This window comes from Flindersiella endophytica (assembly GCF_054779015.1).
This window is the reverse complement of sequence record NZ_BAAGYY010000024.1, coordinates 57672-114406: the sequence shown is the minus strand read 5'-3', so window position 1 is coordinate 114406 and position 56735 is coordinate 57672. Positions and strand designations below refer to the sequence as shown.

Below are 56735 nucleotides of genomic sequence, written 5' to 3'. Positions count from 1 at the left end.
CGCCAGCGTGGCACCCACTTCCACCCGGGCGTCAACGTCGGCCGTGGCGGCGACGACACGCTGTTCGCGCTGGCCGCCGGCTCGGTCGAGTTCGGCACCAGGCGTGGTCGCCGGGTCATCAACATCGTCCCAGCTGACTAAGACCGCACCCCAGCAGCATTTTTCGTGGGAAGGGCGGGCCACTGGCCCGCCCTTTTTCCGTTGAGTAGGGCAAAGCAAAGGAGACAACGGTGGCGGTTCCGACGTTCGTCGACCGCGTGACGCTGACCGTGGTCGGCGGCAACGGTGGCAACGGTTGTGCGTCCGTACACCGGGAGAAGTTCAAGCCGCTCGGCGGCCCGGACGGTGGCAACGGCGGGCGCGGCGGCGACATCATCGTGCGGGTCGAGCCGAACACCACGACGCTGATCGACTACTACCACTCGCCACACCGCCGGGCCGGCAATGGCAAGCAGGGCATGGGCGACAACCGCGCGGGCGCCGACGGCGACGACATCGTCCTGAAGGTCCCCGACGGCACTGTCGTCTCGACGCCCGACGGCAAGGTGCTGGCCGACCTGGTCGGTGAGGGGACGACGTACGTGATCGCGGCCGGCGGCCGGGGCGGGCTCGGCAACGCCGCGCTGGCCTCGTCGCGGCGCAAGGCGCCCGGGTTCGCGCTGCTGGGCGAGCCGGGGGAGCAGCGTACGGTCGTACTCGAGCTGAAGCTCGTCGCCGACGTGGGGCTGGTGGGCTACCCCAGCGCGGGCAAGTCCAGCCTGATCGCCGCGCTGTCGCGGGCACGGCCGAAGATCGCCGACTACCCCTTCACGACGCTCGTACCCAACCTCGGCGTCGTGACGGCCGGGGACGTGACGTTCACGGTCGCCGACGTGCCCGGGCTGATCGAGGGCGCGAGCCAGGGGCGCGGGCTCGGACACGACTTCCTGCGGCACATCGAACGCTGCGCGGCGCTGTGTCACGTCGTCGACTGCGCGACGCTGGAGCCGGGGCGTGACCCGCTCTCCGACATCGAGGTGATCGAGGCCGAACTCGAGGCGCACGGTGGCCTCGAGGACCGGCCGCGGCTCGTGGCGCTCAACAAGATCGACGTACCCGACGCGCGTGACCTGGCCGACTACGTCCGGCCGGAGCTGGAGAAGAAAGGCTGGCAGGTCTACGAGATCTCGGCGGCCAGCCGGCTCGGGCTCGCCGAGCTGTCGTACGCCATGGCCGCGCTGGTGAAGCACCGCCGTGACACCACACCGGTCGCCGAGCCGACGCGGATCGTCCTGCGGCCGAAGCCGGTCGACGACGAGGGCTTCACCGTACGCCGCGAGGGCGAGGTGTGGCGCGTCCGCGGGCCGCGGCCGGAGCGGTGGGTGCGGCAGACCGACTTCGGCAACGACGAAGCGGTGGGCTACCTCGCCGACCGGCTCAACCGGCTCGGCGTCGAGAGCAAGCTGATCTCGCTCGGCGCGCAGGTCGGTGACGCCGTGGCGATCGGGCCGGAAGAGAACGCCGTCGTCTTCGACTTCGACCCGACGCTCGACAGCGGAGCCGAGCTGCTGCGCGGTCCGCGTGGATCGGATCCCCGGCTGGAGGGTCGGTGACAGCGGACCTACGTTCGGACGTCGTCGACGCGGCGCGCGTCGTGGTGAAGGTCGGGTCGTCGTCGCTGACGACACCGGCCGGCGAGATCGACCAGGCCCGGATCGAAGGTTTGGTTGACGCGGTGGCGCACCGGCGCAAGGGCGGCACGGAGGTCGTGCTGGTCTCGTCCGGCGCGATCGCCGCGGGGATCGGGCCGCTGGGGCTGCGTTCGCGGCCGCGTGACCTCGCCACCCAGCAAGCGGCGGCGGGCGTCGGGCAGGGGTTGCTCGTCCACCGCTACACCGAGGCGTTCGGGCGCTACGGCTTCCGGGTCGCGCAGGTGCTGTTGACCGTCGACGACGTGACGCGGCGGTCGCACTATCGCAACGCGTTCCGTACGTTCGCGCGGCTGCTGGAGCTCGGCGTGGTGCCGATCGTGAACGAGAACGACTCCGTTGCCACACACGAGATCCGCTTCGGCGACAACGACCGGTTGGCGGCGCTGGTGGCGCATCTGGTGCACGCCGAGCTGCTGGTGCTGCTGTCCGACGTCGACGCGCTCTACTCCGGGGCGCCGCACCGGGCCGGGTCGCAGCGGATCACGGACGTACGCAGCGAGCGGGATCTCCAGGGCGTGACGCTCGGGAAGAACGGCTCCGGCGTCGGCACCGGCGGAATGCTCACGAAGGTCGAGGCGGCGCGGATCGCAACACAGGCAGGGATTCCGGTGGTGCTGGCCGCAGCCACCGAAGCTCCATCGGCCCTGTCCGGCGAACGCGTGGGCACACACTTCCACCCGACCGGCCGCCGCCGCCCGACCCGGCTGCTGTGGCTGGCACACGCATCGACCCCGCGCGGCCGCCTGGTGCTGGACGCCGGAGCGGTGCGAGCGGTGGTGGAGCGAAAGGCGTCGCTGCTGCCCGCCGGCATCACAGTCGTCGAGGGCCAGTTCGGCGCGGGCGACCCGGTGGACCTGGTCGACCCCGAGGGGCGGACAGTGGCGCGCGGCCTGGTCAACTACGACGCCGCCGAGCTGCCTGGGCTGTTGGGCCGCTCAACCCGCGAGCTGGCCCGCGAGCTCGGTCCCTCGTACGAACGCGAGGTCGTCCACCGGGACGACCTGATCGTGCTGCCGAAGCGCTGAGCGCGGTTCGGGTCAACAGAATTCAGGTGCGCCCGGCGATCGCCGGTAGTTACGCTCCACCGATGCGCCTGGACTTCGACGCGCTCGTCGCCGCGGTGACGCGAGAGCAGCGGGGCGTCGATCTTTCCGGGGCGGTACTCCGGTCGGGCTGGGAGAACGTCGTACTTGAGACACGGGACGACTGGATTTTGCGGTTTCCCCGCGCCCACGTGGATTTCGAGCGCTCGCCGGGTTCCTGGCCGCCATGCATCGCTCGCTCACGGCCGAGGAGATCGAGGAGCTCCAGATCCCCGAGCTCGGCGCCGAGCGCACACCGCCGTCGATCGATGAGCTGCCTCCCTCCGTACGCGACTTCGCCGTTGATCTCCTCGCGGAAGCCGACGCGCTTCGGGTCGGCCGCGAAGGTACGTCGAGTGTCGTGCTGCACGACGACTTCCACTTCGGCAACCTGGTCCTGACCGAGCCGGTCGGCGAAGTCCTTGGCGTATGGGACTTCTCCTGCGTCTCGACGGGCGACCCGAGCAACGACCTGCGGTACATCTCAGGGGTCTCCTCGGATCTCCTGCACCGAATCGCGAGGCACTACGAGGAGCTCACCGGCGTCGGCATCGACACGCGGATGGCGACGGTCTCGTGCCGGATCGAGATCCTCTTCGACGCGATTGAGCTGGGACAGATTGCCGAGCTCACGGACACCGTCCGGCGCTGGCAGCGCGCCGACAACGGCGAGCCGCTCGACGGGTGAGCCCGGCCCGGGCCGGCGGTCGATGCCCGGGCCGGCGGCGGCGGTCAGCGGCTCCAGAAGCGCTTGCGTTCTGGTGCCGGCCGTCCGCTCGCGCTGACTCCACCGGCGCCCGGGGTGGCTTCGCCGGGGTTGGGGCCGCCCCGCACTGGGGCGTCGGCGAAGGGGGTGAGGACGTCGGTGGAGCGGGTCAGCAGGCGCTCGGTGTCGGCGGCGGTGGGGGCGGGGATGCGCTCGTAGGCGGCCAGGTCGCTGACCAGCTGCTGGATTGGGCGCAGCGTGAGCGCGTCGACGCCGGCTTGGGTCAGTTTGGAGGCCAGCGCTTCCAGGTCGGCGCGGAGCTCGGCCAAGACAGCCGGGCGCTGCTCGGCCGTGGCCTCGGCCAGCTTGCGGAGGTAGGTGGTCGCCGTGGTGCGGAGCTCGGGCGGCACGACGTCCAGCTCGAGGCTGTCGTCGTGGCCGGAGAGCTTGCGGCGGACGCCTCCGACGATTCCGCCGGCCGCACGGGCGAACGTCTGGACCCCGCCGCCCGGAGGCATGCCGGACGGGGCGGCCATGCCGCGGGTTGCACCACCGAACGAAGCCGCCTGCATCATCGGTGCGGGCGCGGCGCCGTAGCCTCCGCCGTATCCGCCGGCCAGGGCGTTCGGGTCCCAGCCCTGTGGCAGGTCGACCGGCTGGGTCACCTTGCGCAGCTCGCCGCCTTCGTTGACGACGCGGGAGTCGATCGCGACGTAGGCGGTGAAGCGGCACAGTACGCCGAACCGCAGCGACGTCTTGACGATCTGCTGCTCCAGCGCGTCGAGGTTGTCGCCGCCGTTCGCGGTGACGTAGCGGTCTTCGAGGTCGCGGAGCCTGGCACGCGCCCATACGGCGCCGAGCGCGGGACTGTCGTCCTGCTTGGCGACCAGGTGCTGGCTCCACGTCTCGCCGCCGGCGGCCCGGCCGCTGACGGTCAGCGCGCCCGAGGCGGAGCCGCGGTAGCGGCCGGTGATGAGCACGGCGGCGCCGGCGTAGAGCGCGGGCAGTGGTGTCGGTGTGAGCGAGTCGGGCACGAGTTCGAGACCGTCGCCGGTGACGGTGAGGCCGGTCACCAGCGGGGTGCCGATCCGGCGGTGGATCGCCTCCATCGCCTCGTCGAGGCGTTCTTCGTTCTCGACGAGTTCGTAGTGGCCACCGCCGAGCGTGGCCATCCGGCGCAGGAACGCCTCGTTGACCGCGACGTCGATGCCGACGGTGTGGATGCGGGCGTCGGGCAGCTTGGCCGCCACCTCGCGCAGGATCTGGTCCTCGTTGCCGACCTGCCCGTCGGTGACGAGGACGAGCACGCGCTCGCGTTCGGCGTCGGTGTGGTTGAGCAGCTCGGCGGCGCGCAGCAGCGGGCGCAGCATCTCGGTGCCGCCGCGGGCCTGCAGACCGGCCAGATGCTCGACCGCGCGGAACCGATGGCGGTCGGTCGCATCGACCAGGCCGTCGGGCAGGTCGGGCGGCGTCTCGATGTGGTTGTCGAAGGCCAGTACCGCGAACCGGTCGGCGCCGGTCAGCGTGTCGACGATCCGCGCGGTGGCGCGCCGGGCGGCGACCATCTTCTTGCCGCCCATGCTGCCGGACCGGTCGAGGACGAACACGACGTCGCGGGGACGCGTGGTGGCCGCCAGCGCGGGCGGCAGGACGGTGAGTGCGAACGTGCCCTCACCCTCGGCGGCGCCTTCGCCGTCGGCCTGGTCCTCGGCCTGGTCCTGGTCCGGCGTGACGATCAGCGAGTCTGTGACGGCGTCGTCGGAGCCGAGGCGTAGCCGGAGGATGAAGTCGCGGTCGGCCCGCTCGCCGGGGTGGACGCGTACGGTGAGCCGGCCCGACTCTCCTGCTTCCTCGGTGGCGATCGGGTGCAGGCTGGACGCGACGTCCGCCAGCGGCAGCCCGGCAGGATCGATCTCGGCCGTGATCGAAAGCTCAACGGGGGAAGGGAATCCGGGCAGCAGCACGGGTGGGGTGATCCGGGAGGCGTCGGGCACCTGGTCGGTGTCGGGCTGCGTCCCGCTGCCGACCTGCCCGCCGGGCAGTGGCATACCGGGGATGTAGCGAGGGGCGACCACCAGCGGGAACCGGACCGTGACGGTGCCGTCCTCGAAGCTGAGCCGGCCGGCCAGCGTCAGCCGCACCGACACCTGCTCGCCGGGCACGATGTTGCCGACCCGCATCGTGAAGACGCCGGGCCGCTCCTCCTCGGCGATCGAGGCCCGCTTGCCCTCGGAGATCGCGCGGTCGTAGTCGGCGCGGGCCTGCTCGCGCTCGCGCAGTACGCCGTCGACGATCCGGTCGTCGGCCTCCATCCGCAGCGACGTGACGGCCGCGCGATCGGGCAACGGGAAGATGTAGGTGGCCTCGAGCGGCTCGTCGTAGGGGTTGCGGAACGTCTGGACCAGCTCGGTGTGGATCGCCAGACCGGTGGTGGAGAGCCGGACGTCGAGCTTCTCGAGCGGGAGGTTGCCCTTGGCCGTCGACAGCGCACCGAACCCGTCGTCGGGCGCACTGGTCGGCGGCGTGTCGAGCATGGTGACGGTGGTGGTCATGCCGGCTCCTTCGTTCGGGTGTGATCAGAAACGAGGCCGCGACGAACCAGCGCGTCGAGCAGGGGAGCGGCGGCTTCTCGCAGGGCTTGGACGTCGTTCGCGTCGATGACGCTGGTCGGATGATCGAGGACGAGCAACACACCGTCGGCGAGCCGGAGCCCGTGCACGGCGTCGTCGGCTGCCGCCCGCTCCTGGCCTGCCTCGCTGGACGTGGCCGGCGCACCTGCGGCTGCTGGCGCACCTGACCTGCGTGCGCTCGCCGAGCCGCCGAACGATGCTCGCTCGACCGCCCTGGCGGGTGGCTCGCCAGCGGCGGCTCGTTGAACGGAAGCTGCCGGGCTGCCGTGGGACTCGCTACCGGCGCGAGTGACGGCGCCGGCTCGCTGGGCGGGGTCGGCTGGGCCGGTCGGCGCTTCGTCAGCGGTGGGAGCAGCGGCTCGTTGAACGGAAGCACCCGGATCGCTAGGCGACTGGGGGACAGCGGGATCAGGGACAGCTTGTTCGGTGACGGCCCCCTGGGCGGAGGCGGCCGAGCCGCTGGGCTGCTCGCTGCCGGCCGGAGCGGCGGTGGCTTGTTCGGCAGGGGTGACCGGGCTGCTGAGCGGCTCGCCGGCGGTCGCGGAAGCGGCGGCGCGTTCGGCGGGCGTGGCTGGGCTGCTCGCCGACTCGTCGGCGGTAGCCGGCTGCTCGGCAGGGATGGTGCCGTGGTTGTGTTCGGTCCAGAAGCGGGTCCGGATCATCGCCTTGTCGTCGCGGATCACGTCGACCTGACGGGTGGTGGAGGGCTGGGGCGGGAGATCCGCGATTGGCTCGAGGGCTTCGGTGGACAGGCCCGCGAGCTCGGCCTGGATTTCGGCGAGCGAGCGGCCTTGGGCCTGCAGGCGTTTGATCGCGACCAGCTGGAGCAGCTGGCGGCGACCGTAGAGCGCGGTGCGTCCGCGCAGGGCGAGGGGACGGTCGACCAGGCCGGTGGTTTGGTACCAGCGGATCGTGCGCGCGTCGGGGATCTCGCGGACGCGCGCGCTGGCCTGCTCCGCGGTGCCGCCCAGGGCGACAGCGGCGCGGGCAACCAGCTCGGCGAGGGTCCACAAGTCCGTCATGCCGCCATCATGACACTGTTATCTGTCACTGTCAACATTGCAGCGTCAATAAGGACACTGGAAAGGTGACACTGCAAAACATCGACTCACTGTCGATAGTCGGTCAGGCCGCGGGAGTTGCCGAGCCTGAACAGCAGGCGGACGGCCAGCCCGGCCGCCAGCAAGACGCAGAGCAGGCCGGGCATGGGCGGGAGCAGGGCGGACGCGATGCTCAGGGCGATCACCAGCCCGAGCCCGCCGATGCCACGCCAGGGAACGTCGCCGAGTCGTAGGCGCATGCCCCGAGCCTAAGCCTGAGGTGGACCATGTGCGGACAGTTGCTGCCATCGAGGTTGACGCACCCGCCAACTCGCGCCAGCCTCAGGGTCAGTAAACGATTACCCAGCACCGAGGAGAACAGCCAGCATGCGTACGCGACTGCTCGGGTTCGTGGCGATGGTGGTGGCGGTCGCCCTCGCCAGCGCCGTGCCCGCCGCGCAAACGGCAGGGGCAGCAGCGCAGGCCGCGACGTTCGAGCCGTACGTGACGAACGGCACCACGGTCTCCGCGGGCGAGTTCGTCCACGTCTACGATCCGTCGACCGGGGAGAACGAGCCGTGGTACTACAACGACCACACCATGGTTCGCAACGTCGAGACCGGCGTCTGGCACGTCTTCGCGATCACCCACGCCGAGCCCGCGAACCCACTCGACGAGAAGAGCTTCGGCCACGCTACCGCACCGTCGCCGCAGGGCCCCTGGATCAAACAGCCGTTCGCGTTCACCGCGGACCCGGCAGCCGGCGAGAGCCACATCTGGGCGCCGTACGTGATGTACCACAACGGCCGCTACTACATGTTCTACTGCGCCGGTACCCAGGACCACACGGCGTACCGCATCCACCTCGCGACCTCGACCGACCTCGAGACCTGGACCCGCAGCTCGGCGAATCCCCTGTTCACCGACGGGTTCGACGCGCGCGACCCGATGGTGATCCGGTACGGCGGCCAGTGGATGATGTACTACACCGCCAACTCCACCCCGGCAGGCGGCAACCACCAGGTCGCCTACCGCACCAGCCGTGACCTGCTGCACTGGAGCGGCAAGCGCGTCGCGTTCCAGCATCCGCTGCAGGGAACGTACGGCGGGCCGACCGAGTCCCCGTTCGTCGTCGAGCGCGGCGGCTGGTGGTATCTCACCGTCTGCTGCGACTCCTCCTACGAGGACACTCGCGTCTATCGCAGCCGAAGCCCCCTGCGGTTCAGCGTCGACGACCTCGTGGGCCGGGTCCCCGCACACGCCGCCGAGGTGGTCACCGAACCGAGTGGACGGACGTGGGTCACCGGTGCTGGCTGGGGCAAGGGCGGGCTCTTCCTCGCGCCACTTCGCTTCACTCGCGGTGTCGTCGCCCGTGGGCACAAGGTCGGCACCGGCGGCCTGCGAGTTGACGTGCAGGAGTGGCCGAGTACGGAGATCCGGAGCGTCGAGCTGAACGGCGCGGAGCCCAGCCAGGCTCTGCACGCGCGAAACCGCGCGACCGCTCCGTACCTCGGCGTCGGCGGCTGGGGCCAGACCGACCGGACAGGCGCGGCCGCAAGGGTCGAGATCCGGAACGGCGACACGCTCAGCCTGACGGGCATTCCGTTGGGCGACGAGCCGGTGACGGCCGACTGGACGCTGGCGTTCGAGAACGACCGGATCGACTCGCAGCTCACCTGGCAGGTGAACGGCACCACATCCGCGCCGGTGTGGGAGGCGTCGTTCGGCTTCGACACGACGTTCACGACGATCGGCGACGACCAGAACCTCGGCAGAGAAGGGGATGTGGCGGGCTTCCCGCGCTGGCTGCTCGCGAGCAACGACGGCTTGACGTTCGCCGCCGCCTATCGCGACGGGTCGGCCTGGGCGACCGACAACCGCTGGTTCCAGGGTACGACGGGCCTGATCTCGGTGCAGTCGTTGTGGGCCGGCGGCGGCAAGGCCTGGGCACCCGGCACGTACGCCGGCGGGCGCTGGCGGATGGCGCTCAGCCCGACCAGCGCCGACACAGGTCTGGCCGAGCGGCTCGCAGCAGAAGTCAATTACTGAAAGAGGTATGGCCGACTGCGTCTGGCACGATGGATTCGTGGACAACGGCAAAGCGGGGAAAGCGATAGTTGCCGGCGCCGGCATCGGAGGATTGACAGCGGCCATCGCGCTGCAGCGCTCCGGCTGGCAGGTCACCGTACTCGAACGCGCTCCCGAGATCGCCGAGGTCGGCGCCGGTCTTTCGCTGTGGCCGAACGCGGTCCGCGCCCTGGAGTCGCTCGGGCTTGGCGCGACCCTTCGCGAACACACCGTCGAAGCCGTCTCGCGGGGCGGCTTCCAGACTCCGAAGGGCCGCTGGCTACGGCACAAGAACCCTGCCGACATTGGCGTTCTGGTCGCCCACCGAGCCGAGCTGCACCGGCTGCTGCTCGATTCGCTGACCGGCGATGTCGTACGAACCGACGCCACCGTGACCGGCGTCGAGAACGGCGACCGCGAGGTGTCCGCGTCGTACGTCACAGCCGGCGCCTCGCAGCAGTTGACGGCAGACCTGCTGGTCGCCGCCGACGGCGTCAACAGCGTGGTACGCCGTGCGCTGTGGCCCGAGGCCGCGGCTCCGACCTTCCGCCGCCGGACGGCCTGGCGCGGCGTCACACCACCGGGCAAGGTGTGGCCGGTCGACGACTGCATGACCATCGGCCCGGGCATCCAGTTCGGTGTGCTGCCGATGACCGGCCAGCGCGTCTACTGGTTCCTCACGGCCAACGCCGAGCAGGCGGACCGGCGTTACGACGACGACCGCGCGGAGGTGCTGCGCAGTGTCGGTGACTGGCACGATCCGATCCCGGCGCTGGTCGAGGCGACCGAGCCGGATCACGTCCTGCACAACGACCTCGTAGACCTCGACCCGCTGCCCACGTACGTCCGCGGCCGTACCGTCCTGCTCGGCGACGCCGCGCACGCGATGACGCCCGACCTCGGGCAGGGCGCCTGCCAGGCGATCGAGGACGGCGTGGTCCTGGCGTACGAGCTGGGCAAGGGCGGTGACCTGGCCGGCGTGCTCGCCGGGTACGACCGGGAGCGCCGGCCGCGCACGCAGGCGATCGCGAAGGAAGCGAGAGAGTCCAACGACGGGCGCAACTCGCAGACCAGCGCGGTCGCCCACGCGATCACCGGTCTCCTGCTGCGGATCATCCCGCCGGGTGCGCTGCGCAAGACGACGGCCCGCTGGGCCGACTGGACGCCGCCGGCCGCCTAGCGGGCGTCGTGCGCGCAGGTGATCGCAAGGCGAGCCAGGGAGCCGATGGCGGCCGCAGTCCGTGCTGCGGGGTCGCCCGGCCGCGTACGTAGTGCGAGACGACGGCCCGCTGGCCGACTGGTCTCCGCCAGCCGGCCAGCGGGCCGCGCGCCGTTACATCTCGGTGCCGTTGTCCGTCATCAGGGGCCGCAGCTCTACCCCCTGGTTACGCGCGTCCGGCCAGCGGGCGGCGATGTCGAGGGCGCGCTCGAGGCTCGCCACCTCGAAGAGGCAGTAGCCCGCGAACTGCTCCTTCGTCTCCAGGAACGGCCCGTCGGTGACCGCCGCCACGCCGCCGCGGACGTGGATGGTCTTGCTCTGTGAGGCATCGGCCAGTGCTTCGCCGCCGATCCATTCGCCGGACTCCATCAGTTCGGCCATGATCGCGTCGACCTCGGCGAACACCTCGGCCTGTTCGGTTTCCGACGGCGGCGGTTCGGTGTTCTCGGGGTTGGTGTAGATCAGCAGCATGTACTTCACAGCGGTCTCCTCACGGATGCTAAGACGCTCGCCAACACTAGTGACGTCGGAGCCGCCGGAGCCGTCTCGACATCACTGCGGCGCTGCGTACTCGCGGTACCAGTCGACCTCGTACGTCGCGGGCGTCAGGTCCGAGCCGTAGAAGTTGTCCAGCTGGATCGTCTGGTGACCTGAGGGCATGCACTGGATGCACTCGCGCGTGGACGTCGCGCCGCCGGAGTACCGGAACCATTCCTGACCGCCGATGAATCCGGCCACGTGCGTCGGCGCCCACTCGAACGCGACGTTGTGCCACTCCGACAGCGGCGCACCGCAGTCGGTCTCCTCGGCGTGCTCCTGCTGTACGTCACCCGGGTCGTGCGGGTAGTGGATGAACGCCCCGGCGCAGTCCTCGCCCGGCGAGCTGTTCTCGAGGTAGTCGTACTCGCCGTCCTCCGGCCACCGGTCGGAGTCCGGCCAGATGATCAGCAGCGGGTGGTACTGGCGCCCGTTCGAAACCGAGGTGTTGGCCGAGCGGACGCGCGCCTCCCAGCGGCCGTACTGCCGCCCGAACTTCGACGCCAGCCAGCCGGAGTCGCCGTTGGCCTCGCCGACCATCCGCAGGAGACCGCCGACGACGCGGGTGTTCTTGTCGCAGCGCTGCCCGTTGCCCGCGTGGCCGGGCCAGCACAGGTCGACGCCGCCGCCCGCGAGGCTCCACTTGGCCTGGTCGGGCACCGCGGGATCGGCCTCGGAGCCGTAGTCGAACTCGTCGGAACGATCGGCGAGCGGCGGTCCCCAGTCGAGCGCTTCGGCGGCGGTCGTGGCGCGCGGCGGCCGGACGTCCGGAGTGCGGTCGGCCCGCCCCGGGCTCGCGGTGGACAGGCCAGGTGTGAGAAGCAACGCGACGCTCGTGAAGAACGCCACTGCCAGCGCCTTCCTGGATCTCGACGACATGATCGGTATCCCTTCCGCAGACGCATTGTGCTTGCTGACAACGAGGTATACCGGTCTACCAACGAGGGCTGGGACGTACGCGAAACTGGCCACATCCTGCCAGCGGAAACGCCGCGCTCAGAACCCGCCGGTCGACTCCCGCAGCCGCAGCTCGCTCGGCAGTGTTGTGCGGCGCGGAACCTCGCCACCGTCGATCGCGGTGAGCAGGAGCTCGGCCGCCGCCCGGCCGAGCCGGGGGTAGTCGCAGCGTACGGTCGACAACGCAGGCGAGATGTGCGAGGCGAGGCTGATGTCGTCGAAGCCCGCCACCGCCAGATCACCGGGCACTCGCAAGCCGCGTTCGGTCAGCACGGTCAGGCCCGCGACCGCCATCACGTCGTTGGCGTAGAAGATCGCCGTGGGGTACGGCTTGCGGCGCAGCAGTTCGCGCGTGGCCTGCGCCCCGCCGGCCGCCGTGAAGTTGCCGGCGACAACCGCTCCCGGCCGCAGCCCGTGGGCCTCGATCGTCTGCCGCCACAGGGTTTCGCGGGTACGACTGTGCGACAGCTCGGGTGCTCCGGCCACGTGTGCGATCCGCCGGTGACCGGCGCCGATCAGGTGCTCGACCAGCTGCCGGATCTGCCCGGAGCTGTCGCTGTCGACGCTGGGGAACGGGCAGGTCCGGCCCGGCGTACCGACGACGACCGCGGGGACCGAAAGCCCCGTCAGCAGGCTGAGCCGGGCGTCCGGCCGGCGCAGGTCGTTGACCAGGAAGCCGTCGACGCGACGCTCGGCGACCAGCCGTTCGTAGCAGGCCCGCTCGTCCTTGGCGTTGCCGGCGAAGTGGATGATCGTGGAGTAGTGCTGCCGGGCCAGCACGGCCTCGACGCCGGAGAGGAACGCCGCGAAGAACGGATCGAGCTCGAGCAGCTCGGGCGGCCGGCGCAGCACGAAGCCGATCGCGCGGGCCGGGGCACCGTTGATCGCCCGCGCGGCCGCGGACGGGACCCAGCCCAGCTCCGCGGCCGCCGCCCGGATCCGTTCGATCGTAGGCGCGCTGATCCGCTCACCGCCGTTGAACGCCCGCGAGACCGCGCCCTTCGACACACCGGCGAGCGCGGCGACGTCGGCGATGGTCGGGCGGCGTTGGCGGGATCGGGCCACGGCCGGAGTTTATCGGTCTAACGCGTTCCCCAGCAGGCGTTCGGTCCGGCCGTCGCGGGCGAGGTCCGCGTTCCACCTGCCGCGTCGTCCTCGGCGGTCAACGGGCTGGCGAGGTCCGTCGAGGATCCAGACCGTTCCGAGTCCGAGAACGACGATCCAGTGCTACTTGCTCCACGCCGCCGGTCGAGTCGTCCCGGAATGTTGGGTTTGGATCCGGCCGGTTTCGACTTGTGTGCCTTGGTGTGCTTGGTTGGCATGCCCGTTCGTGCCCTTGCTGTTGGGCGCGTGAAACGAAGCCGGGATTGCGCATGGGGCCGGATCGCTGGGGTACGACCGGCCCATCGCAAACTCAGGAGAGCACAGATTCTCATGGATTCGAACACGATCATCCTCATTGTCGCGATTGTCATGTTGCTCGCGGTGGTCGCTTTGATCGTCGCGGCGGCGTATCGCACGCGTAAGCACGAGCGACTGGAGAAGCGCCGCGCAGAGGCCGAGGCGGCGCGTGAGGAGGCCGCGGAGATCGGCCGGACCGCCGAGCGTCGCGACGCCGAGGCGGAAGAACTGGCCGCCCGGGCCCGCCGCGAACGCGCGGAGGCCGACGAGCGAGCCGCGGCAGCCGAACGGATGCACACGGAAGCCCAACGCAGGAAGGACGACGCGCGGGGGCGTATGGATCGTGCGAACGACCTGGATCCCGATCGGCTGGACCAGGAGCGCGAGGAGAGCCCGCGCGGCGAGGCCCGGGAAACGACCGGGGACAAGCTGCGGGCGAAGGCTCACCGCGACGACGACCACGGGCCGGGCCGCGACGGCCGTACCGCTGCGGCGGAGCCGGACGGCAGCCGGTCGACGCGGGACGGAGAGCGGTCCTCGCTCGCCGGCAAGCTGCGCTCGAAGGCTCACCGCGACCACGACGACAGGAGCACGGGCGATCGGCGTACCGACCCGGTGGAGACAGACCGCGATCGGACTGCGCGAGGGACCGGCCAGGCCGACCCGGATCGCGATCGGACGACCCAGGACCACCAGGACGACCAGGACGACCGGCCCTCCATCGCGGACAAGCTGCGCGCGAAGGTTCAGCGCGGCCGCGACGACGACCGGCCCGGCCGCGGCGACCGCGACGGCCGTACCGACCCGGTGGCGCCGGACCACACCCGCTCACCGCGAGGCGAGACCAGCTAGAGAGACCGGCACACAGACGTACCCGCGCCCATCCTGCGATGAGCGCGGGTACGTCTGTTTCACTCGAGCCTGGCTCGAGCCCGATCAGCTCCCGGCGGCCTTCCTCGCCAGCTCGAAGTACTGGTCACCGCGTACGATCTGGTACTTCGCATCCAGCGAGTCGGCGACCGTCTTGAGGTTGGTGGGCGTGGTGTTCCAGGCCAGCACACCGATCGACAGGAACAACGGCGAGTTGCCGTCCCAGTCGGCCGACGCCTCGGCGATCGAGCTCTTGATGTCCTCGACTCCGCCCGTGCCCAGGACCGTCGACAGCGGCACCTTGCCGTTCAGCATCGTGGTCTCCGTGGTGCCCTGCCAGCTGAGCAGCATGCCTCTCGGCTTGACCTGCTCGACGTAGGCCGTCGCCTCAGCCGGCGTGAGATCGACGTTCTCGCCGTCGACCCGGTTGAGGACGTACACGATGTCCATACCGGTCGCCTTCATGTACTTGCTGGTCTGCGCGGTGTACTTGCCGAACGTGTCGTCCGGCCAGGGCGTGGGGTAGATGTACCCCGCGCCGGACGGCCCGGCGATCAGCAGATCGTTGGCGGTGGCCGTTCGCTGGAAGTGGCTGAGGAAGTTCGGTGCGGCGTCGAGCAGCAGCGGCGAGGTGCTCCAGTTGATCGGCACCGAGCCGCGGCCGGGGTCGTCCCACAGCTGTCGGAGGCGATGCTCGTTGTACTGCAGGTTGTCGCCCTCCGACATGGTGAACGTGACGTAGATCTTGTTCTCCAGCGGAGGAACCGGCGCCGCCTTCTGGTGGTCGGAGACCGGCGCGCGTGAGCCCGAGTGCACAGTCATGTTCTCGAACCAGTCCGCGGCCAGGACGTACACGCCGTGCTCAGAGGCCAGCTGAGTGCCGCCGAACTCGCCGGCGACGTCTTGTGCGAACCAGCCGAGGTAGGGCGTCGGCGCCTGCGTTTCGCTCATGATCTGCTCGAACAACTCGCGCTCGGCGTCGATGTTCGGGTCGAGCCAGAACACCATCGCCTTGTTGGCGACGGCGTAGTCGCGCAGGTAGGCATAGGCCTCGTAGTACAACCGGTCCGGCTCCTGGTTCGTGACTGAGACGGTGTACTCGTTCCACATCTCCACCGAGAGCGTGAGCTGCTGCGTGCCGGCGGGCGGAGCGAAGCGGTAGACGAAGTAGCGGTTTCCGTCGGCGTACCGGTGCTGCGGTGGGCCGGAGCTGATCTGGGAGTTGCCGTGGTCGAAGAGGAAGGGTTCCTCGGCGTCCGTGCCGGGAGCGAACTGTGCGATCACCTGGTCGCCGGCCTTGACCGTGACCTGGGACACCGCGGGCCCCCACCCGTCGTCGGTGAACGCGTCGTCGAAGCGGACCCATACGGCGTCTCCACCCAGCTGGTCGGAGAGGTCGAAGTCGTAGACCTGCTGGTTGGACCCGTCGTGCACGTGATCGGTGGTCTTGGCGATCGTGGTGTAACCCTCGGGGATGCCTGGCGGCAGCGGAACGTCGCGTTCGGGCGAGAGACCGACCAGCATCCGGTGCGTGGTCTGCGGCCACAGGTGCTCGTACTGCCATTGGTACGCCTGCAGGCGGCTGGTGAACTTGCCGCGCAGGTCGTCGAGCACCGGCAGGCCGTACTTGCTCTTGAGCCGGTCGGCCAGCGCCGGGCTCGCGACGATGCCGTTCTTCAACCCGGCCAGCGTCGTGGCGACGTTGTTGGTGTCGATCAGGTTCGGGTCGGTGATGATGATGCCGCGAACCGACGAGCGGTATTTCGACACGACCGCCCAGGGATCCTTGTGGATCTGGTACGGGACGTTCAGCTCCTTCAGCCATGTGAGCCGGCCCTCGCCGTTGGTGGCGTCGGGCCCGATCAGGTAGATCCTCGGCTCGCTGCGGTTGACCACCCCCTGCAAGCTGCCAAGCATGAGTTTCAGGTCGCCGTCGAGCGCAGGAAGATCGACGACATCGAGCCGTTTCGGCTCGGCGAAGTGCGGCAGCGCCTGACCCTGCGGCCAGCTGATGCCGGATCCGCCCTGATCTGCGGACGCGTTGTTGGGTGCGGTGACTCCGAACGTGGCCGCCATCGCGGTGACAGCCAGCAGAGTCAAACCGACACGGACGTGCCGGATCATTGGCGTACCCCTTCTGCGTTTGCCCTCGCATCGCCGGGAAGACGACACGGTGAATCGCAGCGTAAGGACGTGACAACGCACCGGCAAGTTCTTTCACGAGTCCAAGGTCGGCCAATCCCGTCCACGTGCTGTCCACTCACCGTCCACGGGCGGCGGTGCTGTCGCGGATGACCAGGTCGGTGGTGACGCCTTCGAGGCTGCCGGGGTCTTCGCCGGCGATGGCGCGGAGGAGGTGGGCGGCGGCCTGGCGGCCGTAGTGGCGGACGTCGCGGTGAAGGACGGTGAGGGTGGGGTGGATCATGCGGCAGAGGGTGGCGTCGTCCCAGGCGAGGAGGGAGAGATCGGCGGGGACCCGGATGCCCAGGCCACTCAGCCGCGCGGTGACCCGGGCCGCCATGCCGGCGTCCTCGACGAGGAGGGCGGTCGGCGGGTCGGGGGAGTCGAGCAGGGCGAGGACGAGCTCGTAGTCGGGCGGGTCGCCGGTGTGCGAGGCGACGAGGTCAGGCGACAGGCCCGCTTTGCGCATCGCGGCGGTGAAGGCGCGCCGGCGGATCTCGGAGTGGAGGTAGTCGGGGCGGATGCCGAGCCGCGCGATCCGGGTGTGGCCGAGCTCGGCGAGGTAGCGCACGGCGAGCGCCATCGCGTGCCGGTCGTCGGTCCAGACGGACGGGAGCGGGCTGCGCCGGCGGACGTCGCCGACGACGACGGCAGGCATGCCGAGCTGTTCGAGCACCGGGATCCGCGGGTCGTCGACCAGCGGGTTGAGCAGGAGCACGCCGTCGACGCGGCGTTCGGCCCACCAGCGGCGGTACGTCTCGATGGCGGCGTCGAGGTCGGGCACGGTGTGCAGCACCAGCAGGATGTCGCGGTCGGCGAGCTCGTCCTGGACACCGGCCAGGAAGTCGACGAAGTATTCGGCGCTGTGGCCCAGCGGCCGTTCGGTGCCGAGCAGCAGCAGGCCGAGCGCGTTCGTCCGTGACGAGTGCAGCGTGCGGGCCGCGCTGTTGGGCCGCCAGCCGAGGCTGTCGGCGATCGCGAGGATGCGTTCGCGGGTCGTGGCGCCGACGCCCGGCAGGTCGTTGAGCGCGTACGAGACCGCACTCGTCGACACCTGCGCGTGCCGCGCGATGTCGGCGATCGTCACTCGTCGGGAGCTCATCGCCGCCCATTCTCGCATATTCGAAGAGCGTGAGCGATTGACACTTAAAGGTTTAAGTACTAAGTCATCAAAGTATGGTGCGACCTGCGAAACTCCTCATCCTGATCGTGACCCTGCTGGTTGCCTGGACGGCCGTGAGCACCGCGGCACCGGCACCGAGGCCGGCACCAAGGCAACCCAGCGCGGTGCCCGGGCAGCTGCTGGGCTTCAATCGCCCGGGCACCGAATGGCCTTGTGTACAAGGCTGGGGGATCTTCGACGGACCGGCCGACGACGCGGCGGTCTCGACGATCACGTCCTGGCAGCCGAACACCGTACGCGTTCCGTTGAACGAACACTGCTGGCTCGGCATAAACGGCGTTCCGGCGGAATATGGTGGCGCGAACTACCAGAACGCGATCGCCGGCTGGGTCGGCCGGCTGACCGGCGCCGGCGTCAACGTCGTCCTCGACCTGCACTGGAGCGCCGCCGGAACCGCGTCGGCGACCGGCCAGCAGAAGATGGCCAACGCCGACCACAGCCCCGACTTCTGGCGTTCGGTCGCGACCCGGTTCAAGGGCAACGCCCGGGTGCTGTTCGACCTCTACAACGAGCCGCACGACATCTCCGACGCGTGCTGGCGCGACGGCTGTGTCGTCGACGGCTGGCAGGCGGCGGGCATGCAGTCGCTGGTCGACGCCGTACGTTCGACCGGCGCGACCCAACCGCTACTGGTCACCTGCAACGGTTGGGGAAACGGCTGCGGCGGCTGGCTTGCGTATCGTCCGGACGACCCGCTGCACAACATCGTCGCCAGCGTGCACGTCTACGACTACACCGGCTGCAACACCGAGGCCTGCTGGGACGCAGACGTCGCGCCGATCGCCGCGCAGGTGCCGACGGTGTTCGGGGAGTTCGGCGACACCGACTGCGACCACGACTTCAGCGACCGGCTCACCGCCTGGGCGAGCCCGAAAGGCATCGGCTGGCTGGCCTGGGGTTGGTACCCCGGCGACTGCGGTTTCCCCGGCCTGATCGCCGACTGGAACGGTACGCCGTCGGGCTACGGCGCCGGCGTACGCGACCGCCTGCTGGACGCCGCACGGACGGAGACATCATGAACCACGAACTCAGCCGCCGGCAACTGCTCGCGGCCACCGGCGCGCTCACTGCCGGACTGGTGGTTTCGCCTGCCTGGAAAGGGCGTGCCTACGCCGACGGCTTCTATGCCGGCGCCAACCTGTCCGGCCTCGAGGTCGGCGGCACAGTGCCGGGCATCCCCAACACCAACTACGCGGTGCCCACGCACGCCGACCTCGACTACCTGCGAAGCCGTGGGCTCACGACGATCAGGCTGCCGTTCAAATGGGAACGGATCCAACCCCAGCTGAACGGTGAGCTCGACGCGATGTACCTCGGCTTCGTCACCGATCTGGTCGACCACGCTGCCTCGATCGGTCAGGAGCTCATCCTCGACCCGCACAACTTCGGAGGGTACGGCTCGAACAAGCTCGGCGACGGTGCGCTCACCGGCGCGCATTTCGCCAACCTGTGGACGCGGCTGGCCACGGTGTTCGCCGGCCGGCCGGGCGTCGCGGCGTACGACCTGATGAACGAGCCGGCGAATCTGCCGAGCCCGCCGGCCTGGCCGGAAGCCGCGCAAGCGGCGATTGACGCAGTTCGAGCCGTCGACACGGCGACCCTGATCCTCGCCGAGGGCGACCACTGGTCGTCGGCCGCGAGCTGGGTGCAGGTCAACGGCTCGCTCGATCTGCACGATCCGGCCGGCAACCTCGTCTACTCCGCACACACCTACTTCGACCGCGACTCCTCGGGTACGCACTTCAGCTGGTCCGAGGAAGTGGCCGCGGGCGACCAGTTGAAGAGCCCGCCCGGCCCGCTCACGACGCAGATCGGTGTCGAGCGCCTGACGGGATTCGTCAACTGGCTTACAGAGCATGGTTTCCGCGGTCAGGTCGGTGAGGCCGGCACCGGCAACGACGACCCGCACTGGCTGGAGACCCTCGACAACACGCTTGCCTTCTGCCAGGACAACGGAATCGGCCTCACCTACTGGTCGGCCGGTCCGTGGTTCGACCAGTACCCCATGGGCATCCAGCCGCTCCGCGACGGCCGCGACACGGTGCAGATGGCGGTGCTGGAGAAGTACACCGGTGGTGCCGCGCCCACCGACTACTACCTCTCCGGGCCGGATCGCGGCTCCGCGGGCACGGCGTCGGCCCCGTTCACCGTCGACTATCGCGGCTATCACACGCAGCCGCTGACGATCCGGCCGGACGACGGCGGCGCGGGCGGCAGCTTCGTACCCACGAGCCTGACGCTCGCGAGCGGGTTCAACGGCCTGGCGACGTTCGCCTACACCGCGCCCGCGACGGCGACGTACACGATCGGCTGTACGAACTCCTCCGGGCTCACCGACCCCGGCACCGTCGGGTTTTCCACCAGGGCCGACGCCTACTCCGCCGTGCCCGCGAGCGGAATCCTCAACGTGCTGGCGACTCGCAGGCTCTACACCCCGTTCATCGGCGACGCGGTGACGCTGCGACGGGCGGGCGACGGTGCGCAGCGCGCGTTCGCGTTCCGCGCCGACGACACGCTGGACAGCGCGGCGATCTCCGCCTGGGCAGGCGGCGCGGAGGTTTCCGTTGTCACACTGGCGGATCAGTCACCGGCCGGCCGGCACGCCGGACCTGTCGTCACGCAGAACCACAACGCGTCCGACGGCGGACAGCTGGCCTCGTCGCCTGCCGACTACCCGAAGCTCGTGCTCGACGGGCTGAACGGCATGCCGGTGCTGCGGCTGGCCCGCAGCCGGATGGACGCGGTGTCGCCGCTGAACGGGCTGACAGGGTTCACCTGCTTCCTGGTCTGTAAACCGAACTCGCTCGCGCACATGCAACGGCTGCTCAGCTGGCACTTCGTGCAGTACAACGTGCTGGGCAACCAGAGCGGAGCCTGGGAGATGACCGGCGAGCCGAACCTGGCCATGGGAATCGACATCTCCGCGTGGCACATCTACGCCGTGCGGTGGAGCGGCGGCGGACAGCGTACGACGTGGGTGGACGGGGAGCAGGTCGCCATGGCCGCGGCGGCGACGAGCACGTTCACGTTCGACTACGAGAACCATGTGAACATCGGGTACTTCCGCTGGTACAACGACGACGTCTACTTCGACGGCGACGTGTGGGCGATGCTGCCGTTCTCCGTCGCGTTGACCGACGCGCAGATGACGGCGATGTGGTCCGCGTTGTCCGCGGCGACGGGGATCGCGGTGTGACGGGCCGGCCGGTTCAGTCCTCGGCGAGGTAGTCCAGCGGGTCGTCGAGGACGAACTGGCCGGACGCCGAGAGCAGCTGCCGCAGGACGGGGATGTGGGCGGCGCCGTAGAACACCAGCAGACGATCGCCCGGCTGGGCGGAGCGCAGCAGGTTGGCGTAGATGCGCAGGTTGCGGTGGTACCAGTTGCCGACGACGTCGGCCCCGGCGTAGTTGTCGCCGTCGACCAGGCGGACCCAGGCGGTGAGGTAGTCCTCGAGCCCGGATGTGCCCTGCTCGCCGGCGTTGAGCGCGGCGAGCCGCTGGGCGACCGTACGGTCGTAGTCCTCGTCGTCCGCGCGGTCGGCGGTCCGCAGCCGCTGCTGGATCTGGTCGAGCAGCTCGGCGGCTGCCGGGCTCTTGGCCGTGACCTCCTCGATGCCGGGCTCCCACCACCGGTGCAGGACGTCGATGGGGAAGATCTCGTCGTGGCCGAGCCGCCGGGCCAGCCGGTAGCCGACCTGGTGGACCTCGTTCTGGCCGGGCTCGTAGGTGCCGAAGCGGTACAGCGTGTACTGCGTGATGACCTGCTTGGCCATCGCGTACGGCGCCTGGACCATCACCTTGGTCGGCTCGTAGGCGGCGAGCAGCTCGACCACATGGTCGAGCTCGGCCTGCTTCTCCGGGGTCTTCATGCTGGCGGGCTCGGCATCCTCGCCGCCACCGCCGGGTCGCGACTGGAAGTGGTACGTACCGACGAGCAGCGCGCGCAGCTTGGCCTCGGACATGCCCACAAAGCTATCCAGGCACAGCGGCGAGCGGAGGCACCGGCTCTCCGGCCGGCCCGGCGACCGCACCACCGCCGGCCGGCACGACGGGCCGGCCGGCGGCGGTGGCGCGCTGGAGGCAGCGGCTCTAGCTCCTGACGGGCCAGTGGAGCTCGGTGTAGTGGTTGCCGGGGTCAGGCGTCTGCTCTGGGTCGGTGAGGTAGATCCAGCGCAACGGCCCGGCCGGTTCGAGCCCGGCGGCCTCGAGCTGCGTACGCAGGTTCGCGACGACGGCCTCGACCTGCTCGCTGTCGTAGATGCTGCCCGCGTAGTAGGCGGACGCGACCTCGCCACCGGGCAACACGCCCGGAACGACGCGGCCCTCGGGGACGCCGGTGGTCGCGACGGGTACGCCGGCCTCCCATCCGCCGGTTTCGGCGGACGTCAAGTACGGCGGACCGGCGGACTCCAGCCCTTGGTGTTCGCGCGCCGCCCAGGCCTCGGCGATCGCTTCGCCGGCCGCGGGTCCGTCGGTCTCGGTGCTCCGGACGCACAGGACCGGCTGGTCGCTGAGCGTCTTGCGCACGATGGCGGTCACGTTGACGTTGATGGCTTGCGTTGACATGGCACTCCTCTTGGATCGGAGGTGCCGGAGGGCAGCCGTGTAGGACTCGCCCGTTCGCTGCATGCGTTGTCGAACGAGTCGCTTTCGATTGCGATTCGCCGTCATCCGGCCCTCCTCGCCTGGCGCAACGTCCCCCAGCGACGGCGCCCGGCGGCTGACCGGGACAGCGATCCGAGGATGTGGTCCCCTTTGCCTCCGTCGAGCGGCTCTGCTGGGGAGAGCCGATGGAGGTGCGGCGGCGGATCAACGCCAATCGCCAGGATAACGGACTCCGTCCTCGTGTCCAGCTGTCTCCGTTATGGCGTGGGGCTCACCGCCGCTCAGTCGCCCGGCGCCACACGGTGCCGCGACGGTCGTGGCCGATCCACTCCTCGATCGTGACGGCCGTCCGGGGATCGTCCAGCTCGCGCTCGAGGAGGTACAGGGCCAGGTCGATCCCGGCCAGCCATCCGCTGCTGGAGGTGATCAGGTCACCGTCGTCGACGATCCTGGCGTCGACGACCTCGCCGGCCCACGTCCCCAGCAGCTGGTGACCTGGACGATGCGTTGTCGCCGGGCGGCCGGTGAGCAACCCGGCCGCGCCGAGGTAGAGCGAGCCGGCGTCCGACCCGGCAAGGATCAGGCGGTCACCACCTCGCCGTTTCGCCTCGGCGAGCTGCTTCGGGATGATGCCCCGCTCGATGTCCGCCTCGACCCAGCCACCGGCGACAACGAGGACGTCGGCGGCCTCCGGCGTCCACTCCACCAGCCCGGTGTAGCGGGTCCCGTAGCAGCCGGCGACCTCGGACGCGCCGTCCGCGGTCACCAGCACGGACTCGACGTCCGCACCGAGCGCCTGCGCCTTGCGGAACACGTGGTGGGGCTGCACGGCGTCCATGTCGGCAACGCCTTCGAACATCAGGACCTCGACTCTCATGCCTGGCAACTGTGCCGTTCGGCTCCTTGCGTAACGAGTGGCTGGAAGGACGCTCTTCGATAGATTCGCGCCATGCGCCGTCACCGCGTGGCCATCCTGGCCATCGAAGGGGTCGTCGGCTTCGAGCTGGGCATGCCCTGCCAGGTCTTCGGCTCGGCCCGGCACCCGGACACCGGCGACCATCTGTACGACGTCCGGGTCTGCGGCGACTCGAACGGCGTTGGTGCCACGTCGTCAGGGCTGGAGATGTTCCGGGTCGTCCCGCCGTACCCGCTCGACGCCGCTGTCGACGCCGACACGCTGATCGTGCCGTCGTCGGAGACCGCCGACCGGCAGCCACCCGACGTGCTGGAGGTCGTTCGCGCCGCACACCGCGGTGGTGCCCGGATCGCATCGATCTGCATGGGTGTCTACGTCCTGGCCGCCGCGGGCCTGGTGACCGGCCGCCGGGTGACCGCCCACTGGGCGCACGCCGCCGGTCTCGCCCGCCGATATCCAGTCGTCACCGTGGACGCCGACGCGCTCTACGTGGACGACGGTGACGTGCTGACGTCCGCCGGTGTCACCGCCGGCGTCGACCTGTGCCTCCACCTCGTCCGCCGCGACCACGGTGCGGTCGTGGCTGCCGCGACGGCCCGCCGGCTCGTGCTGGCGCCGCATCGTTCGGGCACGCAGGCCCAGTTCGTCCAGACGCCGACGCCCATCGATAGCGGCGGGCTGGAGTCGACGCTGGAATGGATGCAGGCCCACCTCACCGACCCACTGACGCTCCACGACATCGCCGAGCACGCCTCGCTCAGCACGCGCTCGCTGAGCCGCCGCTTCCGCGCCCAGACCGGAACGACACCACTGCGATGGCTGATCCGGCTGCGGTTGCAGCGCGCCCAGGAGCTGCTCGAGACCACCGAGCTCACGATCGAGCAAGTCGCCGAAGGCGCCGGCTTCGGGACCGCTGTCGTGCTACGCCAGCACTTCAACCGCACTATTGGGATGAGCCCGCAGGCCTACCGGCGTTCATATCGCGCGACCAACTCCGCGCGGCCGTGGGCAGGATGAGAGACCAGGCGCGTTCTCTACTATGGGGGCGGCGTTGACCAGGCCAGGTCGCCGCCGTCAAGCTGAGTACAGCCGCTTTCAGCCCACCAGGTGACGGAGCGTTCTGGGGCGTGGACGAGATGGACATCGACCTGGGTCCGTTCAACTCCTCAGGCGGCGGGTTGATCTACTCCTCCGGCGACGCGGTCCAGGGCGAGATCGTGCTGGAACGTGATGGCGTGCGGATCGCCACGAGGCAGAATCCGTACTCGTTGGTGACCTGGAACGATTTCGTCGGAACGAGCCGGTACACCGTGACCATGAACGCGAGGCGGCAGGTGTCGTGGTCCGGCTACCTACCGAGAGTCTCGAGTACCTGGACGTTCACCGGTACCAACTCCGGGCACGGAGTCATCCACCTGCCGATCATCTCGGCCCGCGTATCCGGTGCGTTCGACGGCTGGGGCCGTGCGCCGGCCGGCGAGGTCTTTCCGCTGGAGCTCGCCCTCGAAGGGACGCAGGGTGACGCGAAGTCCGTGGAGCTGGACGTCTCGTACAACGACGGGCAGTCCTGGGTGCCGGTCCCGGTCAGCGGCACCGGCGACAGGTGGGTGGCCACGGTGCGCCATCCCAGTTCCGTACTGCGTCCCTGGGTCTCGCTGCATGTCACCGTGATCGACGCCCAGGGCAACAGCGTCGACTGGACGGCGTACCGCTCTTGTCGGATCGCCGATCTCGGCTGACCGAGCCGGTTCGTCCGAGCACTGGCAAGCGAGCTCGACAGCGTCAGATCGGACGTCGGGGGAGGGCGAGGGTGAACGTCGCCCCCTGCCCGCGGCCAGGCGAGGTGGCCGTGACGGATCCGCCGTGGGCACGGGCGATCTCCCGGGCGATCGTGAGGCCGATGCCCGTTCCGCCCGAGCGGCGGGGTTGCCCGGGGGCGCGGTAGAAGCGTTCGAAGATCCGCTCGAGGTCGTCGGCCGCGAGACCCACACCGGTGTCGGCGATCGCGACTTCCGCGCGGTCCTGGCTGCGGCGGGCGGTGACCGTCACGGTGCCGTCCGGGGGAGTTGCCAGCAGCGCGTTGCCGAGCAGGTTGGTGAGGACCTGGACGAGGCGGTCGGCGTCGGCCCGCACCGGCAGGTTCTCATCGGTGGCGAGCACGAGGGCGATCCGCGCGTCCTCGAACTGCGGGGCGAGTCGCGCGGCGGCGCGGCGGGCGAGGTCGGCCAGGTCGACGTCGGACAGGGACAGGTCGAGCCGCCCTTCCTGGGCTCGCGAAAGGCTGGACAGGTCGTCGGAGAGCCGGTGCAGGCGCCGCAGCTCCGCACTGAGCGAGGCCAGGGTGTCGGGCGTCGTGGTGAACACGCCGTCGATCAGCCCTTCGACGTAGCCGTCGAGGGCGGTCAGCGGAGTACGCATCTCGTGCGCGACGTCGCCGAGCAACCGGGTCCGCCGTGCCTCGGTGTCGCCCAGGGCGCGGGCGAGGCGGTTGACGTCGGTGGCGAGGGCGGCCAGCTCGGGCTCGGAGGCGATCGGGACCACAGCCTCGTAGTCTCCGGCCGCGATCCGCCGGGTCGCGTCACGTACGGCGGAAAGCGGTCGTAGCAGCCGGCGGGCACCCAACGCGGCGACCAGGCCGGCAGCGATGATGCCGGCCAGCGCACCGGACAGCAGGGCGGTGTCGAGCGCGGTGAGGAAGGCGGCACGTACGCCGGACATCATCCGGCCGCCCATGCCGCCGATGCCACCCATACCGGAGTCGTTCATCGCCGCCATCTGGTGGTCGAACAGGCGTGGGGCCAGCAGCCGGACGGTCACGTACGCGACCGCGGAGCCGACGACGGCCACGGCGGCGTAGGAGACGAACAGCCTGACCGGCAACCGCGGTCTCATGCCGGCCTGCCGACGAACTTGTAGCCGGCACCTCGTACGGTGGCGATCACGTGCGGGTGGCCCGCGTCGTCGCCCAGCCGGACGCGCAGGTTGCGAATGTGGACGTCGACGACGCGTTCGTCGCCGTAGAAGTCATATCCCCAGACGCGTTCGAGCAGTTGCGCCCGGGAGTACACCCGGCCGGGTGCGCCGGCGAGTGCGGCCAGCAGGTCGAACTCCAGGCTCGAGAGCTCTACGGGGGTTCCGTTCATGCTCACCTCGCGGCCCGCCAGGTCGATGGCCAGGCCGGCGTCGAAGTGCAGCGAGGTCTCCGGCTCCGCGCGGGTGACCCGGCCTCGGCGGAGCACCGCCTTCACCCGGGCGACGACCTCCCTGGGGCTGAACGGCTTTGTCACGTAGTCGTCCGCGCCGACGCCGAGTCCGACCAGCTTGTCGACCTCCTCCGAGCGCGCGGTGACGAGGATGACGTAGGTGTCGCTGAAACCGCGGAGCCGCCGGAGCACTTCGAGCCCGTCCAGGCCGTCGGAGCCGGGCAGCATCACGTCCAGCAGCACCAGGTCGGGTGGGTCATCGCGGAGTGCCGACAGGGCGGCGGCTCCGTCGGCCGCTTCCGCGACCGAGAAGCCGTCGGCCTCCAGGTAGCCGCGCAACACCGTCCGGATGTGTGGCTCGTCGTCGACGACCAGAACCCGTCGCATGATCCGTCCTCCTTCCGCGGGCTCTGGCCACCTGTGGCCGCAGGGCTACCGCCACATCCCGGAGCCCATCCGGCCGTTCCCCATCATTCCGTTCATTCCGCCGGACCTGTGAGCACCGGACACCATCGCGTCGAGCCGGCTCTTCATCTGCTCGAGCATCCGATCCTTCTGTGCCTGCGTCAACGTGGTGTTGGCGTCCAGGCTCTTCTTCATGGCCGCGATCATCGCGTTCTTCAAGCCGGCTGTCGATTTGCCCTGTTCCTTGGCGATGTCGGCGAGCGACGACCCGGCCCGCAGCCGGCTCTGCAGCTGGTCCAGGCTCAGGCCGAGGTACTTCGCCGCCGCGGTCATCGGAGCGCCCTGCATCATGGTGCCCGTGCCCATGCCGGGGCACGGCAGGGTCGCCGAGGTCGCGGTGGGGGAGGGCGGTTCGGCGGGCCCGGACGTCGCCTGCGCCGGACCAATGCCACCGGCGAGTACTCCGAGCAGCCCGAGGCCGGCGACTCCCAGGGCGAGACGCTTGCGGTTCGACTTCATTTCTGCCAGCTCCCTTCGTTTCTGTTACCTGGAAGTCTGCTGCTCGACTGTGAAGCGTCGACCGTTGCCGATGTGAAGTGACCGTGAAGCCGGCAGCGAGCTTCTAGCCGGCCCGCAGCTGTTCCCGCAGTGCGCTGACAGCCGGGGAGTCGCAGACACTGGCGGGCCGGCCGTTGGTTGTCTCGCACACGGCGGCGGTGATGGTGTTGGCCGATCCGTCGATCGCCTTGGCGATCGGGCTGTCGGCGTCCTTCAGTGCGGCGGCGATCTGCTCCATGGTCCTGCCTTCGAGTACCTCCAGGTCGTACTGCGCGCCACGGATGGCGTACTTTCCAGTGATGTCGACCAGCGGGAAGCTCCGCTCGCCGTTGGTCAGCTTGGCGAACTCCGCATCCTCCTGGGCCGTGAGCTTGTCGAGCGGCGCGTACCCAGAGGCTTCGGGCTGGTTGGTGTTGAGCTCCTTGCCTACGAAGTCGACGTACTGGCTGCGGTAGGTCGCGCCGTGAAAGGTGAACGTGGGCGTGTTCGGATAGGCGTCCTCCGCCGCGGATGTGGTCGCACCCAGGCCGCCGAACGTCCCGAACCTGGACAGCGCGACCACCAGCGCCCATCGCTCGCCGGCACAGTAGGGGCAGAACTCCGCGCCGACGTAGAGCACCTGCGGCTTGCCGTCCCTGGTGAGAGCCGCTCCGGAAACGGATGTGGGCAGCGAGACGGCGCTGCCCTTGCCGATTCCGTTCAGCACATCGTCCGGAACCGAAACGACCGCGTCGAGTACGCCCGCGGGCAGCCCGGCACCCGGCTGTGCGGTCTGCGCCTTGTCCTCGCGGGTGAGCGAGATCGCGACGATCCCGCCGACCACGACCAGCACACCGGCCAGGATGGAGGCGACGATCGCAAGCCGCCTGCGACGGGCCGATCGTTCCTGCTCGGCCCGGATCGCGGCGACCTTCGCCCGCGCCGACTCCTGTCCAGCGCGCCGCCGCTGAGCGTTGGACGATGCCATGCCGTTTCCTTCCCTCCGAGGCCGGACAGACCGTACGAGCGTGGGCTCGAGGTCCCAGCCCGAGCGTTCCATCCGGATGCTCGGCAAGGGCAGGTGCGAACGGACCGAGTCGATCCGAGTCCTCCGGCCCGCACGAGTACGGCCGATGGCTCAGCCGAAGGCGATTCCGAAGAAGGCATACTCGGGCGGCCGGGGCGCGATCCCGAACCGGCGCGGCCCAAACACCAGGCTGTCGTCGGCCGTGACGCCGCCGCGGCTCCCCTCGAAGACGTGGACGAGTCCGGCGAGGTCGTTCTCACCAGGGCTGCCGGCTACGAGGTCGGATCGCCAGTCGCCGGTCAGGTCGCGGAAGAGGAGCGCGGTGCCGAACCAGTCGCTCGCCTCGGCCGAGCCGGCTACGTCCGGGCTGTTCTGGGTGTACGCCGTGGCCTTCGAGGGATCGAGTCCTCCACGTTTGCCGGGTATGACCGTGACCATGCCCGCGTCCACGACGGTGCCGACGTCCTCGCCGGGGGAGCCGATCGCCAGGTCCCCGATCCCGTCGCCGTTCGCGTCGCCGATGGCCAGGGCCTGCCCGAAGAAGTCACCGCTCTCCGGACTGCCCGGAACGCCGGCGGTCGCCTGGGTGAGGGAGAGCCGCCCGACAAGACCGCGGCTGCTTCCGAAGTGGACGACGACTTCGCCGGACGGAACCGGTCCGTCCTGGAAGTACCCTTGCACGACTTCGGCGTAGCCGTCGCCGGTCAGGTCTCCGATCGCGACGGGCCCGCCCGAGCGGAACGGGTTCGGTCCCTTGACGATCTGTCCCGCGCGCGTGTCCAACCCGCGCGGACCGCCGAAGAAGACGGCGAGCCGGTCGAGCGACTCCTGGCCGTCGAAGAACTCGTACCACGCCGCGTGGTCCGGGTAGCCGTCACCGTTGACGTCTCCGCTCGCGCCCGGGCCGGCTTGGACGTAGTTTCCTTCGTCGTCGATCGTGTCGAGCGCTGTGTACCGCACGGTCGACGGACTGAGGTGAGTGCGGCCGTACATCACGTAGTCGCCGTCCAGGCTCGGCACCACCAGGTCGGTGGCACCGTCCCGGTCGAAGTCACCGGACGAGAGCTGGAAGCAGTTCCGGTCCGGCGTGGCGACGGAGAAGCTGCTCCGGAGACCACCGGGGCTGCCGAAGGCGAGCGTCAACTGCGCGCCCGCCGACACGGAGGAACAGATCGCCATATCGACATAGCCGTCGGCGTTGTAGTCGCCCGCCGCGAGCCCTTGGCCGAAGTCTTCGTACGACCGCGGCTCGCCGGAGATCCAGCCGGCCGACCGATCCAGCCGCTGCAGCCGGGCGAGGTCCAGACCGTTCCGGCCGCCGTACACCACGCCGACCGCTCCGGCGTTGGCCTGACCGTCGATCGTCGCCGCGGTGGCCGCGACCGCGAGGTCACCCAGGCGGTCGCCGTCGAAGTCTCCCGGCCGGACGCGTACGTGGCCGGCGCTGACGTTGCTTCGAAGGGGTTCTCCCGCGGCCGCTGCCGCGGGCAGGCTCGCCGTGAGGAGGAGCAGGCCACCGGCGGCGAGTGCCACGGCAGCGTGGCGTCCTTGCGTGAGGCTCATGGCACCCGGCTTACCTCGGTGCGTGCCCGGCCGAAAGGAGCAGGCGTCTCGGCTCGCGCCGGACCAAAGGCCTGACCGGCCCGGGACCCGGCGTACGTCAGGTCATTCCGGCTGGTTGCGCGCGGCTCCGCCGACGAGGTACGGCGTCTTGACGCCCTCGTACATCAGGTGCGCGACGAGGCCTTCGGCCGCGTGCGGGAGGTTGTGACAGTGATCCATCCAGTAGCCGGGGTTGTCGGCGAGGAAGGCGATCTCGTACGTCTCACCGTCGCCGACGTTCAGAGAGTCGACCCACCATGGGCTGCCGGTGGATGCCACGCCGTCGCGGGTCAGCACGACGGCGTGATGGCCGTGCAGATGCATCGGGTGCACTTCGCCGCTGTGGTTGGCGATCGTCATGCGCACCACATCGCCCTCGGCGACCACGAACATCGGAACGTCGGGGAACAGGTGCCCGTTGACCGTCCACCACAGGCCGGGACGGCCGGCCAGGAAGCCGGGTCGCCGGCCGATCGCGTAGGTGAACGAGCGATCCGGCCGGCTCGGGTCGAAGGCCAGTGGCGCGGGCGAGCCGTACGACAGCAGGTCCAGCGTCGCAGCCGGCCGCCGAGTCGTGGGCGCGGCGTAGCCGCCCGAGCCGAGCACGACGGAGACCGCTCCGATCTGCACGCGCACGGCCGATCCGTCGGCGGGCATGGGGATCTCGAGGTCGGCTCGCCCACCCGCGGTGACGAGCACCGCCTTGGCACGGACGAGGGTCGGACGGTGCAGCTCGCGGCCGTCGACGGCGACCAGCCGGTATCCGGCGCCTGCCACCCACGCCGACATCGGACCGTTCTCGGTGTTGATGACCCGCACCCGGGCACGCTGTCCGGGCGGCACGGCGACCCGGAGCTCACCGGTACGTCCGTTGACCGTCGGCGTTCCGTCGTAGAGGTGAACGAGTGCCGTGGTGTCGACGACGCCGGCCGCGGGCCGCGGCGGATCCACCACGAACGCGCCGAGCAGGCCACGGCGCACCTGCTCGTGGGAGAGCTGGTGGGAGTGGTACCAGAACGTGCCCGCCTGCCCGACGACGAAGCGGTACGTGAACTCCCGGCCGATGCCGACGGCGTCCTGCGTGACTCCCGCGACGCCGTCCTGTGAGTTCGGCACCTCCATGCCGTGCCAGTGCAGCGTGATGCCGCCCGGCACCGAACGATTGACCAGGCGCACTTGCACCAGTTGCCCGACCGTGGCCCGGATGGTCGGGCCCGGCGTCTGGCCGTTCAGCGTGAACGCGTCGACGGTGCGGCCGTTCCGATGCAGCCGTTGCCGGTTCGCGACGAGCGTCACCGCGACGTCGGCGCGGCGCTTGGGGTCGACGACGATCACGGCGGCTATCCCGCGTTCCGCCGCCGTCATGCTGTGGTGGGCGTGCCCGGCGGCCACCCCGTGGTGATGGCCGCCGGCCTGGCCGCCGTCGGCGTACCCCATGTCCATGACGGAGTACGCCGACGGCATCCGGCTGGACTGCCACAGCCAGATCAACGGCACCAGCACGAGCGCGGTGGCCGCGAGTGCCGAGACCAGGCGGACCCGGCCCGATGGGAGGCGACGACGCATCGTTTCCTCGTTCAGGCTCAGGCGGACGTGGCCAGCCGCTGCTCGGCCTCCACCGCGGGCTCCCGGTCCGCCTTCCGAACCCGGCGCGCGGTGTAGACGGCCGCCGAGAACAGCAGCAGCGCGTTCAGGCCGTGCAGTGCACCCAGCGCCGCGAAGACGTGGCCGAACATGCCCAGCAGGATCTGGGTGATCACCAGCAGGAGTACGACGGCGGCCCACTTCACCGCGCCGGGGAGCCTGGTGAAGAACGAGATGATCAGCAGGATCAGCGCGAGCGCCGGGATCACCATCATGCCGTTCATGCCGTGCAGCATGAAGCCGACGACCTCGGGGAACGGCGAGCCCTCGCTCTCCATGACCGACTTGTCGAACACGCCGCCGCTGTCGACCCAGATGCCGAGGCCGGCGATCGCGAAGACCATCAGCATCGCCTGCACCATGACTTCGGCCGCGACCAGATAGGCCAGCACCTTGTAGACGGTTTTCATGTTTGTCCTCCCCTTGGGAATGCGAACGTCAGGCGGGGTACGCCATGGTTTCCGTCGCCTCAGCGATCCGTTCGTACGGAAGCTCCGCGCGCCGGCAGACCAACGCGACCGAATCCGCCGAGTCGGCCGCGAAGAGACAGAACGCGACCTCGTCGCGAGGCACATACAGCGTCAACAGCAGGCTGACATCCGGACCGGTGCCGAACATCTCGCCTGTCAACCGGTTGATTCGCTCGGCCGTCCGCTTCAGCGGCTCCGATCTCAGCGCGGGCCGATACCACTCGACCAGGTAGCGCGGTACATCGTCGAGGCTTCGGGTTGCCATGGCGCCACGCTAGGTCCGCGAACGTCCCGGGGAATCAGGGATTTCCCTATGCGCCAGGTGCCGGCGCCCTCACCCTGACAAGTGGATCTTGCGGGCCGTAACCACCGGAGGGCTGGTACGTCTAGGGGGTGGAGGCGTAAGTGATCGCATGTGTGTGCCTGGGCGGACCGTGCCTGGCGTGAGTGCCGGCGTGGTCGGCCGAGCCCTGGAGCTGGAGGCGATCTCCAGCTTTCTCGACGCCTGCGCGACGCGCCCGGCGGTTCTGCTCCTGGAGGGCGATGCCGGCATCGGCAAGACCACGATGTGGCAGGCGGCGGTCGAGCGGGCGCGCGACGACGGCCGGCGCGTCCTGCTCGCGCGGCCCGCGGCGACCGAAGCCCAGCTGCTGTACGCCTGCCTCGCCGATCTGCTGCGCGACGTCGACGAAGCGATCTTCCGCGCGTTGCCCGGACCGCAGCGGCACGCGATCGAGGTCGTACTGCTTCGGGGCGGCACCGGATCAGAGGTCGTCGAACCGCGCGCGACCGGTGCGGCGTTCCTCGCCGTTCTCGAGCGGCTGGCCGAGGACGTTCCGGTTCTGCTGGCGATCGACGACCTGCAGTGGGTGGACCGATCCAGCGCGGCGGTGATCGAGTTCGCCGTCCGGCGCCTGAGCTCGCGGGTGGGTGTGCTGGCGGCACGCCGGAGCGACGGGGACCGCGACGACGTTCCATGGTTGCGGCTGCCGGAGCCCACCCGGACGACGCGACTGCGGGTCGGGCCACTGAGCCTCGGAGCGCTCCGCGAGGTTCTCCGTGAGCACCTCGGCCGATCGTTCCCCCGTCCGGTGATGGTGCGGATCCAGGAAGTCTCGGGTGGAAATCCCTTCTACGCTTTGGAGTTGGCGCGAGGCGACGTGCTCGGCGGGTCGCCGGCAACAGCGTCGGCGCAGCCGGGATCGCTCGCGACCTTGGTCGCGGCCCGGATCGAGCGGGTCACGCCGGACGTACGGCAGCTCCTGCTGGCGGTTTCGGCGCTGGCCGATCCCACGGTCGAGTTGACGCTGCGGGCCGTGGAGTCGGACCCGGCCGACGGTGAGCGGCTGTACGCCGGCGCCGAGCGCGCGGGTCTGATCCGGCTCGACGGTCACCACGTACGCTTCACCCATCCGCTGCTGGCCGCCGGCGTGCAGGCCGCGGCGTCCGCGAGCGAGCGCCGTGCGATGCACCGGCAGCTGGCCGCCATCGTGACCGATCCGGAGGAGTGCGCGCGTCACCTCGCGCTGGGTGCGGTCGTCGGTGATCCCGAAACCATTGCCGCGCTCGACGAAGCGGCGTCCCGGGCCAGGGCTCGCGGCGCGCCCGCGGCGGCCGCCGAGCTCGCCGACATCGCGATCCAGCTCGGCGCCGACAGCCCGGAGCGCCGGCTCTCGGCCGCCCGGCATCACTTCGACGCGGCCAATCCCGAACGCGCCCGCGCCCTGGTGGAGCAGGTCGTCGCGGACGTCGAACGCGGGCCGCGGCACGCGGAGGCGCTGCTGTTGCTGGCGACGATCCGGCTCCACGACGACGACTACCGGGAGGCCGCGCTGAACCTGGAGCAGGCGCTGGAGGAGTCCGCCGAAGACCTGCGGTTGCGGGTCCGGATCGCCGTCCTGTTGCTGTTCGTCCTGGTCAACCTCGGGCGGATCCCGGACGCGATGCGGCGTACCGACGCCGCCATCGCCGACGCCGAACGACTCGCGGATCCGGACCTGCTGGCCAAGGCACTGGCCAGTACCACCATGATCCGCTTCCTGAGTGGCCACGGGCTCGACGAGCTCTCCTTGCGACGGGCGCTCGCCCTGGAGGATCCCGACGTACCGACTCCCGTGATGCTGCGGCCGACGCTGATCGGCGCCTTGTTGCTGGCGTGGACCGGCAAGCTCGACGAAGCTCGCGACCAGTTGCTCGCCGTTCGCCGGCAGTGCCTCGAGCGAGGCGAGGAAAGCGATCTGCTGTTCGCCGCCTTCCACGCCGTGGTGATCGAGTGCTGGCGTGGCGACCTGGCCGGCGCCCGCCTGATCGCCGAGGACACGATGGAGCGCGCCCTGCAGTTGGGCACCGAGATCCCGCTGGCGATCGCCCTGTCGACGCAGGCGAACGTCGCGGCCTACTCCGGCCTGCCCGAGCCGGCCCGCGAGGCCGCTCATCGCGCCCTGGAGATCTTCCAGCGGGGGAGCTGCCTGGCCGTCACCGTCTGGCCGATGGTGACCCTCGGGTTCCTGGAGGTGTCGCTGGCCGACTACGAGGCGGCAGCGACAACACTGGCACCGCTGGCGCAAGCGGCGGTTGCCATGGGCTACGGCGAGCCGACAGCGGCGCCGTTCGCGCCGGACACCATCGAGGCGCTCATCGGTCTCGGGCGCCTGGACGAGGCGGTCCACCTGCTCGACCAGCTGGAGGCCAACGGGCGCCGGCTGGACCGGGCCTGGGCGCTGGCACTCGGAGCGCGCTGCCGTGCGCTGGTGCTGGCGGCGCGAGGCGAGCTCGACGAGGCCTTGCGGATGGCCGAACGGGCACTTGTCGAACACGACCGGCTGCCGATGCCGTTCGAACGGGCGCGCACACACCTGGTCCTCGGCCAGATCCAGCGTCGCCGCCGCCAGAAGCGGTTGGCAGCGGCGGCCGTGCAGGAGGCGACCGCGGTGTTCGAGGCGCTCGGCATGCCCCTGTGGGCGGCCCGCGGCCGGGCAGAGCTCGATCGAGTGGCCGCCTCACCCACAGGGACGGAGCTGACGGCCTCGGAACGGCGAGTCGCCGAACTGGCGGCCACCGGCCTGACCAACCGCGACGTGGCGGCGGCGTTGTTCATCAGCCCGAAGACGGTGGAGGCCAACCTGTCACGCGTCTACCACAAGCTCGGCATCCGTTCCCGCGCCGAGCTCGGCCGCCGAATGGCCGACCTCGGCCCGTAGGCTCCCTTCGCCCGCGAGGACCACTCACCCTTTCAAGGAGCCTTGCAGGAGCGCCGAGACGAAGCGGCGCTGGAAGAGGACGAAGATGACGAGCGTCGGCGCCAGGATCAGCAGGGATCCGGCGCACAGGAGCGGGATGTCGGTGCCCCACTGGCCTTGAAACGCGCCCAGTGCGCCCGCCATCGTTCGTTTCGCGGGGTCGTCGACGAGGACGATGGCGAGGAGGAACTGGTTCCAGGTCCACAGGAACAGCAGGATCGCCAACGCCGAGATCGCGGGCATGGCCAGCGGAACGTGGATGCGCCAGAACAGCCTCCAGGTGCCGGCACCGTCGATGCGGGCGGCTTCGGAGAACTCGTCGGGCAGGTTGACGAAGTGGGCGCGCATCCAGAACACCGAGAACGGCATGAACAGCCCGATGAGCGGCAGGATGATGGCCCATCTGGTGTTCAGCAGGCCGAGGTCACGCACCTGGTAGTACAGCGGCGTGATGATGCCCTCGAACGGGAGTGTCAGGCCGAGCACGAAGACCAGGAACACCAGCCGGCGGCCCACGATCCTCAGGTGGCCGATCGCGAATCCCGCCATCGTCGACAGCAGCAGCGACACGGGAACCACACCGAGCACGATGAGCACGCTCGACTTCAGCAACTCGCCCATGTGCGCCGCCTCGAACGCGGCGGCGAAGTTGCCCCAGTGCGGTTCGCGAGGCCAGGTCAGGCCGGAGGGGTAGGTGCCCGACGGGTGTAGTGCCGTGACGAACAAGCTGACGAACGGCACGACGGTGACAGCCATCAGCAGGACGAGGAAGACCCGTCCCGGCAACGCCTCGCGCCGCCCCACGATCATGGCTGGTCCTCTCGGGTGAGCCGCTGAATCGGGAGTACGCAGGCGAGTACGAGCGCCATCAGTACGACCGAGAGGGCCGAGGCGACACCGACCTGCCGGTCGGAGAAGGCCTGGTAGTAGATCTCCAGTCCTGGAACCATCGTCGTGTTGCCGGGGCCGCCCTGGGTGGAGATGTAGATGATGTCGAAACTGGCGAGCGCCGCGATGACCGTGACGGTGACGCAGACCCCGATCTCCTGCCGCAGGCTCGGCACCGTGATCGAGAAGAACTCGCGCAGTGCCCCGGCACCGTCGATCCGGGCCGCCTCGTACAGCGCGGGGTCGATCTTGCTCATGCCCGCCAGCAGCAGCAACGTGCACAGGCCGAGCAGCACCCACGCACCGATCACGCCCACCGCCGGCAGGGCAGTGGAGAGGTCGCCGAGCCAGGCACGGGTGACACCGCCGAGGCCGACGTACGACAACACCTGGTTGACGAGCCCGTTGGAGGACAGCAGCCAGCTCCAGGCGATCCCGGCGGCCACCAGCGGGATGACCTGTGGGACGAACAGCACGGTACGGGCGACGAGCGCGAGCCGGCTGGTGGCGATCCGCCTGATCGTCGCCGCGATCGCCAGCCCCAGCAGCACGGGTATCGCGCTGAAGAACACGATCAGCTTGAACGCGTTGAGGATCGTGCCGAACAGCTCGGGGTCGGTGAAGACCCGCACGTAGTTGCCGAGCCCGGCCCAGGTCGACGGGCCGACGCCGTTCCACTCATACAGCGAGTACTCGAACGTGAGGGCCATCGGCCACAGGACGAAGACGGCGTAGACCGCCAACGCCGGCACGACGAACAGCCAGCCGGCCAGCCGCTCTGGGCGCGGCCCCGCCGGCCGGCCAGGGCGGCCCCATCCACTCGGTCGGCCCTTCGGTCGCGCCATCCGCTCAGCTTCCGACCTGGCTCTGATAGTCACGCTGCACCGACTCCAGCAGACCCTCCGGCGTCTGCTGGCCCGCGAACAGCCGCTGCAGCTGCGGCGTCCAGCTCTTGGCGTAGATGGAGCCGGTGGCGTTGGCGATGAAGTCCATCGCGCCGTTGTCCTCCGACACCTTCGCGCCGGCGGCGAGTGTCTCAGCCGTGACCGTGCCGGGCTTCACCGTGGGCATGTGCGCGTCGGGCAGCCCCAGCGGATGCGAACCGCCAACCTCCACGGCGATCTCTCGTGCACGCGGGTTGGTCGCGACCCAGTTGAGGAAGTACGCGGCGCAGTCGGCGTGCTCGGAGTGCGTGCCGATGCCGAACGTGAGCGGTGCCGACATCGCCGCGACCTTGCCGCCCTGCTTCGCCGGAGGCATCAGGAAGAAGCCGGCCTTGCCGGGCATCTGTTTGTCGAGGTTTCCGGACTCCCAGTCACCGTTGAACATGATCAGACCGTCGCCCGCCTGGAACTTGCTCATCATCTTCGCGTAGTCCATTGCGTTGGCGTCCCGGTCGAAGTAGCCCGCCTTGATCCAGCGCTCCAGGTGCTGAGCGGCAGACCGGTTGGAAGGCGTGTCGATACTGGCGCCGGGTTGCTGGAAGATCCAGTCGTTGACGGGAGCCGGCTCGCCGTAGGCGGCCATCAGGTTCTGCAGCGGAAACGCGAACCCACCGGTGGCGCCGCCGTTGAACTGCACGATCGGCGTGACGCCTGCTCGCTTCGCCTTGGCCAGCAGGTCATCGAGCTCCGCGAGCGTGGTGGGCGGAGCCTTCATCCCGACACGGTCGGCGAGCTCCTTGTTGTAGAAGACGCCGGTCATGCTGAAGTTCAGGCCCATGGCGTAGAGCGCGCCCTCGCCGCGCGGGCGGCCACCGGGACCGAGGCGTAGCTGTTCCAGCTGGGAGGCGGGCCACTTGTCCCAGCCGAACGCCTTGGCGTACGGGTCGAGATCCTTCAGCAGGCCATCCTTCACCAGTTCGGAGACCTGCGGAAGCCGCATCAGGTCGGGAGGATCGTCGGCGAGCACTCGTGGGGCGTTCTGGGTGATCACCGCGAACTGGTCCTCGCGGAGACTCCAGGTGACGTTGCTGTGCTGCTTGGAGAACTCGTCGGTGAGGGCCTTCGGCATCGGGAACCCGGTCTCGAAGTAGCCCTTCATCGTGATCGGCCCGGTGCCGCAGGTTGGCGCCTTGGCCAGGGATTTCGTGCTGTCAGCCGGCTGCGGGGCACGGCTTCCGGGTCCTCCGCAGGCGGCGGCGAGTGTCCCCGCCAGGGCCAGGAGGACGAGCGCAGCACTCCGGTGCCTGATGCGACGCGGCATCGCGTCTCCTCTGTGATCTGGAACCCGGCAGGATCGGGCCCTGGGATGCCTGATCCGGCTGCTAAATCGGATTAGCACGGCCAGTCTTGCTAGCCGTACTGTCCGATGTCAAGACTGTTATGCTGACGGTCACTTGGAGGTCCTGTGAGCCCACAACGGATCACGCTGGCCGACGTCGCGCGGCAGGCCGGCGTATCGTCCACAACGGCGTCGCTGGTGCTGTCCGGGCGTAGCCGCGAGTTGCGGATCTCCGAACGCGTCGAGCAGCGAGTCCTCGAAGCCGCCGAACAGTTGCACTACCGCCCGAACGCCGTCTCCGTCGGCCTGCGAACGGGCACCACCGGAACGATCGGTTTCGTCTCCGACACCGTGGCCACCTCCAGGCTGGCCGGCGACATGATCAAGGGAGCACTCGAGACCGCCCGGGAGCGTGGCGCGCTGTTGTTCATCGGCGAGACCGAAGGGGATGCCGACCTCGAGCGCGGCCTGCTGCAGGCCATGCACGACCGCCAGGTCGACGGCATCATCTTCGCTTCGATGTTCACCCGGAGGATCAGCGTGCCCCGGACACTGCTGTCCGGCCCCGCGGTTCTGCTCAACGCCCTGCCCAGGCGACCATCGCCCGTCGCGTGCGTCGTACCCGACGAGGTCGAAGCCGGGCGTTCGGCCGCCCGCGTGTTGCTCGAGGCCGGCCACCGGGAGGGCATTCACCTGATAGGTGCCGGACCCCGGGTACGCGACGTACCCGCTGCCGCGCTCGCCGGTACCGAACGGCTCACCGGCATCCGTGAGGTCCTGGCAGAGGCGAAGGTCAGGATCGGCAGCGGCCGGGTCTGTCCGGACTGGCAGCCGGAGTACGGATATTCCGCGACGCGCGACCTGCTCCAACATCATCAGCCCAGGGCGATCATCTGCCTCAACGACCGGCTGGCGCTGGGGGCGTACCAAGCACTCGACGACTTCGGGCTGAAGGTGCCGTCCGACGTGTCGGTCGTCTCCTTCGACGACCATCCCATCGCCACTTGGATCCGGCCCAAGGTCACCACGATCGCGCTTCCTCACTACGACCTCGGCCGCAGAGCCGTCGAGGTGCTGTTCGCCGAGATCGACGGGAGCCGGAAAAGGACCGGAGCGGAGGGCCAGGTTCACCGGGTGCCGATGCCGGTACGCATCCGCGACTCGGTGGCGCCGGCCGACGGCTCTTGACAGCCGGATGGATGCGGCACAGGATGTTTGCTAATACGATTTAGCGAGCGACAAAGGGCTGGAGGTCGACGGTGCCGATCCGCTGGCTCGCCAGCTGTGTTGTCGCGGCAGGGCTCGCCGGCACGCTGTCCGCGCCGGGGCCGGCATCGGCGACAAGCCCGCCCACGCGTGGCATCCGCGGCGTCACCGCCATCACCCAGGTCTACACCTACGGGCAGAAGGTGGCGGCGGTAGCCGTCGAGTATCCCGCCGTTGTCAACGCGGCCAGGCTGGAGCCGGACACGTTCACCGTGTCCGACAGCATCTACAACTTCCGGTACAACCCGATCGAGGACCTTCCGAAGCGGGCCGATCGGACCATCACCAACGTCTACACCAACGACACCATCGCGCTGCGACCTGGCGGCCGGTCGAAGCCGGGACGGTTCGTCATCGTCGAGCTGGCGCCGACGGATCCGGGTGGCAACACGGTCATCGTGTCCAAGTGCCCGACGGCGCTTTGTTCGGTGAAGGTGAATCCCGAGCTGCCGACCGAAGTCGTGCAGAGCAAGGACGTCTACGCCCTCGCCGGTCCCGGCCGCGGGAAGGTGGTCTCGGAGGGCTCGCCGGCCGCACATCCGCTGTCCGGCGAGACCGTCAACCTCCTCGTCGACGACTTCGTTCTCGACACGTTCGACCACGACGGCAGCACGCTTCGGTATGCCTATCACCTGCCCCGGAGATACAACCCGCACCGGCGTTACCCCCTCGTGGTGATCCTGCCCGGACACGGTATGGGATGGGACGGCGACAACCTGGGTGTGCAGATCGCAGCCGACATCCCGGCGACCGCCTGGCTTCGCCCGGAGTGGATCCACAGCCGCGAGGACGTCATCGTGCTCGCGCCACAGAACCAGCGGGCCGGACCTGCTCCGGAAGCAGCGGAGCTGGTCGCGCTCGTCGACAGCTTCATGCGATCCCATGCCGTCGATCCCGGCCGGGTCTACGCGTCCACGGTCTCCTACGGCTCCAGGCTCGCCTGGGAGGCGCTGGCTATGCGTCCCGGGCTGTTCAGCGCGGCGCTGATCACCGGGGGATTCGAGGTCGGCGCCGACCAGGCGGCCCGCATCGCGGCCGACCGGACACCGATCTGGATCACCCACGGCCTGAACGACCACCTGCTCCCCGTTGCCTACGGGAGGAACTCGTCGGCAACGCTGCGCGAGGCATACGTCGCCGCCGGCTCGAGCCCAGCCGAGGCGGCGGACCTGATCCGGTACACCGAGTACGGCAACGGTGCCTTCTCCGAACCGGACTACCACGCCGCGTTCGGCCCTACCTACGAGGACGCCGGCATCCTGCGCTGGCTGCTCGCGCAGGTGCACTAGGAGGTGCGACATCCCCGCGTTGCCGTATACCCGTTACGAACCCGTGCCGTTGAGCGCCGTCCGTCCCCAGGGCTGGCTCCTGGAGTTCCTCCGGCGGCAGTGTGCGGGAATCACGGGACACCCGGAGGCCAGCGGCTACCCCTTGGACCACACGTTCTGGGACGACCCGTCGCGGCCACCGGATCTCGCCGATCCGGCGATGGCCTGGTGGCCGTACGAGCAGACGGCTTACTGGGTGGACGGCGCCCTCAAGGCCGGATACCTCGCCGGCGACCAGGCCGTCCACCGGATGGCTCTGGAGCAGATCGAGGGCGCGCTCGCGACGGCGGCGCCGGACGGCTTCATCGGCCCGGAGATGTTCCGCGGGCAGCACCGGTGGGCGTACGTCGTGTTCTTTCGCGCCGTGCTGGCGCAGTACGCCATCTCGGGCGACCGGCGGCTGCTCGACGGGCTGGTGGCGCACTACCGGAGCACCCCGCATCCGATGAACTTCGGTCGCGACGTGTCCGGCGTTGAGATCCTGCTCGCGTTGTACGCCGAGACCGGTGAGGCCGACCTGCTGGAGCAGGCGACCAACCTGTACGCCCGGTTCAACCAGGCGCCCAGCCATCACGACGACGTTTCCCTGGCCGGCATGCGTTCCGACCGTCCCGTCGCGATGCACGGCGTGACGTTCAACGAGCTGGCGAAGCTCGGCGCGCTGATGTACGCCGCGACGGGTGACCGTGACTTCCTGAGCGCGACCCTGCATGCGTACGCCAAGGTCGAGAACGACCACCTGCTCGCGGACGGACTGCACTCCGGCGCCGAGGCCATGAGCGGCAACGGCCCGCTGGAGTCGCACGAGACCTGCACGATCACCGACTACACCTGGTCGCTCGGGCACCTCCTGCAGATCACCGGGGACGCGCGCCACGCCGACCAGCTCGAGCGGGTGATCTTCAACGCACTCCCGGGCGCGGTGACGAAGGACTTCACCGCGCTGCAGTACTTCTCCTGCCCCAACCAGCTGATCGCCACCAGCACGAGCAACCACAACCCCATGTCCCGCGGCGACAACCGGATGTCGTACCGGCCGGGGCACCCGGTGCAGTGCTGCACGGGCAACGTCCAGCGGGCACTGCCCAACTACGTCGAGCGGATGTGGATGTGCCGCCTCCGTGGCGCCGGCGACGGCGTGGACGAGATCGTCGCGGCGCTGTTCGGCCCGAGCCGGATCAGCCTGTCGCTGGACGACACGCCGGTGACGATCGAAGAGAACACGCGGTACCCGTTCGAGCCGCGCGTCGCGTTCACGTTGACGCCGCAACGCCCCGCCCGCTTCGCGTTCGCCGTGCGCCTACCGGAGTGGTGCCGCGAGCCGGTCGTCACGGTGAACGGCGAGCACGTCGCCGAATCCCTGGTGCCAGGCAGTTTCTGCCGCATCGTCCGCGAGTGGAGGGCGGGGGACCGGGTGGAGGTGTCGCTTCCGTTCGAGCTGGTGCCGAAGCGCTGGACCGGTGGCGGGATCAGTCTCACGCTCGGGCCGCTGACGCTGAGCCTGCCGGTGTCCGCGGAGCTCTCGGTCGACACCGAGGACGACTGGGAGCGTACGCCGAAGGAGTTCCAGCTCGCCCGGCCGAAACCGCGACTGGCGGAGTTTCCCGCGTACACGCTCACCCCTGGGAGTCCCTGGGCCTACGCCCTTCGTGACGACTCCTCGCTGGCCGAGGCGGCCGAGGTCGAGTGGACGGAGAGCACCGCCTTTCCGCTGGACGTCGAGGCGCCCGCCGTCCGGGTCACGGTTCCCGCGCGTCGCGTCCAGGGCTGGGCCTTGGCCGAGACCGATCGCGTGTCCCGCCTGCTTCCGTCGTTCAGCAACGGCCGGTTCCGCATGGTCGAGCACGAGGTCGAGGGCAACTTCACGCTCACGCCGGCCCTGCCCGAGCCTTCCACGCTGCCCGAGCTCCTGTCGGAAGACGTCGAACGGATCGAGCTCGTGCCGCTGGGAAACACCCTCCTGCGCCTGACCGTCTTCCCCGGCTGTCCGAACGTGGCTTCGTAACCGTCCTGCCTCCCGCGGCCCGGCGTGGCGTTCGTATGCTTGCCTTGACCTGACCGGCGCTGTTTGGTCAGGTCGGGAGGGAGGCAGCGCACGTGACACACCCCGGTCGGTCGGCGCCCGAAGGCCCCTGGACCAAGGTCGGCGCGATCGCCGGCGTGGTGGCCGTCGTACTGACCTACTTGGGCACGGCCTACGTCGTCCGGTGGCCACCCTTTCGCGATGCCGCGCCTCCTGCTTCTGCAACTGCCGCGGCACCGATCCGGGGCATCCGCCTACCCGACAAGGTGTTCGAGTTCAAGAGCCTCGGACACGAGACCCGCCAGTCCTCGGTGCTTGGCCGGGAGCAGGTCGACGCCGCGGCCTACGCCTACGACTACTACCAGAACGACGACGGCATCTGGTTCGACGCTACGGCCGTCGCCGGTGGCAACTCCATGGACGTCATCAAGGACCTGGAGGCGTCCTACCGTTCGAAAGCCCAGGCACACAAGCAGTTCGGCCCAACCACGTGCGTCTGGCCACCCGACGCGGACCCGAACACCCCACGCCACCAGGCCGTCTGCTTCCGCGTCGACGAGCGGCTCCTCCTCGGCCTGGTGACCAGCACCCACACCGCTGACCTCGAGGAAATCGGGCCGGCGAACCTCACTGACCAGCTCTGGAACCAGCTCACGCTGTCGTAACGTTCGGCATTGCCCGTCGCCCGGCGCCAAGCCTCAGCGTGGAAAGCGCCAAGCGATTACCGCAACGCCGAGACTGAGGCCTTCCTAAGATTCTCGACCGGGCCAGGTGCCTACGAACGCGCCAGTCCGTAGGCGCGCACGATCGTTGCCTGGTAGGTGTTGCCGTGCGAGTCGGTGGTCTTCGTGCGCAACGAGACGAACGAGGCGCCCTGCGGTGTCACCACGGCGGCTACGTACCGCCCCTTGTTCGCGGGTAGGACGAGCGCGGGCCGCCAGGTCGCGCCGTCATCCGTCGACGCTTCGACGTTGAGCTCCCGCAACTGCCCTACATCTGAAGCAGGGTTGGGTGACACGGTAATGGGGACGTACTGCACCGGCCCCTCGTGGCTCCGGTTGTGGTCGTCGACGTTGGGCGTGAAGGTCGCGGACCAGGCCGGGATCGGCCGCCAGCTCGCATGGCCCTCCGGATCGCCGGATGGTACGTGTGCGGAGTTGAACGTCCAGGCGGCATCCACCCTGGTCGAGAACTCCGAAACTCCGGCGTGCTCCCTGGTGGCCGACACCTCGAGCCGGTAGCGGCCGGGTTCTGCGGGGACGGTGAAGCCGTTGGTGCCCAGCTGGATCGGTTCGCCGTTGAACAGCAGGCGGGTTCGCCAGTCGTCCACTACGGAGTCTCCGCTGTTCCCGGCGCCGTCTCCGAACAGCTGCAGCCCGACGCGGATTTCGTCTCCGTTGCGGACGATGGCTCCCGAGCTGCCAGGCAACGGCGTCAGAGTTGGTGAGAAGACGGCGAAGAGACCGTGGTTCCCTGCCGCTGGGTGCGGATCGAGACCGGATTGGCGGCGCGGGCGTCCTGCACCAGCGCGATGTCGCGGTCCAGCTCGACCAATGGACGATGCAGTTCGTAGATCGAGCAGGCGGCGCCACTCGAGGACAACATGTCCGAGTGCAGCAGGTAGCGTCCCTTGGGCAGCCGGAGTCGCCAATCGTCTGCTCGCCCCCGGTTGCGGTGACCCGTCCCGAGTAGACGCCGTCCGGCCCGCCATGCCTGGTGTCGACGGTGACGACGACCTCGCCACTGCCGCCGGCCGGAATCGTCAGACTGGTTGGTGAAACCTGGATCGCGCCCAAGGGCGCAGGTGTGCCGTCCTGTGTGGTCAGCTCGGCTGAAAGGCGCACGGTGACCGCTTCGTCTCCCCGGTTCGAGTACGTCAACGGCTTGCCGGCTTCATCGCCGCGTCGCCTACTCGCGAACCGGTGCAGGAGAACCACGCCAGTGCGTCGTCATCGTCCACGGCACCGACCGCGAGCGCGGCGTCCGCACTGGCCGGCGATCCCACCCTGCAGCCCCAAGGGGAGTCCGCGTTGCCCGCCGAGACGACGAAGAGCGCCCCGGTCTGCGCGGTGAGGGTGTTGACGGCTTCCTCGGCAGGGTCGATCCCGGGAGTGTCTGCACTGCCCAGGCTGAGGTTGATGACCTTCGCGTGCTGCTCGACCGCCGCCCAGCGCATGCCGGCCAGGATCCACGACTCTTCGCACCAGCCAGTGCTGTCGCAGATTTTTCCGCTCATCAGGTTCGCGTCTGGTGCGACACCTTTGTACCTGCCGTCCGAAGCGGCGCCGGTTCCGGCAACGATCGACGCGACATGTGTCCCGTGTCCGAGTTCGTCGTCGGTGCCCTCGCCGGTGAAGTCCTCCGAAGCGCGAACTCGTCCTGCGAGGTCAGGATGGGTGGTGTCGATGCCGGTGTCGAGGACGGCGACATCGACGCCCGCTCCGGTCAGGCCACGGCCCCATGCCACCGGGGCACCGACCTGCGGAACGCTTCGGTCCAGTGACACCTTGCGCCTGCCGTCCAGCCAGATCCGATCGACGTCCTTGGCGGTACGCAGCCTGCTCCACGCTCTGCTCGCCTCGCGCTTGACGACTCGGGCGGCGGATCCACCGATCGCGGGCAGAGCGCGGCCGACCACGACGTGCAGGCCCGACAACCTCGCTCGGCCTTGCGTGCTGGAGTGTCGCACGATCAGAGGCACGTCATCGCGCTGCACGTCGTCGTAGCCGGCGTCGAGCAGCTGCGTCACGTCGAACAGCCGGCGGTCGAGTTTACCCTTGTCCAACAGGGCTACCGCGTCCGCAGGGATGACCTGCACATGGCCGCCCGTACGCAGGGTGGTGAATCGCATGCCCTCGCGGCCGGCGCCTGGGTCGATGTCGACCAGGTCCGACCGGCCGGCGCGTACGGTCACCCGGTCACCGGTCACCAGCGTCACCGAACGTCCGGCTGCTCCAGTGCCTGTCGGTGGCCTAACCGTGTCGGCGTTTTCGGCCGCTCCGGGCCGGCTCGTCAGTGAAGGGCCGGCGAGCAGCAGCGCGAACACGCAACTGAGTCTGGCCAAATTGTGCCTGAAACGCATGTGCTTCTCCGATCGACAGCAGGCGTGCGCCAGATTGGGAACCGGGCCGGGTGACGCGGCCGTGGGTTGGTGGTCAGCTTTCGCCGAGCTCGAAGGCCTGTGACAGCCGCGTCCACAACGCTTCGGACAGCCCGGCCCGGCTGCCTTCGGGGCCGTTCACCTGCCGGCACACGTCGCCCCGAATCAGGTACGACCAGTCGCGGCCGCTGCCGTTGGCGTCGCGAACGACGAGCACGTAGGTGTCCAGCCAGCGAGCCTCGCCGCATTCGGCAGGCTGCTTGGCGAGCGGGGCGAGCGAGCTCAACTCGGCGAGAATGCCGCGGATCTTTGCCTGGTCGGTCAGCCTGCCGTTGCCCTTGCCCTGTGGGTCCATCACGTTGCGCAGCTCCAGCCCCTGGCCGGAGGTGATCGCGGGAATCTCCGGTTGGGTGGTAGCCGACGGCAACTCCGCCGCGTTCACCAATGCCCGGGCCGCCTGCTCGTCCGGCGCGGTCGCGACGATGATGGCGTTCAGCCAGGGCAACGTGAGCGTGGCCAGCTTCCCGTGCTCGTATGTCGTGATCTCCAGCCAGCCCGGCTGCCCGTTCCGGCTCACCTTGCCCGCGTCTTGTGCCGGTAGGTAGAAGTCGGACGAACGGTCCGCCGCGGAGTACAGGCTGCGGATCTGCACCGTCTGCTGCAGCCGCTGGCTGATTGATGCCCGCGGCAGATCCGTGTCACCGACGGCCACGGTCCTGTTCTCCGGGAGGGACGAGCCGGCGGGTGTGCCCTCGACAAGCTGCCAGCCCGCGGGTACGGCGTAGGTGATGCCGTGGAACCTCGCGACCTGCGGCGTTGGTGGACTCGACACCAGCGTCTGCTGGTCGGCGTCGCGAGCCGACTCGACCAGCGCCGGCACACCGGCCGCGGCCGCCAGCACACAACCCGCCACCGCGGCCACGATCGCCGCCCTCGTCATGGCCCGCTGCCGCCGACCCTTGCGAACCACCTCGTCGTAGTCGATCCCACCGGGTGGCTGGGGGACGACCTCTCGCAGGAGTTGAGTGATCTGGTTGTCCTCGTGCGTCATGACTTGGTCTCCTCACAGATCAATGCCTGTAGCTGAGGCGCGCTGCGAAGCCGGCTCAACGCCTTGGAGGCATGGCTCTTCACCGTGCCGACCGTGCAGCCCAGAACCTCGGCGGTCTGTGCCTCGGTGAGATCGTCGAAGTAGCGCAGCACCAGGACCGCACGTTGCCTGCGCGACAGCCCCGCGAGCGCCGTCACGAGGGCGACCCGTTGGTCAGCTCTTGTGTAGCTGTCCTCGTCGTGCAGGCGTTCTGGCAGTTCCTCGGTGGGAACCTCACCCCGCCACTTGCGCCGCCACCACGTCGCATAGACCGACAGCATCACCTGGCGTACGTAGACCTCCGGCGCATCCCGACGACGCAACCGGCTCCAGTGCTGCCAGGTCCGGGCAAGCGCTGTCTGCACCAGATCCTGGGCCAGCGCCCAGTCCCCGGTCAGCAACCAGGCTGTGCGCTGCAGACCAGCCGACCGGGCGGTGACGAACTCGCGGAACCCCTCGTCGCTCATGTCAGCCTTCCCGCCTTCCGACAGCCTCAGCAGGCAGGACAACCTGGGGTGCCGAAAAGGTTGAGGCCTGCCCGGATCAGCCTGCGGCTCGCCGGGGGAGCCGGCGCTGCTTGGGGACCTGCGGGCTCGGCAGCGTCCACAACGTGACCGCACTCGTCACCGCGCCGCCAAGGGAGAACCTTGGCGGCGCGGTGGCCGGCCAGCCGGCGCGACGACGGTAAGGGCTCGCTACACGGCCTAAGGTTGCGCGTAACCCTTCAGTCCGCCGAAGTCGATCAGGACACAGGACTCGTCGCCGACGGTCCACGCGTCGTGGCCTGGGGGTACGTGGATCGCATCGCCTGGTCCCACTTCGGCTTCGTCGCCGTTGTCCATCACGACCTTCATCCGGCCGGACAGTACGTAGCCGACGTGCTCCACCTGGCAGCTGTCGGTGCCGGCCACTGGCTTGATGTCGTTCGACCATCGCCAGCCGGGCTCGAAGGTGCCCAGACCCACCGGTCCGGAGTCGAGGTTGACCAGGTCCAGGTGTCCGTGGGCGGGGAACGAGCGAACCTCGTCTGGTGACTGGAGATTCTTGCTCTGCATTTCGCTCATGATGACGCTCTTTTCTCGCAGGGCCAGACTCCGATAGTTTGCTTTCCACTAAACGGAAACGCCCAGCGTGACGGCCACCGTAAAGCCGCAACCGCCGCTTTCGCTAGGACCGTAGGCCCTAGCGACCCGGGACCTTCGACCGGGCGGCCGACCTGCCGCTTCGCGCGTCCAGCAGGCGGGCCGAGGTGGCAAGTAACGGTTGACGATTGGCGACTACCTCGCCGTCCGCATCGACATCCGCGTTCTGGAATATCGCAGCTGCTCAACGCAGGACGGCGGCCAGTAGGTCCGTGCCCAGCGTCGTCAGCTCGGGCAGGTCGAGGGAGTAGTGGACGTAGCGCCCGTGCCGCCGGGTTGTGAGCAGGCCCGCGCGGCGCAGGACGGCGAGGTGACGGGAGACCTCCGGGGCCGACAGCTTCCACGCGTGGGCCAGCTCGCCGGTGGTGTGCGGGCCGCGGGCCAGGGTGCGCAGCAGCCGCAGTCGTACCGGATGTGCGAGTGCCTCCAGCCGGAGCGTGACCGTTTCCAGCGGCACCGGCGCTGACGGACTCGGCTCGGCCACGGGATACTGCACCACCGGCTGCCATCCAGTCGCGTGGATCACCACCAGGTGCGGGCGGCCGAAGGCAGTGGGGATGAAGGTGACCCCGTCGCCGTGGGCGGCGGTCGCGTTGTCCTGCAGCTTGTCCACGACGATGCGGTCGCCGTCCGGTGCCAGGGTGACCGCGCCGGAGACCGAGGCGAGTGCCGCCCCGATGCCCTGGCGCTTCAGCAGGTCGTTCTTCAGACGTAGGTCGGTGGCCAGTTGTACGGCAACGCCTGTCCAGGCGGTGTCGAAGAACGCCTCGGCGCACTGCTCGAGAGTGTGGCGTACCCTCGCCCGCACCGCGGCGGGGTCCGCGAGCAGCCGCTCCGCGAAGGCCTCTTGGAGGGCGCCGCGGGCCTGGGCCAGGTCCAGGGCGCGCTCGCGCGCGGCTGCGTCGGCCAGCGGCGACGGCGTACCGAATACGACCCGATTGCTGCCGCACGTGGTGGTGAGCGCGGCGCTCACGTACTTCTCGTCGTCGATCCGGTCCACATCGTCCAACTCATCGGCGAGGGTCTGCCGGGGCCGGGCGGGGACCAGGAAATCGGCTCGTGAGGAACGCCAGAGGAACTCCGCCTCCCGTAACCGCTCGGCCAGCTCCGGCGGCAGCCCGGACCAGACGTCCCCGGCCCAGCCGGCCAGCCGTGGGTGATGCCCTGGCTCGGCCAGGACGTGCAACATCGCGGTCAGCTCGGCCAGGGGAGAAGCGGTGAACCGCAGCCGCTCGGCCGGCAGCCCGGTGATGTCGATGCGCAACGTCATCCCCCCATCATCACTGGCCGGAAGGCCGGCGAAGGCGTCGGTTGACGATGTCTGTCAACTGACGTGCTGCATCCAGCCGCCCGAGACAACCGTTGGCGCCATGGCAACCACCACCCGAGTCCGTCTCCGCGCCCTCGTCCGAGCTTCCGGAGGTCCCCGCTACGCCGTCGCCCTGGCCGTGGACGCGCTCGGCACCGGACTGCTGCGGCCCTTTCTGCTGCTCTACGGGGTGACGGTGCTCAGGCTGTCCGCGCCAGTCACCGGCACCGCCATGACAGCCGGCGTCGTCGCGGGTCTCGCTTGCATGCCCGTGGTCGGCCGATGGCTGGACCGAGGCGCACGCAGCACGGTCGTGGCGGCGTCGATGCTGGTGCGAGTGCTGGGTGTGGCGCTGCTGCTGGCCACTCCGACGGGGACCGCCTGGCTGTTCGCGACGGCGGCGCTCTTCCTCGGCATCGGCAACCAGGCGTGGCCGGCCGCCCACGCCGCCCTCGTGGCCACGGTCGCCCACGGCCGGGAACGCGACGCCGCTCTCGCGGGGGGCCGCGCCCTGCGCAACGCCGGCCTGGGCGCCGGTGCACTCCTCGCCACCGCATGCCTGGCGGGCGGCCCGTCCGCATTGCAGGCGCTGGCGGCCGTAACCGGGCTCGCCTACCTCACCGCGGCGGCCTTGGCGTGGTCGGTCCACGTACACGCACATCCGGCCGCTGCGGCTGTGGCTGCCGCTGCCGCTGCCCCGGACGCCGAACCCGTACCCCGGATGCGCGCGCTGCTGGCGGCCAACGTGATCTACGTCTTCTGCCTGAACGTCCCCGAAATCGCGCTGCCTCTGGTCCTGGTGACCCAGCTGCACGCCTCCCCGGTGTGGTCGGCGGCCATCTTCGTGGCCAACACGGTGCTGGTGGTCACCCTGCAGGTTCCGGTCACAGTCCTGATGTCCCGCTTTCCCCGCCGGTCCGTGCTGGCATTCGCCGGCGTGCTGCTCACCGCGTCCTACCTCGGCTTTCTCGCAGCCACCTCCCTGGGACCCGGGTCGGCTGCAGGTGCCCCGGCCGTCGCCGCGGTGTCGGTGGCCAGCACCCTCGGCGAGATCGTCTATGCGGGCAGCGCCACCGCACTCGTCACCGCCCTCGCCCCGCCGCATCTCATGGGCCGCACCCTCGCCCGCTTCCAGCTCTCCACCGGCTTCGGCCTCGCCGCCTCCCCAGCGGTCATCACCGCTCTCGCACCCCACGGCCCGGCCGCCCTCTGGGGGAGCCTCGCCACCGCAACCCTCCTCTCCGCCCTCACCCTCGCACCGACGCCATCCCACCTCGGCCCGCGTACCTCGCGAGGCCGCCGCGCTGATCGGAAGCTGAGCTCGGGTGCGAAGCCGGCCAGCGGATCGCGGCACGCCGCAAGGGCGGAAGCAGGAGCCGAGAGGTGACCTGACTGAGCTCTGACCTCGCGTCGATCTACGAAGAAGTCGAGAGCCATCGGACATCGGACGACCAGAAGCCCTTCACCGTCGTGCGTGAAGGGCCTCTGACATGAACTTTGGCGAGGTGGAGGCTACGGGAAGACGTTCACACCCTGCCCCAAGCCGTAAGGACGCTGATCAGGAAGCTACCCAGGCTTCGCTCCAAGATCGCAAACTCCGCCGACGAGCGACCACCCGCCAGTGACGGTGAATGCGTCTTGGCTCCAGCTGGGCGACAGTCCCCAGACCCGGTTGGCGCCAGATGTGGTGGCTGAGCTTGTTGTGGCTTATCGGTCTGGCCGCACCATCTGCGAGCTTGCCGGCCAGTTCAGGATCGCCCGCCAAACCGTCAGCGAACACCTCCACCGCCACGGCGTGGCGATGCGTCGCCAAGGCCTCTCAGACGATTAGGTACTTGAGGCCATCCGACTCCGCAAGCAGGGCCTAACGCTCAAGACGATCAGCCAGCATTTCGAGGTCTGCATCGACACCGTACGCGACCGCCTGCGACGCAGCGGCCTATCGACCGGCCGGCCCACGTAGCCGGTCGCCTGGCCTACTCGCGTACTCCCGCATGGCGTGGGGGCAGGTGCAAGCCATGCACACTGCCCCTGTCGCGATGGGCACCATCACTGAGCTGGGCTCGCAAGGCAAGCCGGTGCGCCGATCCTCAACCGTCTGAGTAGTTGCAGTCCATTATGGTTAGCCATCCAGGCCAGTGCCGGATACATCTTGGCGCGCTTCCTCGAAGAATTCGTCGAGCAAGGCAAACAACGTCGCCACTGCCTCTTCATCTTGCTGCTCGGTGAAGTAGCGGATGTCAGGCCAGGCACGGTCATCGTATATCTCGCACAGGACGAGATATGGCCAATACAGCTCCGGCCGCCCCTTTCCGCGAGGGATGAGCCAGCTATGAAATTGCTTGAGGACACGGTTGCCCGAGCCCAGATCGTATCCGTCCAGAAAAGCGCAGGTCCCCTCGTAGGTCTTGCGTATCACGTACATGCCGTGAAGCTTTTTGAAATTGCGGAGAAATTCAGCCAGGGGCGTGGTCGTCGTCATGATCAGAACCCAAATTCGATGTATTTCCAGTAGTCAAAGCGTCTTTTATACTCTTCGATGCCAATCCCATTCTGATGCCACTGATCATAGACCTTGCGATCTTTGCCGGCACCTTTGATTACCACGGTGTGGTGGAACCAGGTCTCCTGAAGCTCCGGAGTACCCGGCCCGCCCGGCCGGTACGGTCCCAGGGATATCGGACTACCATCCGGACCGACGACAGAGAAGGTCTTTATTTCGCCACCACTTTTCTTCGCAAACGCCTCTGCCCACTCGTCACAACCCGCGTTGTGGACCAGGACGGGCGTCTGGCCAGCCAAGACATAGTAGGTGTTGGTGCCGTCGGAGGTGAGGTTGCCGGCTTCGTCGTAGTCCAGGGTCTGGCCGTCGAAGGTGGTGAGGCGGTTGGCGGCGTCGTAGACCATCCCGGATGCCGGCTGGGGCAGGGTCGCTTCGGCGAGGGTGCCGGCCACCTTGGTGCGGCGGTCGAGCTTGTCGAAGGTGTAGGTGACGTTGCCGGTGAAGGCAGTCCCTTGCTTGTAGGTGATCTGCGGCGTCGTAGATGTATCTGGTCTTGCGGCCCATCGGGTCGGTCGTCGCCGTGAGCTGCCCGTCCACGTAGTCGCTGGTGATCAGGCCGAGCGGTGTCTTCGTCTCGGTGACCTTGCCCTGGGCGTTGTACTTCGCGGTCCGGGCACTGTTCCTGGGGTCGGTCAGCTTGGTGACGTTGCCGGCTTCGTCGTACTCGAGCAGCGTGGTGTTGTTGTTGGCGTCGGTCACGGTATCCGGGAGACCGAACGGTGTATTGCGGTACGTCGCGCACGCCGAAACAGACTTCGTACCCGCGGTGGCGCCGAAGGCTTCGGGGTTGCCGGCCGCGTCGTAGTCGATGCTGGTGGTGCGACCGAATCCGTCGGCGGCCTGCTTCGGTAGGTCGGTTGCGGGGGCCTGGTTGACGGAGACGGTGTACTCGTTGGCGGTGCCGAGGGCTGCCGGAGATGCGTTGCCGGTCAATCAAGCGGCTGCGCCCGAGGACGGCGGCGAAACGCTCGACCTCTCACCCGCCCGACTGACGATAACCGTCGGCTTCGGACCCACACTTTCCCAAAAGTTCGGCCGCGACCGGTACGGCATCGCCAAACGCAAACCAGAGGCGGGCCCTTGGTGAGCTGCCCGAATTTCCTGGAGACCGCCTCAGCCTTGAACGCAGCGGCGGCGACATCGCCATCCAGGCATGCGCCGACGACCCCCAAGTCGCCACCCACGCCATCCGTCAACTCACCCGGCTCGCACTCGGCACTGCCATGGTCCGCTGGACCCAACTCGGCTTCGGCAAAACAGCCTCCACCACACCAGCCGAACAGACACCACGCAACCTGATGGGCTTCAAAGACGGCACCAACAACATCAACGGAACAGACACCGCGGCACTGAACCGTCACGTCTGGGTTCCAGCCACAGACGGGCCAGCCTGGCTGAGGGCTGGAGGGGGGCATCGCCCGCGGAGTCCGCATCCACCTCGAAGCCTGGGACCAAGCCAGCCTCGGCGACCAGCAGAACACCATCGGCCGGCTCAAAGGCATCGGCGCGCCACTCGGCGGCCGCAAGGAACGAGTTGCCGTCAACCTGGCCGCGCTTCCCACCGACTCACACGTCCGGCTCGCCCACCCCGATGCCAACAACGGCACCCGCATCCTGCGCCGCGGCTACTCCTCCATCGACGGCAGTGACCAACAAGGACGCCTCGACGCCGGCATCTTCTTCCTCGCCTACCAACGCGACCCCCGCACCGGCTTCATCCCGCTCCAGCGCAAGCTCGCTGCCAGCGACCGGCTCAACACCTACATCCGGCACACCGCATCCGGCATCTGGGCCTGCCCACCTGGCCCCGAACCCGGCGGATACTGGGGCCAGGAACTCCTGGCATGAGAGACGAGCCGATGATGTCCCATCCCACCCAGCTCCCAGAATCGGACACGTAACACAAAGAAGCCCTCTCCCAGAAAGCTGAGAAAGGGCCTCTGACCTTGCTTGTGGACCTTACGGGAAGAAGTTCAAACCCTGCCCCGGGCTGTAAAAGTGCTGGTCAGAAAGCTATCGGAGCTTCGCTCCGAGATCGCAAACTCCGCCGACGGCCGCCCTGCTGTCACTGACAGTGAATCTGCACCTGCTCCCGGTGGACGACAGTCACAAACTCGGTTGACGCCGGATGACGTGGCAAGGCTGGTCGCTGGGTACCGGTCCGGCCGCACTATCTACGAGCTTGCCGGCGAATTCAAGATCGCCCGCCAGACCGTCAGCGAACACCTCCACCGCCACGGCGTACGCATGCGTCGCCGAGGCCTCACCGAGACCGATGTTGCCGAGGCCGTCCGGCTCCGCAAACAGGGCTTGACGTTGAAGACGATCAGCGATCATTTCGAAGTCTGTATCGACACCGTGCGTCACCACCTGCGCCGGAGAGGCGTAGCCACCGATCGACCCGCGTAGCCGGTCGCGAGGCCCAGGCTACGCGCAGTCTCCCGCATCGCATACGGGCAGACGGCGGTCATGCACAACGCCGCTGCCGTAATGGCGGCCAGGGCCGAGTCGTGAGCGAACTGGAGGACCGCGTGCAGTGCCCGCTTCGGCCGAGCAGCCATTGCCTCCAGTTCAGCATCCGGTGGTACCGGGTCACCGCTCGAGTTCAAGTTGAGGCAGCCAATCCCGTCGCGGCCCGGATGCCCGCCGGTCTGCTCTCGCCATGCGGCACCGGCCGGCGGAAATCTTGGCCAGACTACGACCTGCACTGGACCGTGATAGCGGTGTCCCACGTCAACGCCTATAGCTCCATCGCGGAGGCAGCACCAAGCGTCAACGCCAAACGACCGGTCAACCGCCAACGGTACGACAAAGGTCCACATGACTTCGCATGCTCGAGGTAGTCGCCCGGAGCGCAAACCGCTGGTTCACGTCTGACATACGAGATCGACGCCCGGACGCCACCCGCTCGAACCAGGTCTCCCGCACGCAGCGCGCGCTGGCTTCCGGCAAGCAATGCCGCGAGCGTGACCCACAGCGGCAGCATCCCACCCGCCCACAAACGAGAACCGCACGACAAGCAGTGAGGGGCGATCATGGTGAACCAGGCGACCTGAGCCAGCAGCACCGGCCATACGTGCCGGACCCCAGCAGGCTATGCGGCGCGCCATCAACGACCGGCTGAAAGCCTGTAAGGCTTGGTGAGCGCTATTCATTCAAAATCAATGGAGCGATTTGAATCGCTACTCAGATATAAACACACTTCCCCATGCTGAGCCCTCGCTGGTTGCGGTCTTATATGCCCTCGAGATCTCTTCGTCAAAGATTACCGACAAGGTAGTCGGATGATATCTGAGATCCGGATCGGACTCACCGAGCGCTACCACAAAGCTACCTCCACCGTGAAAACTAACCCGAAATGCCCACACACTTCGCGGACAACCACTCTCTGAAGTATGCCATCCGATGCCCACCTCTCGAATTGTCTTGCCCAAGATTGGCCGCCATTGCGGGTTTCTATTCATCGATACGCACTCCGGCCCATTCAGGCCACTAGCCGACACTCCGTCGACAACAAGAGCAAGTCCTTGCACCAAGTCATCCATTGCCCAAGAGATGACGACGTGCGTGTTTCTGATGGATAGAATTACGTCGAGATCAACCTCATGGACCGGCGCATTGTCGCCGCTAGTTGCACCGTGCGAAAAGACCGGCCTCACATAGTACACCTCCTCGATCGGGCCGCTCCCAAGGGCATGGAGCACCGCCTGTAGGTTCTGTGTGTCACCGTCCATGATTGGCGAACTCAACTAAACCTCCTCAATATCTAAACCTACTGAAGTAGCCAAAGCTCCCATCTGGCCCGAATACGGCGCCGGCTCCGTCTGGCTTAATTACTCTAACTCCGCCAGCAAAGTTACCGCCGTCGACACGCTCGATCTTCCTCCGCGGATGGTAGATGATATCACGCAACAACTGGAGTCCAGCGTCGTCCAGATCCTTTCCTGGGACAGTGGGAAACTGTCCCCGATCCATGTGCTTCTGATACTCGCGCCCCACCCGAGTAAGGCTGCCCTTGGATGCCCGCCGCCCTGCGCTCAACCAGACCGCACTCAGAGCGTCGTCCAGGAAGCCCCGGACCATGATCGGGAGCGCGACCATCATGATGCCTTCACCGCAGCCCTTGATGAAGCCGCGGCCGAAGTCGCCAAGGCTATGCTTGCGGCCTAGTAGCCAGCCGGCAGTTGTGTTGATGGCTCCACCGCCGAGGCATGCTCCAATAAGGCCTCCGGCATGTACGGGCGTCGTCCCAAATGGGTCGGTGAAGTCGACCGGGTCGCCGGCGGCGTATTCGTAGAGGTTGTAGCCGCCGTCGAAGCCGATGGGGTCTTCGGAGATGAAGCGCATGAGTTTCGGGGAGTAGAGTCTGGCGCGGTTGTCTTGGAGGCTGGCGGGCATGGTTGGGCCGGAGATGCGGCCAGTCCAGCGGATCGGGTTCGAGTCCGTCGGTGCAGAGTTGCTGGTGTTGCCGAACAGGTCGTATGCATAGGAGGTCTGGACTCGTCCGGAGGCGTCGGTCAACGCGAGCGTCGATCCCAATGCATCGCGCAGGTAGGCGTTTGCCGCTTCTGTGGCGTCGAAGCGCGCGAGG

53 protein-coding genes and 1 pseudogene (2 of these 54 cut by a window edge) are annotated in these 56735 nt (G+C 68.9%); 21 read left to right on the top strand and 33 right to left on the bottom strand.

Annotated elements, in window-relative coordinates; all coding sequences use genetic code 11:
- From rpmA to ACYVF6_RS28355, 4 genes are all read left to right on the top strand, one after another.
- On the top strand, window positions 1–141 hold the 3' portion of the coding sequence (rpmA, locus tag ACYVF6_RS28370) for a bL27 family ribosomal protein (RefSeq protein ID WP_460525652.1). The gene continues 114 nt to the left of window position 1, outside the view; the window shows 141 of its 255 coding nt (coding positions 115–255); its start codon lies beyond the left edge, outside the window; the stop codon is at window positions 139–141.
- A gap of 89 nt (window positions 142–230) precedes the next feature.
- On the top strand, window positions 231–1592 hold the full coding sequence (gene obgE, locus ACYVF6_RS28365) for a GTPase Obg (RefSeq protein ID WP_460525651.1): 1362 nt from the start codon (window positions 231–233) through the stop codon (window positions 1590–1592).
- A complete protein-coding gene (gene proB / locus ACYVF6_RS28360) occupies window positions 1589–2716 on the top strand; it encodes a glutamate 5-kinase (protein WP_460525650.1) in 1128 nt (375 codons plus the stop codon). The genes obgE and proB overlap by 4 nt, the downstream gene beginning before the upstream one ends.
- A 181-nt stretch (window positions 2717–2897) precedes the next feature.
- Window positions 2898–3461, top strand: a complete 564-nt coding sequence (locus ACYVF6_RS28355) for a phosphotransferase family protein (protein WP_460526576.1) — start codon at window positions 2898–2900, stop codon at window positions 3459–3461.
- A gap of 44 nt (window positions 3462–3505) precedes the next feature.
- Here ACYVF6_RS28355 and ACYVF6_RS28350 read toward each other — a convergent pair whose 3' ends face one another.
- From ACYVF6_RS28350 to ACYVF6_RS28340, 3 genes are all read right to left on the bottom strand, one after another.
- The gene (locus tag ACYVF6_RS28350) at window positions 3506–6031 is read right to left on the bottom strand and encodes a VIT domain-containing protein (protein ID WP_460525649.1); all 2526 of its coding nucleotides are present in this window, start codon (window positions 6029–6031) and stop codon (window positions 3506–3508) included.
- Window positions 6028–7131 carry a helix-turn-helix domain-containing protein gene (locus ACYVF6_RS28345; protein ID WP_460525648.1) on the bottom strand — a complete coding sequence of 368 codons (1104 nt, stop codon included), beginning with the start codon at window positions 7129–7131 and terminating at the stop codon, window positions 6028–6030. Before ACYVF6_RS28345 ends, ACYVF6_RS28350 begins: the two co-directional genes overlap by 4 nt.
- 86 nt (window positions 7132–7217) lie before the next feature.
- On the bottom strand, window positions 7218–7409 hold the full coding sequence (locus tag ACYVF6_RS28340) for a hypothetical protein (protein ID WP_460525647.1): 192 nt from the start codon (window positions 7407–7409) through the stop codon (window positions 7218–7220).
- A gap of 127 nt (window positions 7410–7536) precedes the next feature.
- Here ACYVF6_RS28340 and ACYVF6_RS28335 point away from each other — a divergent pair, with 127 nt between their 5' ends.
- Window positions 7537–9198, top strand: coding sequence for a family 43 glycosylhydrolase (locus ACYVF6_RS28335; protein ID WP_460525646.1), 1662 nt, complete (start codon window positions 7537–7539; stop codon window positions 9196–9198).
- Between the two features lie 37 nt (window positions 9199–9235).
- Window positions 9236–10396, top strand: coding sequence for an FAD-dependent monooxygenase (locus ACYVF6_RS28330; protein ID WP_460525645.1), 1161 nt, complete (start codon window positions 9236–9238; stop codon window positions 10394–10396).
- A 153-nt stretch (window positions 10397–10549) separates the two neighbouring features.
- On the opposite strand, the gene ACYVF6_RS28325 is transcribed toward ACYVF6_RS28330, so the two are convergent.
- The 3 genes from ACYVF6_RS28325 to ACYVF6_RS28315 all read right to left on the bottom strand — a co-directional run bounded on the left by ACYVF6_RS28325 (window position 10550) and on the right by ACYVF6_RS28315 (window position 12994).
- Window positions 10550–10906: a YciI family protein gene (locus ACYVF6_RS28325; RefSeq protein WP_460526574.1), complete on the bottom strand. Its 357-nt coding sequence runs from the start codon at window positions 10904–10906 to the stop codon at window positions 10550–10552.
- Window positions 10907–10987: 81 nt separating this feature from the next.
- Window positions 10988–11851, bottom strand: a complete 864-nt coding sequence (locus ACYVF6_RS28320; RefSeq protein ID WP_460525644.1) for a glycoside hydrolase family 16 protein — start codon at window positions 11849–11851, stop codon at window positions 10988–10990.
- Between the two features lie 117 nt (window positions 11852–11968).
- A complete protein-coding gene (locus ACYVF6_RS28315) occupies window positions 11969–12994 on the bottom strand; it encodes a LacI family DNA-binding transcriptional regulator (protein WP_460525643.1) in 1026 nt (341 codons plus the stop codon).
- Window positions 12995–13363: 369 nt separating this feature from the next.
- Between ACYVF6_RS28315 and ACYVF6_RS28310 the strand changes: the two genes are divergently transcribed.
- Window positions 13364–14182, top strand: coding sequence for a hypothetical protein (locus ACYVF6_RS28310; protein ID WP_460525642.1), 819 nt, complete (start codon window positions 13364–13366; stop codon window positions 14180–14182).
- A gap of 84 nt (window positions 14183–14266) precedes the next feature.
- Here ACYVF6_RS28310 and ACYVF6_RS28305 read toward each other — a convergent pair whose 3' ends face one another.
- Complete coding sequence (locus ACYVF6_RS28305; RefSeq protein ID WP_460525641.1) at window positions 14267–16324, bottom strand: GxGYxYP domain-containing protein; 2058 nt, start codon at window positions 16322–16324, stop codon at window positions 14267–14269.
- Window positions 16325–16460: 136 nt separating this feature from the next.
- Window positions 16461–17483, bottom strand: a complete 1023-nt coding sequence (locus ACYVF6_RS28300; protein WP_460525640.1) for a LacI family DNA-binding transcriptional regulator — start codon at window positions 17481–17483, stop codon at window positions 16461–16463.
- Window positions 17484–17590: 107 nt separating this feature from the next.
- Here ACYVF6_RS28300 and ACYVF6_RS28295 point away from each other — a divergent pair, with 107 nt between their 5' ends.
- Window positions 17591–18583, top strand: a complete 993-nt coding sequence (locus ACYVF6_RS28295) for a cellulase family glycosylhydrolase (protein ID WP_460525639.1) — start codon at window positions 17591–17593, stop codon at window positions 18581–18583.
- Window positions 18580–20760 carry a glycoside hydrolase family 5 protein gene (locus ACYVF6_RS28290; RefSeq protein WP_460525638.1) on the top strand — a complete coding sequence of 727 codons (2181 nt, stop codon included), beginning with the start codon at window positions 18580–18582 and terminating at the stop codon, window positions 20758–20760. The genes ACYVF6_RS28295 and ACYVF6_RS28290 overlap by 4 nt, the downstream gene beginning before the upstream one ends.
- 13 nt (window positions 20761–20773) lie before the next feature.
- On the opposite strand, the gene ACYVF6_RS28285 is transcribed toward ACYVF6_RS28290, so the two are convergent.
- The 3 genes from ACYVF6_RS28285 to ACYVF6_RS28275 all read right to left on the bottom strand — a co-directional run bounded on the left by ACYVF6_RS28285 (window position 20774) and on the right by ACYVF6_RS28275 (window position 23046).
- Window positions 20774–21526 (bottom strand): DUF5694 domain-containing protein, encoded by a 753-nt coding sequence (locus tag ACYVF6_RS28285; protein WP_460525637.1) that lies wholly within the window; start codon window positions 21524–21526, stop codon window positions 20774–20776.
- A 127-nt stretch (window positions 21527–21653) separates the two neighbouring features.
- Window positions 21654–22130, bottom strand: a complete 477-nt coding sequence (locus tag ACYVF6_RS28280) for a GyrI-like domain-containing protein (RefSeq protein ID WP_460525636.1) — start codon at window positions 22128–22130, stop codon at window positions 21654–21656.
- Between the two features lie 310 nt (window positions 22131–22440).
- Entirely contained in the window at window positions 22441–23046 is a 606-nt protein-coding gene (locus ACYVF6_RS28275) for a DJ-1/PfpI family protein (protein WP_460525635.1), read from the bottom strand.
- Between the two features lie 72 nt (window positions 23047–23118).
- Here ACYVF6_RS28275 and ACYVF6_RS28270 point away from each other — a divergent pair, with 72 nt between their 5' ends.
- Together ACYVF6_RS28270 and ACYVF6_RS28265 are read left to right on the top strand one after the other, a co-directional pair.
- Window positions 23119–24102 carry a GlxA family transcriptional regulator gene (locus tag ACYVF6_RS28270; protein ID WP_460525634.1) on the top strand — a complete coding sequence of 328 codons (984 nt, stop codon included), beginning with the start codon at window positions 23119–23121 and terminating at the stop codon, window positions 24100–24102.
- A 110-nt stretch (window positions 24103–24212) separates the two neighbouring features.
- The gene (locus ACYVF6_RS28265) at window positions 24213–24824 is read left to right on the top strand and encodes a hypothetical protein (RefSeq protein ID WP_460525633.1); all 612 of its coding nucleotides are present in this window, start codon (window positions 24213–24215) and stop codon (window positions 24822–24824) included.
- Between the two features lie 43 nt (window positions 24825–24867).
- On the opposite strand, the gene ACYVF6_RS28260 is transcribed toward ACYVF6_RS28265, so the two are convergent.
- From ACYVF6_RS28260 to ACYVF6_RS28225, 8 genes are all read right to left on the bottom strand, one after another.
- The gene (locus ACYVF6_RS28260; protein ID WP_460525632.1) at window positions 24868–25977 is read right to left on the bottom strand and encodes a sensor histidine kinase; all 1110 of its coding nucleotides are present in this window, start codon (window positions 25975–25977) and stop codon (window positions 24868–24870) included.
- Window positions 25974–26675, bottom strand: a complete 702-nt coding sequence (locus tag ACYVF6_RS28255) for a response regulator (RefSeq protein ID WP_460525631.1) — start codon at window positions 26673–26675, stop codon at window positions 25974–25976. The genes ACYVF6_RS28260 and ACYVF6_RS28255 overlap by 4 nt, the downstream gene beginning before the upstream one ends.
- A gap of 45 nt (window positions 26676–26720) precedes the next feature.
- Window positions 26721–27212 carry a hypothetical protein gene (locus ACYVF6_RS28250; RefSeq protein ID WP_460525630.1) on the bottom strand — a complete coding sequence of 164 codons (492 nt, stop codon included), beginning with the start codon at window positions 27210–27212 and terminating at the stop codon, window positions 26721–26723.
- A 103-nt stretch (window positions 27213–27315) separates the two neighbouring features.
- Window positions 27316–28218: a DUF929 family protein gene (locus tag ACYVF6_RS28245; RefSeq protein WP_460525629.1), complete on the bottom strand. Its 903-nt coding sequence runs from the start codon at window positions 28216–28218 to the stop codon at window positions 27316–27318.
- A gap of 150 nt (window positions 28219–28368) precedes the next feature.
- Window positions 28369–29820, bottom strand: coding sequence for an integrin alpha (locus ACYVF6_RS28240; protein ID WP_460525628.1), 1452 nt, complete (start codon window positions 29818–29820; stop codon window positions 28369–28371).
- A 102-nt stretch (window positions 29821–29922) separates the two neighbouring features.
- On the bottom strand, window positions 29923–31425 hold the full coding sequence (locus ACYVF6_RS28235) for a multicopper oxidase family protein (RefSeq protein ID WP_460525627.1): 1503 nt from the start codon (window positions 31423–31425) through the stop codon (window positions 29923–29925).
- 17 nt (window positions 31426–31442) lie between these two features.
- A complete protein-coding gene (locus ACYVF6_RS28230; RefSeq protein ID WP_460525626.1) occupies window positions 31443–31913 on the bottom strand; it encodes a COX15/CtaA family protein in 471 nt (156 codons plus the stop codon).
- Between the two features lie 28 nt (window positions 31914–31941).
- Complete coding sequence (locus tag ACYVF6_RS28225; RefSeq protein ID WP_460525625.1) at window positions 31942–32238, bottom strand: nickel-binding protein; 297 nt, start codon at window positions 32236–32238, stop codon at window positions 31942–31944.
- A gap of 178 nt (window positions 32239–32416) precedes the next feature.
- Here ACYVF6_RS28225 and ACYVF6_RS28220 point away from each other — a divergent pair, with 178 nt between their 5' ends.
- Entirely contained in the window at window positions 32417–35173 is a 2757-nt protein-coding gene (locus ACYVF6_RS28220) for a helix-turn-helix transcriptional regulator (protein WP_460525624.1), read from the top strand.
- A gap of 24 nt (window positions 35174–35197) precedes the next feature.
- On the opposite strand, the gene ACYVF6_RS28215 is transcribed toward ACYVF6_RS28220, so the two are convergent.
- Genes ACYVF6_RS28215 through ACYVF6_RS28205 form a run of 3 tightly spaced genes read right to left on the bottom strand, consistent with a single transcriptional unit; the run spans window position 35198 to window position 38305 of the window.
- A complete protein-coding gene (locus ACYVF6_RS28215) occupies window positions 35198–36022 on the bottom strand; it encodes a carbohydrate ABC transporter permease (protein WP_460525623.1) in 825 nt (274 codons plus the stop codon).
- Window positions 36019–36945 (bottom strand): carbohydrate ABC transporter permease, encoded by a 927-nt coding sequence (locus ACYVF6_RS28210; protein WP_460525622.1) that lies wholly within the window; start codon window positions 36943–36945, stop codon window positions 36019–36021. Before ACYVF6_RS28210 ends, ACYVF6_RS28215 begins: the two co-directional genes overlap by 4 nt.
- 4 nt (window positions 36946–36949) lie before the next feature.
- The gene (locus ACYVF6_RS28205; RefSeq protein ID WP_460525621.1) at window positions 36950–38305 is read right to left on the bottom strand and encodes an ABC transporter substrate-binding protein; all 1356 of its coding nucleotides are present in this window, start codon (window positions 38303–38305) and stop codon (window positions 36950–36952) included.
- 144 nt (window positions 38306–38449) lie between these two features.
- Here ACYVF6_RS28205 and ACYVF6_RS28200 point away from each other — a divergent pair, with 144 nt between their 5' ends.
- The 4 genes from ACYVF6_RS28200 to ACYVF6_RS28185 all read left to right on the top strand — a co-directional run bounded on the left by ACYVF6_RS28200 (window position 38450) and on the right by ACYVF6_RS28185 (window position 43605).
- Window positions 38450–39511, top strand: coding sequence for a LacI family DNA-binding transcriptional regulator (locus tag ACYVF6_RS28200; protein ID WP_460525620.1), 1062 nt, complete (start codon window positions 38450–38452; stop codon window positions 39509–39511).
- A gap of 71 nt (window positions 39512–39582) precedes the next feature.
- Complete coding sequence (locus ACYVF6_RS28195) at window positions 39583–40878, top strand: PHB depolymerase family esterase (RefSeq protein WP_460525619.1); 1296 nt, start codon at window positions 39583–39585, stop codon at window positions 40876–40878.
- Between the two features lie 19 nt (window positions 40879–40897).
- The gene (locus ACYVF6_RS28190) at window positions 40898–42922 is read left to right on the top strand and encodes a beta-L-arabinofuranosidase domain-containing protein (protein WP_460525618.1); all 2025 of its coding nucleotides are present in this window, start codon (window positions 40898–40900) and stop codon (window positions 42920–42922) included.
- A 92-nt stretch (window positions 42923–43014) separates the two neighbouring features.
- Complete coding sequence (locus ACYVF6_RS28185; RefSeq protein ID WP_460525617.1) at window positions 43015–43605, top strand: hypothetical protein; 591 nt, start codon at window positions 43015–43017, stop codon at window positions 43603–43605.
- Between the two features lie 110 nt (window positions 43606–43715).
- Here ACYVF6_RS28185 and ACYVF6_RS28180 read toward each other — a convergent pair whose 3' ends face one another.
- From ACYVF6_RS28180 to ACYVF6_RS28150, 7 genes are all read right to left on the bottom strand, one after another.
- Window positions 43716–44369: a hypothetical protein gene (locus tag ACYVF6_RS28180; RefSeq protein WP_460525616.1), complete on the bottom strand. Its 654-nt coding sequence runs from the start codon at window positions 44367–44369 to the stop codon at window positions 43716–43718.
- A gap of 5 nt (window positions 44370–44374) precedes the next feature.
- A complete protein-coding gene (locus ACYVF6_RS28175) occupies window positions 44375–44545 on the bottom strand; it encodes a hypothetical protein (RefSeq protein WP_460525615.1) in 171 nt (56 codons plus the stop codon).
- A 271-nt stretch (window positions 44546–44816) separates the two neighbouring features.
- Window positions 44817–45986, bottom strand: a complete 1170-nt coding sequence (locus tag ACYVF6_RS28170) for a S8 family serine peptidase (RefSeq protein WP_460525614.1) — start codon at window positions 45984–45986, stop codon at window positions 44817–44819.
- A 109-nt stretch (window positions 45987–46095) separates the two neighbouring features.
- Window positions 46096–47091 carry a hypothetical protein gene (locus ACYVF6_RS28165; protein WP_460525613.1) on the bottom strand — a complete coding sequence of 332 codons (996 nt, stop codon included), beginning with the start codon at window positions 47089–47091 and terminating at the stop codon, window positions 46096–46098.
- Window positions 47088–47597, bottom strand: coding sequence for a SigE family RNA polymerase sigma factor (locus ACYVF6_RS28160; RefSeq protein ID WP_460525612.1), 510 nt, complete (start codon window positions 47595–47597; stop codon window positions 47088–47090). The genes ACYVF6_RS28165 and ACYVF6_RS28160 overlap by 4 nt, the downstream gene beginning before the upstream one ends.
- 237 nt (window positions 47598–47834) lie before the next feature.
- Window positions 47835–48194, bottom strand: coding sequence for a cupin domain-containing protein (locus tag ACYVF6_RS28155; RefSeq protein ID WP_460525611.1), 360 nt, complete (start codon window positions 48192–48194; stop codon window positions 47835–47837).
- Window positions 48195–48456: 262 nt separating this feature from the next.
- The gene (locus tag ACYVF6_RS28150; RefSeq protein WP_460525610.1) at window positions 48457–49542 is read right to left on the bottom strand and encodes a DUF5937 family protein; all 1086 of its coding nucleotides are present in this window, start codon (window positions 49540–49542) and stop codon (window positions 48457–48459) included.
- 100 nt (window positions 49543–49642) lie between these two features.
- Between ACYVF6_RS28150 and ACYVF6_RS28145 the strand changes: the two genes are divergently transcribed.
- Entirely contained in the window at window positions 49643–50968 is a 1326-nt protein-coding gene (locus ACYVF6_RS28145; protein WP_460525609.1) for an MFS transporter, read from the top strand.
- 735 nt (window positions 50969–51703) lie between these two features.
- On the opposite strand, the gene ACYVF6_RS28140 is transcribed toward ACYVF6_RS28145, so the two are convergent.
- Window positions 51704–52063, bottom strand: a complete 360-nt coding sequence (locus tag ACYVF6_RS28140) for a hypothetical protein (protein WP_460525608.1) — start codon at window positions 52061–52063, stop codon at window positions 51704–51706.
- Between the two features lie 2 nt (window positions 52064–52065).
- Window positions 52066–52536 carry a hypothetical protein gene (locus tag ACYVF6_RS28135; RefSeq protein ID WP_460525607.1) on the bottom strand — a complete coding sequence of 157 codons (471 nt, stop codon included), beginning with the start codon at window positions 52534–52536 and terminating at the stop codon, window positions 52066–52068.
- A gap of 155 nt (window positions 52537–52691) precedes the next feature.
- On the opposite strand from ACYVF6_RS28135, the gene ACYVF6_RS28130 reads away from it, so the two are divergent.
- The 4 genes and pseudogenes from ACYVF6_RS28130 (at window position 52692) to ACYVF6_RS28115 (ending at window position 53992) form a co-directional block, all read left to right on the top strand.
- Window positions 52692–52949 carry a hypothetical protein gene (locus ACYVF6_RS28130; protein ID WP_460525606.1) on the top strand — a complete coding sequence of 86 codons (258 nt, stop codon included), beginning with the start codon at window positions 52692–52694 and terminating at the stop codon, window positions 52947–52949.
- Window positions 52950–52952: 3 nt separating this feature from the next.
- Window positions 52953–53231, top strand: a complete 279-nt coding sequence (locus tag ACYVF6_RS28125) for a Dyp-type peroxidase domain-containing protein (protein ID WP_460525604.1) — start codon at window positions 52953–52955, stop codon at window positions 53229–53231.
- A pseudogene (locus ACYVF6_RS28120) lies at window positions 53221–53538 on the top strand (Dyp-type peroxidase domain-containing protein); the annotation flags it as partial. The gene ACYVF6_RS28125 and the pseudogene ACYVF6_RS28120, both read left to right, overlap by 11 nt.
- A gap of 7 nt (window positions 53539–53545) precedes the next feature.
- Complete coding sequence (locus tag ACYVF6_RS28115; protein WP_460526572.1) at window positions 53546–53992, top strand: Dyp-type peroxidase; 447 nt, start codon at window positions 53546–53548, stop codon at window positions 53990–53992.
- Between the two features lie 258 nt (window positions 53993–54250).
- Here ACYVF6_RS28115 and ACYVF6_RS28110 read toward each other — a convergent pair whose 3' ends face one another.
- Entirely contained in the window at window positions 54251–54481 is a 231-nt protein-coding gene (locus ACYVF6_RS28110) for a hypothetical protein (RefSeq protein ID WP_460525603.1), read from the bottom strand.
- Between the two features lie 1422 nt (window positions 54482–55903).
- Window positions 55904–56735: the 3' portion of an RHS repeat-associated core domain-containing protein gene (locus ACYVF6_RS28105; protein WP_460525602.1), read on the bottom strand. The gene runs 7166 nt beyond the window's last position; the window shows 832 of its 7998 coding nt (coding positions 7167–7998); its start codon lies beyond the right edge, outside the window; it ends in the stop codon at window positions 55904–55906.

Bases quoted from the DNA above. Each gene is read 5' to 3' on its own strand.
- ACYVF6_RS28350 (WP_460525649.1), bottom strand. From the start codon at position 6,031: ATGACCACCACCGTCACCATGCTCGACACGCCGCCGACCAGTGCGCCC.
- ACYVF6_RS28345 (WP_460525648.1), bottom strand. From the start codon at position 7,131: ATGACGGACTTGTGGACCCTCGCCGAGCTGGTTGCCCGCGCCGCTGTC.
- ACYVF6_RS28340 (WP_460525647.1), bottom strand. From the start codon at position 7,409: ATGCGCCTACGACTCGGCGACGTTCCCTGGCGTGGCATCGGCGGGCTC.
- ACYVF6_RS28335 (WP_460525646.1), top strand. From the start codon at position 7,537: ATGCGTACGCGACTGCTCGGGTTCGTGGCGATGGTGGTGGCGGTCGCC.
- ACYVF6_RS28325 (WP_460526574.1), bottom strand. From the start codon at position 10,906: ATGCTGCTGATCTACACCAACCCCGAGAACACCGAACCGCCGCCGTCG.
- ACYVF6_RS28320 (WP_460525644.1), bottom strand. From the start codon at position 11,851: ATGTCGTCGAGATCCAGGAAGGCGCTGGCAGTGGCGTTCTTCACGAGC.
- ACYVF6_RS28310 (WP_460525642.1), top strand. From the start codon at position 13,364: ATGGATTCGAACACGATCATCCTCATTGTCGCGATTGTCATGTTGCTC.
- ACYVF6_RS28305 (WP_460525641.1), bottom strand. From the start codon at position 16,324: ATGATCCGGCACGTCCGTGTCGGTTTGACTCTGCTGGCTGTCACCGCG.
- ACYVF6_RS28300 (WP_460525640.1), bottom strand. From the start codon at position 17,483: ATGAGCTCCCGACGAGTGACGATCGCCGACATCGCGCGGCACGCGCAG.
- ACYVF6_RS28290 (WP_460525638.1), top strand. From the start codon at position 18,580: ATGAACCACGAACTCAGCCGCCGGCAACTGCTCGCGGCCACCGGCGCG.
- ACYVF6_RS28285 (WP_460525637.1), bottom strand. From the start codon at position 21,526: ATGTCCGAGGCCAAGCTGCGCGCGCTGCTCGTCGGTACGTACCACTTC.
- ACYVF6_RS28280 (WP_460525636.1), bottom strand. From the start codon at position 22,130: ATGTCAACGCAAGCCATCAACGTCAACGTGACCGCCATCGTGCGCAAG.
- ACYVF6_RS28275 (WP_460525635.1), bottom strand. From the start codon at position 23,046: ATGAGAGTCGAGGTCCTGATGTTCGAAGGCGTTGCCGACATGGACGCC.
- ACYVF6_RS28270 (WP_460525634.1), top strand. From the start codon at position 23,119: ATGCGCCGTCACCGCGTGGCCATCCTGGCCATCGAAGGGGTCGTCGGC.
- ACYVF6_RS28260 (WP_460525632.1), bottom strand. From the start codon at position 25,977: ATGAGACCGCGGTTGCCGGTCAGGCTGTTCGTCTCCTACGCCGCCGTG.
- ACYVF6_RS28255 (WP_460525631.1), bottom strand. From the start codon at position 26,675: ATGCGACGGGTTCTGGTCGTCGACGACGAGCCACACATCCGGACGGTG.
- ACYVF6_RS28250 (WP_460525630.1), bottom strand. From the start codon at position 27,212: ATGAAGTCGAACCGCAAGCGTCTCGCCCTGGGAGTCGCCGGCCTCGGG.
- ACYVF6_RS28245 (WP_460525629.1), bottom strand. From the start codon at position 28,218: ATGGCATCGTCCAACGCTCAGCGGCGGCGCGCTGGACAGGAGTCGGCG.
- ACYVF6_RS28240 (WP_460525628.1), bottom strand. From the start codon at position 29,820: ATGAGCCTCACGCAAGGACGCCACGCTGCCGTGGCACTCGCCGCCGGT.
- ACYVF6_RS28235 (WP_460525627.1), bottom strand. From the start codon at position 31,425: ATGCGTCGTCGCCTCCCATCGGGCCGGGTCCGCCTGGTCTCGGCACTC.
- ACYVF6_RS28230 (WP_460525626.1), bottom strand. From the start codon at position 31,913: ATGAAAACCGTCTACAAGGTGCTGGCCTATCTGGTCGCGGCCGAAGTC.
- ACYVF6_RS28225 (WP_460525625.1), bottom strand. From the start codon at position 32,238: ATGGCAACCCGAAGCCTCGACGATGTACCGCGCTACCTGGTCGAGTGG.
- ACYVF6_RS28215 (WP_460525623.1), bottom strand. From the start codon at position 36,022: ATGATCGTGGGGCGGCGCGAGGCGTTGCCGGGACGGGTCTTCCTCGTC.
- ACYVF6_RS28210 (WP_460525622.1), bottom strand. From the start codon at position 36,945: ATGGCGCGACCGAAGGGCCGACCGAGTGGATGGGGCCGCCCTGGCCGG.
- ACYVF6_RS28205 (WP_460525621.1), bottom strand. From the start codon at position 38,305: ATGCCGCGTCGCATCAGGCACCGGAGTGCTGCGCTCGTCCTCCTGGCC.
- ACYVF6_RS28175 (WP_460525615.1), bottom strand. From the start codon at position 44,545: ATGTTGTCCTCGAGTGGCGCCGCCTGCTCGATCTACGAACTGCATCGT.
- ACYVF6_RS28165 (WP_460525613.1), bottom strand. From the start codon at position 47,091: ATGACGCACGAGGACAACCAGATCACTCAACTCCTGCGAGAGGTCGTC.
- ACYVF6_RS28160 (WP_460525612.1), bottom strand. From the start codon at position 47,597: ATGAGCGACGAGGGGTTCCGCGAGTTCGTCACCGCCCGGTCGGCTGGT.
- ACYVF6_RS28155 (WP_460525611.1), bottom strand. From the start codon at position 48,194: ATGAGCGAAATGCAGAGCAAGAATCTCCAGTCACCAGACGAGGTTCGC.
- ACYVF6_RS28150 (WP_460525610.1), bottom strand. From the start codon at position 49,542: ATGACGTTGCGCATCGACATCACCGGGCTGCCGGCCGAGCGGCTGCGG.
- ACYVF6_RS28145 (WP_460525609.1), top strand. From the start codon at position 49,643: ATGGCAACCACCACCCGAGTCCGTCTCCGCGCCCTCGTCCGAGCTTCC.
- ACYVF6_RS28140 (WP_460525608.1), bottom strand. From the start codon at position 52,063: ATGACGACGACCACGCCCCTGGCTGAATTTCTCCGCAATTTCAAAAAG.
- ACYVF6_RS28125 (WP_460525604.1), top strand. From the start codon at position 52,953: ATGCTGGTGGTGCGACCGAATCCGTCGGCGGCCTGCTTCGGTAGGTCG.
- ACYVF6_RS28110 (WP_460525603.1), bottom strand. From the start codon at position 54,481: ATGATCGCTGATCGTCTTCAACGTCAAGCCCTGTTTGCGGAGCCGGAC.